49 protein-coding genes and 1 pseudogene (1 of these 50 running past the window's edge) are annotated in these 57671 nt (G+C 54.6%); 26 read left to right on the top strand and 24 right to left on the bottom strand.

The genetic code is table 11. The features are described from left to right. The 7 genes from ACI7MX_RS09185 to metR all read left to right on the top strand — a co-directional run. Window positions 1-410: the 3' portion of an amino acid ABC transporter permease gene (locus tag ACI7MX_RS09185; RefSeq protein WP_153377779.1), read on the top strand. It extends 337 nt beyond the left edge of the window; the window shows 410 of its 747 coding nt (coding positions 338-747); its start codon lies beyond the left edge, outside the window; the stop codon is at window positions 408-410. Continuing rightward, the gene (locus ACI7MX_RS09180; RefSeq protein WP_122784791.1) at window positions 410-1084 is read left to right on the top strand and encodes an amino acid ABC transporter permease; all 675 of its coding nucleotides are present in this window, start codon (window positions 410-412) and stop codon (window positions 1082-1084) included. Before ACI7MX_RS09185 ends, ACI7MX_RS09180 begins: the two co-directional genes overlap by 1 nt. Further along, window positions 1081-1815 carry an amino acid ABC transporter ATP-binding protein gene (locus tag ACI7MX_RS09175; RefSeq protein WP_122784792.1) on the top strand — a complete coding sequence of 245 codons (735 nt, stop codon included), beginning with the start codon at window positions 1081-1083 and terminating at the stop codon, window positions 1813-1815. Before ACI7MX_RS09180 ends, ACI7MX_RS09175 begins: the two co-directional genes overlap by 4 nt. Before the next feature lie 94 nt (window positions 1816-1909). Beyond that, the gene (locus ACI7MX_RS09170; RefSeq protein ID WP_314483612.1) at window positions 1910-3814 is read left to right on the top strand and encodes an ATP-binding protein; all 1905 of its coding nucleotides are present in this window, start codon (window positions 1910-1912) and stop codon (window positions 3812-3814) included. Further along, window positions 3811-5136 (top strand): sigma-54 dependent transcriptional regulator, encoded by a 1326-nt coding sequence (locus ACI7MX_RS09165; RefSeq protein ID WP_314483609.1) that lies wholly within the window; start codon window positions 3811-3813, stop codon window positions 5134-5136. The genes ACI7MX_RS09170 and ACI7MX_RS09165 overlap by 4 nt, the downstream gene beginning before the upstream one ends. Window positions 5137-5156: 20 nt before the next feature. Then, entirely contained in the window at window positions 5157-5483 is a 327-nt protein-coding gene (locus tag ACI7MX_RS09160; protein ID WP_314483646.1) for a GlpM family protein, read from the top strand. A gap of 152 nt (window positions 5484-5635) precedes the next feature. After that, complete coding sequence (gene metR / locus ACI7MX_RS09155) at window positions 5636-6553, top strand: transcriptional regulator MetR (protein WP_146384121.1); 918 nt, start codon at window positions 5636-5638, stop codon at window positions 6551-6553. Between the two features lie 42 nt (window positions 6554-6595). Here the strand turns inward: metR and ACI7MX_RS09150 are convergent, their stop codons facing one another. Both ACI7MX_RS09150 and ACI7MX_RS09145 read right to left on the bottom strand, forming a co-directional pair. Beyond that, window positions 6596-7108, bottom strand: coding sequence for a GNAT family N-acetyltransferase (locus ACI7MX_RS09150; protein ID WP_405587371.1), 513 nt, complete (start codon window positions 7106-7108; stop codon window positions 6596-6598). 41 nt (window positions 7109-7149) lie between these two features. Beyond that, window positions 7150-7584 carry an NUDIX domain-containing protein gene (locus ACI7MX_RS09145; protein ID WP_405587374.1) on the bottom strand — a complete coding sequence of 145 codons (435 nt, stop codon included), beginning with the start codon at window positions 7582-7584 and terminating at the stop codon, window positions 7150-7152. A gap of 336 nt (window positions 7585-7920) precedes the next feature. On the opposite strand from ACI7MX_RS09145, the gene ACI7MX_RS09140 reads away from it, so the two are divergent. After that, window positions 7921-9540, top strand: coding sequence for an FMN-binding glutamate synthase family protein (locus ACI7MX_RS09140; RefSeq protein ID WP_405587377.1), 1620 nt, complete (start codon window positions 7921-7923; stop codon window positions 9538-9540). A 185-nt stretch (window positions 9541-9725) separates the two neighbouring features. Next, the gene (locus ACI7MX_RS09135) at window positions 9726-10844 is read left to right on the top strand and encodes an OpgC domain-containing protein (protein ID WP_314483643.1); all 1119 of its coding nucleotides are present in this window, start codon (window positions 9726-9728) and stop codon (window positions 10842-10844) included. 58 nt (window positions 10845-10902) lie between these two features. Here ACI7MX_RS09135 and ACI7MX_RS09130 read toward each other — a convergent pair whose 3' ends face one another. From ACI7MX_RS09130 to ACI7MX_RS09100, 7 genes are all read right to left on the bottom strand, one after another. Further along, on the bottom strand, window positions 10903-12813 hold the full coding sequence (locus tag ACI7MX_RS09130; RefSeq protein WP_405587379.1) for a hypothetical protein: 1911 nt from the start codon (window positions 12811-12813) through the stop codon (window positions 10903-10905). Between the two features lie 10 nt (window positions 12814-12823). Further along, on the bottom strand, window positions 12824-14413 hold the full coding sequence (locus ACI7MX_RS09125) for a hypothetical protein (protein ID WP_405587382.1): 1590 nt from the start codon (window positions 14411-14413) through the stop codon (window positions 12824-12826). Beyond that, window positions 14410-15501, bottom strand: coding sequence for a polyprenyl synthetase family protein (locus tag ACI7MX_RS09120; protein WP_405587385.1), 1092 nt, complete (start codon window positions 15499-15501; stop codon window positions 14410-14412). Before ACI7MX_RS09120 ends, ACI7MX_RS09125 begins: the two co-directional genes overlap by 4 nt. Continuing rightward, window positions 15498-16769 (bottom strand): hypothetical protein, encoded by a 1272-nt coding sequence (locus ACI7MX_RS09115; RefSeq protein ID WP_405587388.1) that lies wholly within the window; start codon window positions 16767-16769, stop codon window positions 15498-15500. The genes ACI7MX_RS09120 and ACI7MX_RS09115 overlap by 4 nt, the downstream gene beginning before the upstream one ends. Continuing rightward, window positions 16759-17184 (bottom strand): hypothetical protein, encoded by a 426-nt coding sequence (locus ACI7MX_RS09110; RefSeq protein WP_405587391.1) that lies wholly within the window; start codon window positions 17182-17184, stop codon window positions 16759-16761. The genes ACI7MX_RS09115 and ACI7MX_RS09110 overlap by 11 nt, the downstream gene beginning before the upstream one ends. 50 nt (window positions 17185-17234) lie before the next feature. Then, window positions 17235-18176 (bottom strand): hypothetical protein, encoded by a 942-nt coding sequence (locus tag ACI7MX_RS09105; protein WP_405587393.1) that lies wholly within the window; start codon window positions 18174-18176, stop codon window positions 17235-17237. A gap of 339 nt (window positions 18177-18515) precedes the next feature. Then, window positions 18516-19937: an amino acid permease gene (locus ACI7MX_RS09100; RefSeq protein ID WP_405587396.1), complete on the bottom strand. Its 1422-nt coding sequence runs from the start codon at window positions 19935-19937 to the stop codon at window positions 18516-18518. Between the two features lie 318 nt (window positions 19938-20255). On the opposite strand from ACI7MX_RS09100, the gene ACI7MX_RS09095 reads away from it, so the two are divergent. The 3 genes from ACI7MX_RS09095 to ACI7MX_RS09085 all read left to right on the top strand — a co-directional run bounded on the left by ACI7MX_RS09095 (window position 20256) and on the right by ACI7MX_RS09085 (window position 24894). Continuing rightward, complete coding sequence (locus tag ACI7MX_RS09095) at window positions 20256-23369, top strand: transglycosylase domain-containing protein (RefSeq protein WP_405587454.1); 3114 nt, start codon at window positions 20256-20258, stop codon at window positions 23367-23369. A 110-nt stretch (window positions 23370-23479) separates the two neighbouring features. Beyond that, window positions 23480-24112 (top strand): PadR family transcriptional regulator, encoded by a 633-nt coding sequence (locus tag ACI7MX_RS09090; RefSeq protein ID WP_405587399.1) that lies wholly within the window; start codon window positions 23480-23482, stop codon window positions 24110-24112. Next, a complete protein-coding gene (locus tag ACI7MX_RS09085) occupies window positions 24109-24894 on the top strand; it encodes a siderophore-interacting protein (RefSeq protein ID WP_405587402.1) in 786 nt (261 codons plus the stop codon). Before ACI7MX_RS09090 ends, ACI7MX_RS09085 begins: the two co-directional genes overlap by 4 nt. Before the next feature lie 32 nt (window positions 24895-24926). On the opposite strand, the gene ACI7MX_RS09080 is transcribed toward ACI7MX_RS09085, so the two are convergent. Beyond that, on the bottom strand, window positions 24927-25583 hold the full coding sequence (locus ACI7MX_RS09080) for a Pr6Pr family membrane protein (protein ID WP_405587456.1): 657 nt from the start codon (window positions 25581-25583) through the stop codon (window positions 24927-24929). A 7-nt stretch (window positions 25584-25590) separates the two neighbouring features. Next, window positions 25591-25821: a VF530 family protein gene (locus ACI7MX_RS09075; RefSeq protein WP_314483583.1), complete on the bottom strand. Its 231-nt coding sequence runs from the start codon at window positions 25819-25821 to the stop codon at window positions 25591-25593. A 191-nt stretch (window positions 25822-26012) separates the two neighbouring features. Here ACI7MX_RS09075 and ACI7MX_RS09070 point away from each other — a divergent pair, with 191 nt between their 5' ends. The 7 genes from ACI7MX_RS09070 (at window position 26013) to cmoB (ending at window position 36963) form a co-directional block, all read left to right on the top strand. Next, window positions 26013-28043: a TonB-dependent receptor gene (locus tag ACI7MX_RS09070; RefSeq protein ID WP_405587405.1), complete on the top strand. Its 2031-nt coding sequence runs from the start codon at window positions 26013-26015 to the stop codon at window positions 28041-28043. 692 nt (window positions 28044-28735) lie between these two features. Further along, window positions 28736-31147, top strand: a complete 2412-nt coding sequence (locus tag ACI7MX_RS09065) for a glucose/quinate/shikimate family membrane-bound PQQ-dependent dehydrogenase (protein ID WP_405587408.1) — start codon at window positions 28736-28738, stop codon at window positions 31145-31147. A gap of 401 nt (window positions 31148-31548) precedes the next feature. Continuing rightward, complete coding sequence (gene lon, locus ACI7MX_RS09060) at window positions 31549-33987, top strand: endopeptidase La (RefSeq protein WP_314483578.1); 2439 nt, start codon at window positions 31549-31551, stop codon at window positions 33985-33987. Between the two features lie 169 nt (window positions 33988-34156). Beyond that, window positions 34157-34657 carry a hypothetical protein gene (locus ACI7MX_RS09055; protein ID WP_405587411.1) on the top strand — a complete coding sequence of 167 codons (501 nt, stop codon included), beginning with the start codon at window positions 34157-34159 and terminating at the stop codon, window positions 34655-34657. Window positions 34658-34746: 89 nt separating this feature from the next. Beyond that, window positions 34747-35139: a protease inhibitor I42 family protein gene (locus tag ACI7MX_RS09050; RefSeq protein WP_405587414.1), complete on the top strand. Its 393-nt coding sequence runs from the start codon at window positions 34747-34749 to the stop codon at window positions 35137-35139. Window positions 35140-35266: 127 nt separating this feature from the next. Then, window positions 35267-36010 (top strand): carboxy-S-adenosyl-L-methionine synthase CmoA, encoded by a 744-nt coding sequence (cmoA, locus tag ACI7MX_RS09045; RefSeq protein ID WP_314483572.1) that lies wholly within the window; start codon window positions 35267-35269, stop codon window positions 36008-36010. Beyond that, window positions 36007-36963, top strand: coding sequence for a tRNA 5-methoxyuridine(34)/uridine 5-oxyacetic acid(34) synthase CmoB (cmoB, locus tag ACI7MX_RS09040; RefSeq protein ID WP_405587417.1), 957 nt, complete (start codon window positions 36007-36009; stop codon window positions 36961-36963). The genes cmoA and cmoB overlap by 4 nt, the downstream gene beginning before the upstream one ends. 114 nt (window positions 36964-37077) lie before the next feature. Here cmoB and tadA read toward each other — a convergent pair whose 3' ends face one another. The 4 genes from tadA to lldD form a co-directional block, all read right to left on the bottom strand. Next, on the bottom strand, window positions 37078-37572 hold the full coding sequence (tadA, locus tag ACI7MX_RS09035) for a tRNA adenosine(34) deaminase TadA (protein WP_314483568.1): 495 nt from the start codon (window positions 37570-37572) through the stop codon (window positions 37078-37080). After that, a complete protein-coding gene (locus ACI7MX_RS09030) occupies window positions 37572-38948 on the bottom strand; it encodes a multicopper oxidase family protein (protein ID WP_314483566.1) in 1377 nt (458 codons plus the stop codon). The genes tadA and ACI7MX_RS09030 overlap by 1 nt, the downstream gene beginning before the upstream one ends. 699 nt (window positions 38949-39647) lie before the next feature. Then, complete coding sequence (locus tag ACI7MX_RS09025; RefSeq protein WP_003443292.1) at window positions 39648-40676, bottom strand: FUSC family protein; 1029 nt, start codon at window positions 40674-40676, stop codon at window positions 39648-39650. 13 nt (window positions 40677-40689) lie between these two features. After that, window positions 40690-41829 carry an FMN-dependent L-lactate dehydrogenase LldD gene (lldD, locus tag ACI7MX_RS09020; RefSeq protein WP_003443295.1) on the bottom strand — a complete coding sequence of 380 codons (1140 nt, stop codon included), beginning with the start codon at window positions 41827-41829 and terminating at the stop codon, window positions 40690-40692. Between the two features lie 132 nt (window positions 41830-41961). Here lldD and ACI7MX_RS09015 point away from each other — a divergent pair, with 132 nt between their 5' ends. Then, window positions 41962-42837: a LysR family transcriptional regulator gene (locus ACI7MX_RS09015; protein WP_010655639.1), complete on the top strand. Its 876-nt coding sequence runs from the start codon at window positions 41962-41964 to the stop codon at window positions 42835-42837. A 349-nt stretch (window positions 42838-43186) separates the two neighbouring features. Here ACI7MX_RS09015 and ACI7MX_RS09010 read toward each other — a convergent pair. Next, window positions 43187-43783 (bottom strand): annotated as a pseudogene (locus tag ACI7MX_RS09010) (restriction endonuclease); the annotation flags it as partial. Window positions 43784-43884: 101 nt separating this feature from the next. Further along, a complete protein-coding gene (locus tag ACI7MX_RS09005) occupies window positions 43885-44259 on the bottom strand; it encodes a plasmid mobilization protein (RefSeq protein ID WP_003443304.1) in 375 nt (124 codons plus the stop codon). Window positions 44260-44632: 373 nt separating this feature from the next. Between ACI7MX_RS09005 and ACI7MX_RS09000 the strand changes: the two genes are divergently transcribed. From ACI7MX_RS09000 to ACI7MX_RS08985, 4 genes are all read left to right on the top strand, one after another. Continuing rightward, window positions 44633-44866, top strand: a complete 234-nt coding sequence (locus ACI7MX_RS09000; RefSeq protein ID WP_003443306.1) for a TraK family protein — start codon at window positions 44633-44635, stop codon at window positions 44864-44866. Further along, complete coding sequence (gene trbJ, locus ACI7MX_RS08995) at window positions 44863-45603, top strand: P-type conjugative transfer protein TrbJ (protein ID WP_003443308.1); 741 nt, start codon at window positions 44863-44865, stop codon at window positions 45601-45603. Before ACI7MX_RS09000 ends, trbJ begins: the two co-directional genes overlap by 4 nt. 195 nt (window positions 45604-45798) lie before the next feature. After that, a complete protein-coding gene (gene trbL, locus ACI7MX_RS08990) occupies window positions 45799-47472 on the top strand; it encodes a P-type conjugative transfer protein TrbL (RefSeq protein ID WP_003443313.1) in 1674 nt (557 codons plus the stop codon). Then, entirely contained in the window at window positions 47469-47783 is a 315-nt protein-coding gene (locus tag ACI7MX_RS08985; protein ID WP_047282256.1) for a hypothetical protein, read from the top strand. The genes trbL and ACI7MX_RS08985 overlap by 4 nt, the downstream gene beginning before the upstream one ends. Before the next feature lie 654 nt (window positions 47784-48437). On the opposite strand, the gene ACI7MX_RS08980 is transcribed toward ACI7MX_RS08985, so the two are convergent. Next, on the bottom strand, window positions 48438-49550 hold the full coding sequence (locus ACI7MX_RS08980; RefSeq protein ID WP_003443324.1) for a replication initiator protein A: 1113 nt from the start codon (window positions 49548-49550) through the stop codon (window positions 48438-48440). Between the two features lie 108 nt (window positions 49551-49658). Continuing rightward, the gene (locus ACI7MX_RS08975; RefSeq protein WP_003443325.1) at window positions 49659-49886 is read right to left on the bottom strand and encodes an AlpA family transcriptional regulator; all 228 of its coding nucleotides are present in this window, start codon (window positions 49884-49886) and stop codon (window positions 49659-49661) included. A gap of 109 nt (window positions 49887-49995) precedes the next feature. Between ACI7MX_RS08975 and ACI7MX_RS08970 the strand changes: the two genes are divergently transcribed. Beyond that, window positions 49996-50826: a helix-turn-helix domain-containing protein gene (locus tag ACI7MX_RS08970; protein WP_003443326.1), complete on the top strand. Its 831-nt coding sequence runs from the start codon at window positions 49996-49998 to the stop codon at window positions 50824-50826. A 23-nt stretch (window positions 50827-50849) separates the two neighbouring features. Here ACI7MX_RS08970 and ACI7MX_RS08965 read toward each other — a convergent pair whose 3' ends face one another. From ACI7MX_RS08965 to ACI7MX_RS08945, 5 genes are all read right to left on the bottom strand, one after another. Further along, window positions 50850-52067, bottom strand: coding sequence for a site-specific integrase (locus ACI7MX_RS08965; RefSeq protein WP_003443327.1), 1218 nt, complete (start codon window positions 52065-52067; stop codon window positions 50850-50852). Between the two features lie 307 nt (window positions 52068-52374). Further along, window positions 52375-53952, bottom strand: coding sequence for a glutamine-hydrolyzing GMP synthase (guaA, locus tag ACI7MX_RS08960; protein WP_314483548.1), 1578 nt, complete (start codon window positions 53950-53952; stop codon window positions 52375-52377). Window positions 53953-54077: 125 nt separating this feature from the next. Further along, complete coding sequence (guaB, locus tag ACI7MX_RS08955; protein ID WP_314483546.1) at window positions 54078-55547, bottom strand: IMP dehydrogenase; 1470 nt, start codon at window positions 55545-55547, stop codon at window positions 54078-54080. Window positions 55548-55774: 227 nt separating this feature from the next. Next, the gene (locus ACI7MX_RS08950) at window positions 55775-56323 is read right to left on the bottom strand and encodes a sugar ABC transporter ATPase (protein WP_405587431.1); all 549 of its coding nucleotides are present in this window, start codon (window positions 56321-56323) and stop codon (window positions 55775-55777) included. 116 nt (window positions 56324-56439) lie between these two features. Then, a complete protein-coding gene (locus tag ACI7MX_RS08945; protein WP_314483543.1) occupies window positions 56440-57183 on the bottom strand; it encodes a sulfite exporter TauE/SafE family protein in 744 nt (247 codons plus the stop codon). Window positions 57184-57262: 79 nt separating this feature from the next. Here ACI7MX_RS08945 and ACI7MX_RS08940 point away from each other — a divergent pair. Further along, window positions 57263-57671 (top strand): exodeoxyribonuclease VII large subunit (locus ACI7MX_RS08940; protein WP_405634568.1); only part of this gene is annotated, 409 nt, incomplete at its 3' end.

Genomic DNA, 57671 nt, shown 5'->3' with positions numbered 1-57671 from the left:
GTGTGGTGGTGTGCTTGGGCCTGTTTACCGCTGCACGCGTATGCGAACAAGTACGAACCGGCATTGAGGCGCTGCCTCGTGGCCAGGAATCCGCAGCCCGCGCCATGGGTTTCAGCATGACTCAGATCTACTGGAACGTGCTGCTGCCGCAGGCTTACCGGATCATCATTCCGCCGCTCACCTCCGAATTCCTCAACGTGTTCAAGAACTCGTCGGTGGCCTCGTTGATCGGTTTGATGGAGCTGCTGGCACAAACCAAACAAACCGCCGAGTTTTCCGCCAACCTGTTTGAAGCGTTCACCCTCGCCACACTGATCTACTTCACGCTGAACATGAGCCTGATGCTGCTGATGCGTCTGATCGAGAAGAAAGTAGCGGTGCCCGGCCTGATGTCTTTGGGGGGTAAATAATGGACTTCTTCGATTTCAGCGGGATAGTACCCGCACTGCCAGGCCTGTGGAACGGCATGATCATGACCTTGAAACTCATGGTCCTGGGCGTGATCGGTGGCGTTGCACTGGGTACTGTGCTGGCCTTGATGCGCTTGTCTTCCAGCAAATGGCTGGCCAATCTGGCCGGCGCGTATGTGAACTACTTCCGTTCGATCCCCTTGCTGCTGGTCATTACCTGGTTCTATCTGGCCGTGCCGTTTGTGCTGCGTTGGATCACCGGTAAAGACACACCGATCGGCGCGTTTGAGTCGTGCATGGTCGCCTTTGTCATGTTCGAAGCGGCCTACTTCTGTGAAATCGTCCGGGCCGGCGTGCAAGCCATTCCCAAAGGGCAAATGGGTGCTGCCAAAGCACTGGGCATGAGTTACGGCCAGGCCATGCGTCTGATCATCCTGCCTCAGGCCTTCCGCAAAATGACGCCGTTACTGCTGCAACAAAGCATCATTTTGTTCCAGGACACGTCACTGGTTTACACCGTAGGCCTGGTCGATTTCCTCAATGCGTCACGCTCCAGTGGCGACATCATCGGCCGCTCCAATGAGTTCCTGATCTTCGCCGGTCTGGTGTATTTCATCATCAGCTTTTCCGCCTCGCTGCTGGTCAAGCGTCTGCAAAAAAGGTTTGCCGTATGATCTCGATCAAGAACATCAACAAGTGGTACGGGGACTTTCAGGTACTGACCGATTGCAGTACCGAAGTCAAAAAAGGCGAAGTAGTGGTCGTGTGCGGCCCCTCTGGTTCAGGAAAATCGACGCTGATCAAGTGCGTAAACGCCCTTGAGCCCTTTCAGAAGGGCGACATCATTGTTGATGGCACCTCGATTGCCGACCCTAAAACCAACCTGCCCAAGTTGCGCTCGCGCGTGGGCATGGTGTTCCAGCATTTCGAGCTGTTCCCGCACATGACCATCACCGAAAACCTGACCATTGCGCAGGTCAAGGTGTTAGGACGAAGCAAGGCCGAGGCCACCAAAAAAGGCCTGGAGCTACTTGAGCGTGTCGGCTTGTCGGCACACGCCCATAAGCACCCTGGCCAACTTTCGGGGGGGCAGCAACAACGTGTGGCCATTGCCCGTGCACTGGCGATGGACCCGATCGTGATGCTCTTTGACGAACCGACCTCGGCACTCGACCCGGAAATGGTTAACGAAGTGCTCGACGTGATGGTGCAGTTGGCCCACGAAGGCATGACCATGATGTGCGTCACCCACGAAATGGGGTTCGCCCGCAAAGTGGCTAACCGGGTGATCTTTATGGATCAAGGCAAGATTGTCGAAGACTGCGAGAAAGAAGAGTTCTTCGGCGACGTGTCCGCTCGCTCCGAACGTGCACAAAACTTCCTATCCAAAATCCTGCAACACTAAGCGCCTGAATCTGTTACCGCGAACGCTGCTTGCGCCAGCGGTAACAGGTTTTGCATAGCCTCTACCGCGCAGTGGTCGACCCAAGGCATCTGTGATGAAATGCGACCCCACACTTTATCGCGGTGCCCCGCCTTCACTTGCTGTGAAACCTCGCCTGCTCCGACATTTTCTGTTGCCGCCGCTCATCCTCCTGCTGACAATCGGACTGGGCTATACGGGCTATCGCATCAGCGAACACTTTGGTATTCGCAACCTCAGCGAAAACGGCGAGCGCCAGCTCGAGCTCCACGCCCGCACCGTTGAAAGCGAACTCGGCAAATACACCTACCTGCCCAGCCTGCTTGAGCTGGAGTCCAGTGTTTCAAGCTTGCTGGCGGAGCCGTCCGCGCAAAACCGCGACAGCGTCAATCAATACCTCGAAGGCCTGAACCGACGCAGCCGCAGCCGGGCCATCTATGTACTCGACACCACCGGGCGTGTCGTTGCCACCAGTAACTGGCGCGACACTGACAGTTATCTCGGTGAGGATTTGTCTTTCCGGGCCTACTTCCAAGACGCGGTGCGCGGACAGCAGGGCCGCTTCTACGGAATAGGCAGCACCTCAGGTGAGCCTGGCTATTACTTGGCCCACGGCCTTGAACAGCAAGGCAAAATCATCGGCGTCGCCGTGATTAAAGTCAGGCTCGAAGCCCTTGAAGAGCGCTGGCAACGTGCCCGTCTCGAAGCTTATGTGAGCGATGAGAATGGCATCATCATTCTGTCCAGTGACCCAAGCTTGCGCCTCAAATCAGTACGCCCACTGACTGCGCAGACAAAGGAACGCTTAGCGCGCAGCCTTCAGTATTACTGGTGGCCACTCAACGAGCTTCAACCCCTTGAGCGCGAACAGCTCGCCGAGGGCGTCGAAACCGTTACATTTGCCACCCACAGCGACGTCGCCAGCGATGTCAAAGAAGTCAGCTATCTGGCTCAGACCCGCAACCTGAATGACACACCGTGGGACATCACCTTACTGACCCCTCTGCAAGACTTGCGGCGGGAGGCTGCCAATCAAGGCATGTTAGTGGCCGTGGTTTTCGCGTTGCTGGCCTTCCTGCTGATTGCGTGGAATGAACGGCGCAAAGTGATAGCTACCCGGCTGGCGGCCCGCGAGGCCCTGCAAGAAGCCAATAACCAACTGGAACGAAAAATCACTGACCGCACCACCCACCTGCGCGCCAGTAACGAACGGCTCAAAGCTCAGATTCGCGAACGTCGCCACGCTGAAGACACCCTTCGCCGCGCACAGGACGAGCTTGTGCAAGCGGGAAAGCTTGCCGCTATAGGGCAAATGTCCACCAGCATTGCCCATGAATTGAACCAGCCATTGGCCGCCTTGCGCACGCTGTCCGGAAATGCCGTCAGGTTTCTTCAACGAGGTGACCTGAAAGTCGCTGCAGATAACCTGACGACCATAAACGACTTGGTCGATCGCATGGGCCGTATCACCGCTAACCTGCGATCGTTCGCTCGTCGCGGTGACGATCAGGGCCAGGCCAGCCTGAATAAAGCAGTCGAGGCCACCCTGCAACTGCTCGCCACTCGCCTTGAGGCATCGGGCGTTGAGCTACATCGCGATTTCAGCGATGCCCAGCTGACCATCGATCAGACCCGGTTGGAACAAATACTCGTCAACCTGATAGGCAATGCGCTGGACGCCATGCATGCCCAGACCACCTCCCCGCAATTGTGGCTTGAGGGTGAATTCAGCGAAGGCAAATATCACCTGAGAGTGCGCGATAACGGCCCCGGCATTGATCCGCAAAGCCGTAAGCATCTGTTTGAACCGTTCTTCACCACGAAACCGGGCGAACAGGGTCTGGGCCTTGGCCTGACACTGTCCGCCAGCCTGGCGGCAGCTGCTGGCGGTAGCCTCAATGTTGAGTTTCCGGATGCCGGTGGTGTTGCGTTTGTCCTCCTTTTACCGCTGGTGCAACCTGCTAAGGCCGAGCCACTATGAACCACGAGCTGACCGTTCTGATTGTTGAAGACGACCCTCATGTCTTGCTCGGATGCCAACAGGCGCTGGCGCTTGAAGACATCCGCAGCGAAGGCGTAGCCACTGCAGAACAGGCGCTGGCAATGGTCGGGGATAACTTCCCCGGCATTGTCATCAGTGATATCCGCTTGCCGGGGATCGATGGTCTCGAACTGCTTAAACGGCTCAAGGCCCGGGATCGCAGCTTGCCCGTCGTCCTGATTACCGGACATGGCGATATTTCCATGGCGGTGGGTGCCATGCGCGACGGCGCCTACGACTTTATGGAAAAGCCGTTTTCCCCTGAACGCCTGGTCGATGCCGCTCGCCGGGCGCTGGAACAGCGTAGCCTGGCCCGTGAAGTGTGGTCGTTGCGTCGCCAACTGGCCGAACGCGACTCTCTTGAAGGTCGCATTATCGGGCGCTCACCAGCCATGCAGCAATTACGCGAATTGATCGCCAACGTCGCCGATACGTCGGCCAACGTGCTGATAGAAGGTGAAACGGGCACGGGAAAAGAACTGGTTGCACGTTGCTTGCACGATTTCAGCCGCCGTCAACCGCAGCAGTTTGTAGCGCTGAACTGTGGGGGTTTGCCGGAAAACCTGTTTGAAAGCGAGATTTTCGGCCACGAAGCCAACGCCTTCACCGGTGCCGGAAAACGTCGGGTTGGCAAGATTGAACACGCTGATGGCGGCACACTGTTTCTCGACGAGGTCGAAAGCATGCCGCTCAACCTGCAAATAAAATTGCTTCGGGTGCTGCAAGAGCGAACATTGGAACGACTGGGCTCCAACCAGAGCATTGATGTGGATTGTCGGGTCATTGCAGCCACCAAGTCCGACCTTGATCAACTGAGCAAGGCCAGCCAGTTTCGCAGCGACCTGTATTACCGCTTGAATGTCGTTACGCTCGAACTGCCACCGTTGCGTGAGCGGCGCGAAGACATCCTGCAGCTGTTCGAACATTTCTTGCAGCAATCATCCTTGCGCTTTGATCGCGCCGTACCGGAACTGGACAATCAGACGCTTTCCAGCCTGATGAGCCACGACTGGCCGGGAAATGTGCGTGAATTGCGCAACGTGGCCGAGCGCTTTGCTTTAGGCCTACCGGCGTTCAAAAAAACCGGCAGTATCACCTCACAAGGCCTGGGTTTCTCCGAGGCAGTCGAGGCGTTTGAACGCAACCTGCTCAGCGATGCACTGCAACGCAGCGGCGGCAACCTGACCCAAGCCAGTCTGGAGTTGGGCATGGCCAAGACCACCTTGTTCGACAAAGTCAAAAAATATGGTTTGGCACATTAAGCGAGAATGTTGTGGATTTGATTTTAAAAGCTGCTTTGGGCGCCGCCGTGGTGATTATTCTGGCGATGCTGGCAAAAACCAAAAATTACTACATCGCCGGTTTGGTGCCGCTGTTTCCGACGTTCGCACTCATTGCCCACTACATCGTTGGCAAAGGGCGTTCAGTCGATGACCTGAAGACCACCATCGTCTTCGGTATGTGGTCGATCATTCCTTACTTCATCTACCTGGCAGCGCTGTATGTGCTGGTTGACCGCATGCGCCTTGAAGCATCACTCGCGCTGGCAACTGTGGCCTGGTTAATGGCGGCAACCGTGCTGGTGAGCGTGTGGGTGCGTTTGCATTGAGCGGCTCCTGGCGCTGCGTTGGCGAAGATCCTTCGTGAACTCCCTCTCCCGGTAATTGGGTTGTCTTAAAGTCACACTTATCGACACCCAGCACAACATGAGACAAACTCAACGCTTTCGTGTTGATCACAAAGTTTACTCATGGAGTCTTCGTGCTGGAAATTCGTCACCTCAAAACCCTGCACGCTTTGCGCGAGTCCGACAGCCTGGTCGAAGCCGCTGAACGTTTACACCTGACCCAGTCCGCGTTATCTCACCAGTTCAAAGAGCTGGAAGAGCGCATGGGCATGCCCCTGTTTGTTCGAAAAACCAAGCCCGTGCGCTTTACCAGCGGTGGCTTGCGCCTGCTGCAACTGGCCGACGCCATGCTGCCGTTGCTGCGTGGCGCCGAACGTGACATCGCCCGTTTGGTCGGTGGAACCGCTGGCCGGCTGCATATGGCGATTGAATGCCACAGCTGCTTTCAGTGGCTGATGCCCACCATTGACCAATTTCGCGACGCGTGGCCAGAAGTCGAACTGGATCTGGCCTCGGGCTTTGCATTTGCCCCCCTGCCTGCCTTGGCACGCGGCGATCTGGATCTGGTCGTGACCTCTGATCCACAAGAGATCGCGGGTCTGACCTACGTTCCGCTGTTTACCTACGAGGCCATGCTCGCTGTCGCCAATCAGCATGCATTGGCCCACAAACCTTTCATCGTGCCTGAGGATTTGAGCACGGAAATCCTGATTACGTACCCGGTGGAACGTGACCGCCTCGACATCTTTACCCGCTTTCTGGAGCCTGCTGATATTGAGCCGGCCCAGGTGCGTACGTCTGAGCTGACGGTGATGATGATGCAACTGGTTGCCAGCGGTCGCGGGGTGTGCGGGATGCCGCACTGGGCGCTGCATGAATACAGCTCGCGGGGTTATGTCAAAGCCAAGCGCCTGGGTGAAAAGGGTTTGTTTGCCACGCTTTATGCGGCAGTGCGCACCGACATGCTGGATGCGCCCTACATGCGCGACTTTTTGCTGACGGCCAAAGACACCTCTTTCTCGACGCTCGATGGCGTCAGCGCGGTTAAATAGACGTTGAATCCAGTGCCCTCACCCTGTTGGCAGGGGTGAGGATCAAGGCGCGCTTTGGTTGACCAAGCGGCGCATATGCACCCGGTCGTAGTACGCCTCTCCCACCCGAATCGCACAGTCTTCAAGGCCCGATTGCTGAAAACCGCATCGCTTATACAGCGCGAGGGCGGCGAAGCTGTTGGCACTCACCGTCAGCTCTATCACTTTGAGGGCAGGCTCTTCTTCGGCCAAGGAGAGCACGGCTTGAACCAACCCATCGCCCAGCCCTTGCCCGCGAAACTCCTCGGACACATATAAGCCAAACAAGGTGGCCTTATGCTGGGCGTCCTCCCAGGGTTCAAACGCCAGCCCGACAATGCCTGCCAGTCGGTCCCCCACAAAAGCGCCCAGCATGGCGCTTAACTCATCGTCCAGTTGCCCTTGCCACCAGCTCAGCGGCAACTTTTCACGGTTTGAGAGGTTGGACACAAACGCTTCAGGGTGCAGCGCATACGCCTCAAGCATCAATTGGCGATAGGCCTTGGCGTGGGAGGGATCAAGCAGTTCTATAGCCATAACATATCCAGGTCATGCGGTTTTACGGTGTTCCAGCTGCATCAAACAGGTGCCCGTACGCTGTTGCGGTAAAAGGGCAAGATCACGTCACGGGTCAAAGGAGCCAACAGCAATCCGCCATCGCTGGCAGGATCAATCCACTGCACTTCTTCAATTTCGGCAGCGGGCGTAACGGCCTGTTCGGTCAGTATCAGAAACAACTCGGCCCACACTTCAAAGCCCGGTTCATTAGCCGCCGGGGCACTAAAGTGCCCCAGATAGGTAGCACTGGCCGGGTCGATTTTCAAGGCCAGTTCTTCTTCCAGTTCACGCACCAGCGCATGGATCGGTTGCTCATGAGCCTCAATCTTGCCACCCGGCTGCATGAACGCTTGAGTGCCACGCTTGCGCACGAGCAAGGTTTGTCCATCCAGGCCCATCAGTACAGCAGCGGCAACACGGATAGTCTTAGGCGTTGTCGAGAATTCGGGGGGCATCGCAAAATCAACCAGCAGTGGAGTAAGAGCACAAAGGATCACATGCCTTCGCGCTGCTGAAAAGACACAGATTCAAGGGATAGCCCGAACCACCGCATGGGCATTCATCCACCTTTACCTCAGCTGGCTAACTGCCCACGACCTTGGTCGGGATGTTCTTGCCCACGAAATCTCGTTCAATGGCGAGTATGCTTTTACACAGGTGGTCTTACACACGGTAAGCACCTCATTGCAAACCTCCACACTAGAGAGGCCCGCTCAATGACCGGGGGTCAACCACCCCGATCTTGCTGTTCACTCGACCGACGAACAGAAAAGCCTGAAACAGGAAACCGTATGAGCCTGTCACTGTTAAGCCGTTATGCGTTTTTTGCGTTATGCGTGATATTCACCCTCGCCAGCCTTCCCTTCATGCACCACGAGTGGTTGTGGCCTTTTACCGCCCTGACGCTGGCTTTGAGCTTGCTCGGCATTTTTGATCTGATGCAAAGCCCCCATGCAGTGCGTCGAAATTACCCGATTTTGGGCAATATTCGTTATCTGGTGGAGGCTATTCGCCCAGAAATACGCCAATACCTGCTGGAGTCGGACAGCGATGCGCTGCCCTTCTCACGCGCCCAACGCTCGCTGGTCTACTCTCGCGCCAAGAACGAGAGTGCGGACAAGCCATTTGGCACCTTGCTGGATGTGTACCAGGCCGGATTTGAATTTATCGGCCACTCCATGCGCCCCGCCCCCTTGAGTGACCCCACGAGTTTTCGAGTGATTGTGGGTGGCCCGCAATGCACGAACCCTTACTCAGCCTCCGTTTTCAATATTTCGGCCATGAGCTTTGGTTCACTGAGTGCCAATGCGATTCGCGCGCTTAATCAGGGTGCCAAACTGGGCAACTTTGCCCATGACACGGGCGAAGGCAGCATAAGCGCTTATCACCGTGAGAATGGCGGCGACCTGACGTGGGAACTGGGCAGTGGCTATTTCGGTTGCCGCACGGCCGATGGTCGCTTTGACCCCGAACGTTTTGCCGTACAAGCGCAAAACCCACAAGTGCGCATGATTGAGATCAAGCTGAGCCAAGGCGCCAAGCCTGGCCACGGCGGCATCTTGCCCAAAGACAAAGTCACCCAGGAAATCGCTGAAACCCGCGGCATCATGATGGGCGAAGACTGCATTTCGCCGTCGCGCCACAGTGCCTTTTCGACGCCGTTGGAATTAATGCACTTCATCGCCCAATTGCGTGAACTGTCGGGTGGCAAACCCGTGGGCTTCAAGTTCTGTCTAGGCCACCCTTGGGAGTTTATGGGGATTGCCAAGGCCATGCTCGAAACCGGCATCCTGCCGGACTTTATCGTGATTGACGGCAAGGAAGGCGGAACCGGCGCAGCCCCCGTGGAGTTCACTGACCATATGGGTGCGCCGATGCGTGAAGGCTTGTTGTTTGTGCATAACACCCTGGTGGGCCTGAACTTGCGCAGCAAGATCAAGCTGGGCGCCAGCGGCAAGATTGTCAGTGCCTTCGACATTGCCAGTGTGCTGGCCATCGGTGCTGATTGGGCCAACTCCGCGCGCGGTTTTATGTTTGCTATCGGCTGCATCCAGTCGCAGTCGTGCCATACCAACAAATGTCCAACGGGCGTCGCGACTCAGGATGCCTTGCGCCAGCGTGCGCTTGTGGTGCCGGACAAAGCTCAAAGGGTATTCCACTTCCATCGCAACACCCTAAAAGGTCTGGCTGAAATGCTGGCCGCAGCGGGTCTTGAGCATCCCTCACAACTGCAAGCAAAACACTTGGTACGCCGTGTGACCGCCACCGAAATTAAACTCTTCTCGCAACTGCATGTGTTTCTCAAGCCTGGCGAATTGCTGACGGGTGAAGTGAACGGTGAGTTCTACTCGCGCATGTGGCAAATGGCTCGCGCGGACAGTTTTGAAGCCAATGTGATAAACGCCGCCTGAAGGCCAAGCCATTGCAGCGGCCCTCGTGGGCCGCTCCTGGTCGGAACAAAATCGGAATATTCAGCGACCCAACCTTTGCATTTAGCCGCCAATACCCTCACCCTGCCGCCGCCCATAAACGCGGCGTGCAATCTTTACTGCACCCGCAGGTCTTAAATTAAACAATTGAATGAGCACTCGCCGTGATGCTGAACGGACGCGACCACCGCATCGATTTCTTTCGCGGGTTGGCACTGATTTTTATCTTTTGGGATCACATCCCGCATAACCCGCTGGCCGAATTGACCGTTCGCAACTTTGGTTTCAGTGATGCGGCCGAGATTTTTGTATTTTTGGCCGGATACGCGGCGGTTCTGGCTTACGGCAAAATAGCTCAACGCGACGGTTTCATCATCGCCACGATTAAAATACTGCGCCGCGCGTGGGTGCTGTATGTCGTCCATATTTTCTTGTTGGCCGTGCTGATGGGGATTGTATTTTTTGCCAACAGCCATGTTGAAACACGCGACTTGGTGCAAGAGATGGGCTTGCAGTACTTCTTGAGCAACCCACAACAGGCACTGACTGATGAGTTGCTACTGCGGTTCAAGCCAAACCTGATGGACCCATTGCCCCTGTATATCGTGCTGTTGCTGGGTTTGCCTCTGGTGTTGCCTATGCTGTTACGCAAAGCTGGCTATGTCGTGTGCGTCTCTTTTGTGTTGTATCTCCTTGCCCCCGTGTGGAACCTCTCCGCGCAAGAAGGCGGCGTATGGTTCTTCAACCCGATGGCCTGGCAGTTCCTGTTTATTCTGGGGGGGGCTGCGGCATTGAGCAGCCAGCGGGCCCCACTTTCCCAAGTCCGGCCCCTGATGCGCCAGCCTCTGTTTATAGCCTGTGTCACCTACCTGCTGATCACGGGCGCACTGGCGCTGTCATGGAAATGGCCAGTTCTTCACGATGCAGTCATGCCGATATGGCTGGGCGAGCACCTTTATCCGATCAGCAAAACCAACCTTTCACCGGTGCGCTTGCTGCATTTTCTGGCGCTTGTTTACGTGGCCGCCAAATGTGTAACACAAGGGCATTGGCTCAACCAATGGCTACCTCGCCAAACCTGCCGAATGGGTCGCTATTCGCTGGAGGTGTTTTGTTTAGGGGTGGTTCTCGCTCCCTTGGCGGACATGCTCAATGCCTTGGGAGGAGATACAACGGTGATAAAGCTGTTCAGCGCCTTGATGGGCGTGGGAGTGATGGCTGTGTTGGCCGCTTGGCTGGATTGGAATAAACGATTGAATACCACTTCTTTGAAGCTCACTCAATAACTGATATTTATTGAGTACCAAACGGCGCACTGCGCCGTTTGAATATAATTTCGGCTTTTTATAAAACGACTTTAACGCTAGGTGTAAACCCAACAGAAATGTAACCTGGCCCTAAATCAAACCGAATATTACCGGGGTAAATTTGCAGCGTACGGCCTTTAAAATCAAACCTTACCGGGTTAAATTTATAAAGCACAAATTCAGAGGTAGCTAGTTGACTGGCCAAGGTTTCTCTCAAGCGATATCTAATCATTGCCTGAACTTGAGCAGTCAAACCTGGGATCATCCATTCCAATAGCACTGCGGCTGGGGTTTCTGGATGAAGTTTATAAAAAGTAGATTCCATTCCATCAAGAATAATCTTGATCTCATTATTATCGTTCACATCCGGTATTAGATGCCCTGACAAAGGCCCTGCGAAGATCATTGACCATTTAGCAGAACCGATTTCTACTCGCCCTTGAATATAAATTCTTATCGCAATCGAGCCGGGTGAGGAGGACGAAAGTGTGAGTTCATACCCCGCTAAATTAATGATTGCACCGTCTTCTGAGTAATTCTTTTCCAGGGGTTCCCAAAAATGTTGCTCGATAAGTCTTGTGATCGCTCCTGACACAATATGAGCATGAAAACCATTAGGATCTATCGCCTTTAACCCTTGAGAAGCCTCCTCCTCATCTGGATCATTTTTTTCTGCATTTAAATCCAGACGATAATCAAAAAGAAGCCCTCCATCGAGAGGTCCACTCTCATTCGTTTTTTTAGCAGGGAAGATAAAGTTTTCATCTAAAACTGGAATAACAACATTGGACATCACGGCGTTTATTTCGCCTAATATCTCTGACTGCTTGGCCATTAAAACGGCTTTTGTAAACGCATCCGTCTCAAACGATAGCATTCTTGCGTCGCAGGTATAAACATACTTGCCACCCCCCACAGCGAGACCGTAGTTCAAATAAACTTTGGCACTTACATCCACCAGCGCAAACGATTTACCTCCTTCATCGGGGACTATCTCCAGATAGAGTTGACTGTTGCACCATGAAAATATTTCAGAACTGTAGCCATAATCGAAATTGAAAACAGGGGCCTTAATCATTTTCCAAGTGACGGACAATTTGAGTGACTCAACCCGTGAAGTGCTTCCCAAATCAGCTTGCAATAGGTCGAAAATTGAAGCACTAAACCCATCAAGCATGGCTTTGGGCAACACCATATACAAGTCTGATGTCGATTGAGGTAAGGGTACAGGAACGCTCTGAAAATCTGCCAATGCCAACCGGGCTTGTTCCGTTGCCTTCTGCGAAAGACTGGCCAAGGTCGCCGCACTTGCCAAGAAAGTATTCATTTCGTCCAGTAACGCTTGTTTGGAATTTTCACGGTTAAGGATTTCGTTAATCACCTTCAGAAATGCAGTGTCCAGGTCTGCAACGACTTCAATAGTGTTACCGCTAACCGACGGGTGAAGTGAAAAAGCTGAGAAGGTGATTGTGGCACTGTCCAACTGGCCTTCAATTTCCTCTTTCGCTGTGAACACCCCGATGATTGCGTCGGTGGCTTTGATCGATACGCTCAGGGAACCCGGTGGCATTTGAGTGCCCGCGATATTGATATGCAACTCACCCATCCCTTCCACTTGAGCAGGTACATCTGAAGGGCGTTCGTACCCCGCCTGCGTATTAGGTTGCTTGGCGGTAAAAGACACCTTATTACCGACGACAACGACTTCGGGGTTTCCTTGCTGATCAAACCTGACTTGGGTATTACTCAGCCCCTTGACGTGGAAATTCTTGATCACTACGTTGAATGGAATACCACCGACGTCGAAGCTACCCAAATCAATTTCCGCCATGTCGCACGGGTCCAGGGAGTTCTGTTCTGGGCTGTGTAGCAACTTGGAAAGATAAAAATCCGAAGCCGGAGTAAAAAGCATATTTTGAAGAATTTGTACCAGCTGATTATCTGACATGTGAGTATTCTTATATAAGTTGATTATTGAGTGTCGCCCGCGCCAAACGGGTGAAACTACTGGACAATTCAGGTCGCTGACTTTTAATAGCCGCTGTCAACTCAGCCATGATCGGCGCCTGTACATCAGGCTTTTCAAGCATGCCTGCAATTAAACCTTCCAACAAACTGTTGGACGGTTCTAGTGCCACTGAAAACTCAACAGGGCTGGCGTTCAATAAAAGTTCCAACGCGTTGACTGTCAAGTCAAGGTCACTGGCGTCATTACCTGACATCACCAGGTTAAGTAGCATATGACAATCAAACAAACTTGCACTGATGTGCCCTTTAATATTCACCGGCCCGACCCAGCCGTTCTGAACCAGTGAAATATCAGTATTGAGTTTCACAGGCGGGGCAGGAGGAAAACCTGCATGGCCTTCAGGCAAGACACCCAGCTCGACGTCCATGCTGATAGCGGGCGAGGTCAAGACGCAGGCAGGTAAAGGCACGTATGCATTGGAAAGCCCCGCGAGGGTCAAATTCGTAAGTGCTATATCGGTGTATTTGAGCCCTTGAATAGTTTGATCGGGGATGGAAACGTGATCATGCGTATAGGGTTCTAATTCAGGATCTGTGCTTTGAGCCAACAAAAGGGGCAAGTACCAATTGCTGTCTGACTGATTGAAGGCGATTCGCAAGCGATCAAATAAATACACATCCAGGGCAGTAGCGCCTTGCTGGTTATCTGCATCATCAGGCAAGCCCTGTTCAGGCACAACGCCGAAGAAATTGGCCAAGCCTGCGTCCAGATACTCGGAGAGCGAATCACTCACCGAAACAAGGTTGTCGGTGCTGTTAAGCATGCTGGCAACCGTGTCGAGCATGCTGGCCTGGCCGTCCTCGCCGTTCAGGGCCCTTTTGATATACATGATCAGGGCATCGGCTAATTCCAGATCATTTTCAAGGGTCAGGCTGTCAAACTCCAGGATCGGCTGATCACCTGTGATGGCGTTGAGCACCAACTCCTTTAGCGTGACTAGCGTCGAGCGTTGTTCTGCATCGCCAGACGTTTCAAGCGTGAATTGAGCGGTGACTAAAGCGTCGTGAAACAGTGCAGAGAATTCGCCCTCGCCTTCAATTTGCGTTGTATAGCTGTTTTCAGCCCACAGAGATTGATTGATCAAATAGCGCCCGGACAGGCTAAACGGCGGCATTTCCAGACCCTGCGTCGGGTCCGGGTAGTGATTGGGCAGCAGTTCAACCCTGACGTCATACCCCTTGACCGTGGCCTGCGAACTGACATTGAGTACCTTCATATTTTGCAGGCCGGCCAGTTCAACATCGAACAATTTGAGCGCTGGTTGAGGTCGCTGCGGGTCAGGTACCGCGGGCTCCAGGTTAAACACGCTCCAGGACTTGGCGAACGTATCGGCCACAAAGTCCCCATGTTCGCCTTGCAAAAATCCCAGATCCTGTACAGCCGACTTAATCGGCAGTACCGAACTACCGTCTTCATCCTTCATCTGAGCCAATAGACGAGGTAACCAGAGTTTGGTGTTTTCAGGATCATTCAAACGAGGCTGTAACGTATCCAGGATGAAACTCATCAGAGTACTCATTGATGAACTCCCACTTTAGTACCGGCACCATTATTTAAAGGACGATCGACTACATACCGCACCAAGTCTTCCAATGCCGTGCGATAGGGCGATGGAGCGAAACCCTTGAGATAAAACATGGCTTGGTGCGCTTCGCGCCGTGCATGGGCGTAAGCACTGTCAATGGCTCCGCAATCGCGCAAATCATCAATTGCCTGTTCCAGGGCATTACCGCTAAGCGTGACTTCCCCTCGTAGGGCCTGACCAATGACATGCTCCTGGCCCAGACTGTGTACGGCAAAAAGTACAGGTAATGACAGACGCCCTTGAGTAAGGTCTATACCGCTCTCTTTACCCGCCGAGCACTCGTGCTCCACAAGGTCCAGTACGTCGTCCATGATTTGAAATGCCCGCCCCAGACACCGTCCAAAAAAGCCTGCACGTCGCGCATCTCGCAAGCGTCCGCCGGCAAGTTCAACACCCGCATGGCAAGCCAGTCGAAACAGTTCGGCCGTCTTTCGGTCAATGGTTTGATAATAGCGAGCCAACGCCAAATTCATATCCGCAGGCATTGTGCGATCGAGTTCGTCCAGTTCGCCCCGGCAAATGTCGAAAGCGGTATCAAGCACGAGTCGAACAAGTCCCATGTCTCTCTCGGTCTCGACAGTGTGGGCAAATCCTCGCAATGCTTGAACAAACTGCAAATCACCCACCAACAATGCAGTTTTGATCCCCCGCGCAGCCGACACGGATGGCACGCCACGACGAAGGGGTGCCTCGTCGACGATGTCGTCATGGATCAAGGTGGCAACATGCAGCATTTCCAGGGACGCTGAGCCTTTATAGACTTTGGGGCTTAAAGGTGCGCCGCCTGCAATCATCCGGGCAGCCAGTAACATCACGATGGGGCGGATTTTTTTCCCGCTCTTGAACATCTGGTACTCAATGTCCGTCAGATAGTCGGCTTGAGCTTGCAGGGCAAGCTCAACTTCATGACGAAATTGCGGTAAATCATCGGCAAGCAACCCTTCGCATATAGGTGTGTAAGGGGACTCGCCATCGGCCGCGGGGGCTAACGTGTCGGCCATGCAGTCAAGGTTCTGCATCATTCTTGCTGCCTGGCTAGCGCACGCAGGGTACGGGTTAACTGCGAAGCAATTCGGTCAACCAATAAGCCGCGTATGAAGCGGGTGTCTGCTTTAACCTGCTCATAAACCGTGCCAGATAACATACCCATTTCAGGGATGCTGAACGTACTGGATTTGAGTTTGAGGGTCAGTGCACCGTCAGGCTGTTCTGTCAGCACATAGTCAAATTCGCTACGCTCCAGGGCGATTTCAAAGGTGTCGCTGTGCAGAGCCAATTGCGGTTTGGCTGAATCCTTACTCAGTGAACCTTGATACACCGCTCGCAACCGCTGGCACATATGAGCGTCCAGGGTGTAGCCCAACTGCTTGCAGAATTCGAGATCTGTGTCGGAAGCGATCTTGCTGGTCGCGATACTTTTCAGCGCGGCCATAAGTGCCACAGTTCGAGGTGACGTCTGCAGGCTCTTCTGGCTTAGCGAAGAACTTTCAACCGCGTTGTAAATTTCTTGCCCGGTCAACTCCGCAGACTTCCCTGAACTATTGCCCGTCTCATTGACCACCTCTGAGAAGTTCAGCGCTGCTTCACCTGCTTCGATATACCCGGCAAGCTCACATCCTAACGCTAGCCAAATTTGCTGTTGAAAGGCATTGCTGTTGTAGGAGACACCCTCGCTGCCGAACCCACGATCTTTAGGGTTAACTACATCACCACTCTTGAGCGCTTCAGAGGTGTATTCACCCATTTCTTCACTGGTGCCGTTCTCCTCCCAATACAGGCGCACAAACTCATTAGTTGTATACACATGGTGATAAGCGTCGTTGTGCCGGTTGTATTCATCCACCAGCAAGCGCCCATTGGCCGTTTGATTTAGATGATTACGCTGCTGCTCAAGTTGCACAAACCGGAAGTATTGCTCTTCGGTCATCGGCGGTTCTTCTGCGTTGAATGCAGGCAGACGGCCCATTAACCCGCCCGTGTCCATGGTGACTTCCGGACTTTGGAGGCAGTACAGTTGGTATCGGCCATTGAGCAGCGAAGCATTGAGCGTAACCTTGAACTGGCGTTTGTCAGTACCGGACTCAACGGCTGCAACTGAAACGGGCGCAAACGAAATATCTTTTAAGGCCAGCTGCAACTCGCCACCTAAATCACTTTCGGGCAACTTGAAATAGTGGCACAGAGGATAAGGGCCTAACGCCGCTACCGTAAATGCCGACGGCAATGCCAGTTCCAATGCTCCAAGACCATTACCGGAAATAACCCGCGAAAGAAAATTCTCAATAACCATGATTATCAACCTTATGGATTTGCGCTGCATGGGCAGAAGCAGGTATCGGCGCAATTGAGAGCACAGGTACTATCTTTAATACAGGCTTGCCATCTACAGAATGCCCCCCCGTCGAAAGCGATTCAGCGGTCATCATCATATTGCTGAATTCAAAGCTATTGACCTTCGTCAGTTCATACGCTTCATTGCCTAACATGTCGTCCAGGCTTCCCATGTTTTCACTGACCAATAATTCAGCAATAGGATCCAGTACGGCCGCCATGATTAGCTCCAGCCCCCCGCCTGTCGGGGAAAGACTTAGCCCCACATCAGGTACTTCCCCAATAGCAACCATCACACTACTGCCTTGAACTTTAAACTCTACAGGAAGCGAAAGTGGTGTATTGTCAAACGCCACATCGTAATGCAATCTCATGATCAACTCCGTCAAAATAATTTATGTCATCACACTGTTAACTTGTCTGCCTAAACAAACAAGCTGATCACACAACCCAATGGACTCACCACTAACAGAGCAAAGCCTGCGGGGGTTAGAGATGCCGAGGCCTCAAACTTCATATTGGCCTCTGCGTGAATGGTCAGCGGTTCCACCGACCCCAGCCTTGCACTGGGTAACCCTTCAGCTTTATATTCCCAAGTGGCAAGGCCATGATGCTCGCCACTGTCTTCTTTGATGAATGGACCGTTTGCCGTAAAGGCAATGCCTAATGCCGCATTCACCAAGTTATCGCTTAACAGGATAAATATCGAATCCGGCGGCAGTGTCAGGCTTTCAATATTTAGCGGTGAAGGGTTAGCCTGCAAGGTTGCAGCCCCCAGCAGACAGCGCTCAACCTGACTGACCTGCAATGGATTGAGAGGCATATCATCTAAACCCAGTTCAGGTAAATGAATGACCGAGAGCGCTTGTTCAGCCTTTTCAAAAATGAGGGGAAGTACCAAAAGATTGAACAGCTGTTTATCGACATCTTCAAATTCACTTTTGTCGACATTGAGGGCCACCATCTCAATGCCAATCGTAGAATCTTTAAAGTCGAGTTTTGCGTGTGCGATTACATCTATCGCCGTGCCTCCCGAAAATTCAGAACCTACCAGTCCCATCTTAAGATCCAGTTGCGGAAACTTAAGTTGTAGCATCGGCTGGTTTGGGCACTGCCTGTTGGCCTCCTCATTGGTCAGGCCATCTTTGCCTTGTGCCGCGAGCCAAACGTCGCAATCAGGTTTTGCGAGTATGACCTGTGGCGCTACGACCACGTGCCATTCAATAACGGCTGGTTGACCCAATACCTCTAGTTCATGACGGCCTATAAAGGGATTGTCGCTGGTTGGCGGGTTCGAATGGTACCCGGTAATTAAACGGCTTATTTCTGTCTCAGACAGACCTACTAATACATCGAAGTTACTCATGATCCGACCCATTAAACCTTAAGGGTATTCACCTGTTACGCCTGAATATGTAACCAGTCGCAGTATGAAAATTTACGCTCCAAGGCGCACTTTCAAACTACGCAAGCCCTTGTCCGATACCCACTCTCAAATGTAATAGTATCTGTAACTTTTTATTATCATGTATCAGAGCATTCAACAACGACCAAAACAATCAAACAACAGGCGCCTTTAAGTACTGCGCGCCTCTAATAGTGGCGAAGCCGTTTAATCAAATTAAGTATTTTTAGTGCGCACGCAAAAAAAATCCGCTCGTGAATTATTCACGAGCGGATGCTTTTAATACCTTGAAGATTCCAATCAGCTCAGCGAATCAAATCCAATTTTTTTCAGTTGAGTAGGTTGCAGCTTGAATGCGTAGAACAGCACCGTCAGTAGAATCAAGAACCCTGGGCCTACAAACAGGGCAATCCGCGTTTCCTCGAAATAAGCCATCAAACCGACCACCATCAGCAGGAACCCCAGTGCGGCAAACGAGCTGTACGGGTAAAGCCACATGCGATATTTGAGATCGGCCGCCTGTTGCGGGCTTAGGCTTTTACGGAAACGCAGTTGCGCCAGCAGAATCATCAACCAAGTCCAGATCGCGCCAAAGGTGGCAATTGCTGTCACCCAGACAAAGACCTTCTCGGGTGCCATGTAGTTAAGTACCACCCCTAGAAGCAGTACCGCGATCGACAGCAAGAGCGCCTGACGCGGCACGCCGTTTTTCGAGGTGGTGCCGAAGTTAGCCGGTGCCTGTCCGTTTTGCGCAAGGCTATAAAGCATGCGACCCGTACTGAAAATGCCGCCATTGCAGGATGACAATGCCGCGGTGATGACAACAAAGTTGATAATGCCCGCAGCTGTTTTGATGCCCAAGCGCTCAAAAGTCATCACAAACGGGCTGCCCTGAGTGCCGATTTCATTCCACGGGTAGATTGAAAGAATCACGAACAGTGCGCCCACGTAGAACAGCAAAATGCGCCAGAACACCGAACCGATTGCACTTGGAATGGTTTTTTGCGGGTTCTTCGCTTCACCTGCTGTCAGGCCGATCATTTCAACGCCCAGGTAGGCGAACATGACCATTTGCAGGGACATCAGCACACCCTGCATACCATTAGGCAAGAAGCCGCCATGGACCCAAAGATTGGAGATACCCAGAGCCACGCCATCATTGCCAAATCCGAATGCGATGATGCCGATACCGCCCAGTACCATCGCAATGATGGTGACGATCTTGATCAGGGCAAACCAGAACTCGAATTCACCAAAGGCCTTGACTGCAATCAGGTTGATTGAGCCCATGCTAATGAGCGCTGCAAGCGCCCATATCCAGCGCGGTACATCGGGGAACCAGACACCCATGTACACCGCCACAGCGGTAATCTCCGCCACACAGGTCACCAGCCATAGAAACCAATAATTCCAGCCGGTCAAAAAGCCGGCCAACGGCCCCAGGTAATCCTGGGCGTATCGGCTGAAGGAGCCAGCTACCGGGTTATGCACGGCCATTTCACCGAGGGCACGCATGATCACCAAAATGGCCAGGCCACCGATGATGTAAGACAGCATGATGGCCGGGCCGGCCATTTCTATCGCTTTGGCCGATCCCAGAAACAGGCCGACACCGATACAGGCGCCCAGCGCCATCAAACGAATGTGGCGCTCGCCCAGTTCGCGTTTAAGGGGACCGCCCTGCACGGTTTCAGCGTGGGGCTGGTGGTTGCCGACTGGCATAAATGTACAACCTCGTATTGTTATTGGATATGCAGCTGTAGGCCGGGTTGGTCACCTGCTCTCACCTTTTTGATCAGTCCTGACCTTGTAGGTCATTGGATCAATAGGGAAATGTCCTACAGAGATCGGCGCCGAGTATTGCACAGGGTTGGTGCAAGGTCATCTAGCCTTGCAGATGCTCTACCTCGATATTTTCAAGCCCTTTACAGCGCCATTAACGTCAACTGCATACGGTTGCAGCATTTATTCCTCAACGCCGACAGCAGCGTCTACGCTTCACTTAATCGCAATCAAGATGCGTACGTGGATCTGTTAACTATGGGCGCACTGTGGAACTCCAACTCCAACAACACCTCACTACCATCACCGACTATGGCTGACCCTACCCCGCCTGCGCAAAAGCCCCCACGAAAGCGCTATGGCTGGCGAGTCTTCTGGATCTTGCTGTTTATTGGGGTCGTTGGCCTGATCGTACTGGGCTTGGCGGTTGCCAAAGAAGTGCGCACCTCAAACATCCAGTCACGCGAGTTCAGCCGCTTTGCTGCAGACTTAAGTTATTCGATGCATGCAGGCCCCACCGACTCAATGCTCTACCCGGGGGATGGCCCGTTCGACAAACGCTTGGGTTACAGCGGGCTTGGGGATTTTCTGCCACGTTTGTTGAAACGTGACTACGTGATCGCCGAACAAGTCCGGTTTTCCCCCGCCCTGTTGAGTTACAGCCAAAAAGGCTTTTTCGTCCCCTACGCCGAAAAGATTCAGGCAGGGCTTTCGATTACCGATTGTTCGGGCGGCTCGCTGTACCAGTACAACTACCCACAGCAGCTCTATTCGACGTTTGCCAGTATTCCGCCCGTTGTGGTCCACAGCCTGTTGTTCATTGAAAACCGCGAGCTGCTCGACCCTGCACAACCTATGAACAACCCTGCTGTCGACTGGCCTCGATTTGCCATGGCCGCTTACTCACAAGTCGCCAAACTGTTTCACCTGCCGGGGCAATCAGCAGGGGGGAGCACTTTGGCGACTCAACTTGAGAAATATCGGCACTCACCGGATGGTTTGACCGTGTCGGGTGCCGAAAAGCTGCGCCAGATGATTTCAGCCAGCGTGAGGGCCTATCAGGATGGTCCGCAAACCTTGGTAGCCCGTAAAAAAATAGTGCGCGACTATCTCAACAGCGTACCGCTATCGGCCGTCCCCGGTCATGGCGAGGTACACGGTATGGCTGAAGGCATGCGCGTCTGGTACGGCACCGATTTCAATCAAGTCAATCAGCACCTCGCCAGCACGGCCACCGACCCGCAAAGCCTGGCAAATAAAGGGCTGGCTTTGCGCGAAGTGCTGTCCTTGATGATTGCCCAGCGTCGCCCCTCGTATTATTTGACCAAGGGCCGCGAGGAGCTGGCGCAACTGACTGACAGCCATATCCGGCTACTGGCGCAAAACAATGTAATTGATCCTGCATTGACACAAGCCGCCTTGGCCAGTCACGTGACCTACCGCGACTGGCAGGTCTCGCCCACCCTGCAGGCGATTGAAACCAATAAGGGCATCAGCCTGGCCCGCACGCGTCTGTCGGTCATGCTCAAGCGCCCTCTGTATGACCTCGACCGCCTCGATCTGTCGGCTACCAGTACCTTGCAGAGCGATTTGCAGCTGCAAGCCAGCGACTACCTCCGGCACCTGGCAGACCCTGTATTTGCCGGCAAGATGGGCCTGCTGGGGAAAAGTTTGCTGACCCCTGCCAGCACCGCGCAAGTGCGCTACAGCTTTACGCTGTTTGAACTGACACCCGACGGCGCACGGGCGCGGGTGCAGACTGACAGCACCGACCAACCCTTTGATATCAACGAAGGCAGCAAGCTGGAGTTGGGGTCAACGGCCAAGATTCGGGTGCTGACCACTTACTTGCAGATCATCAGTGAGCTGCATGATCGCTATGCCAACCAATCGGGCAGCCAACTTAAGCAAATACAGCAGACTGACCAAGATCCGCTGACCCGCTGGGCCCTGACTTACATGATTCAAAACCCGGGATCGAGCCTCGCCAAGATGCTCGACGCGGCGCTTAACCGTACGTATTCGGCCAGTCCTGGAGAGGGTTTCTTCACAGGCGGCGGCATGCATTACTTCCACAATTTCCGCAATCAGGACAACAACCGCAACCCCACACTGCGCGACGCGATACGTGAGTCGATCAACTTGCCCTTTGTGCGCCTGATGCGTGACGTGGTGCGATACACCACGTATCAAGCTCCCAGCAATAACGCTGAACTGCTCAAGGATGACTTGAACCCGCGCCGTCAGGAATACCTGAGCCGCTTCGCCGACCGCGAAGGCACCACCTACATGCTCAAGTTCTGGAAGAAATACAGAGGCAAAGACTCCAAGGAGCGCCTGGAAACCTTTCTCGACAGCATGCGCCCGACGCCCATCCGCATGGCGGCGGTGCACCGTTACCTGTTTCCGAACGCCAGCCAGGACACCTTTGACAACTTTGTGCGCGCTCATCTTAAAAGCGACAAGATCACCGATGAGCGTTTAGCCAAGCTTTATCAAAGTTACGGCCCCGGTGCTTACGACCTGCCCGATCAAGGTTATATCGCCAAGGTTCATCCACTGGATTTATGGATGGCGGGGTATCTGCTGAAAAACCCTGAGGCCACCTTCAAGCAAGCGGTCGCCGCCAGCGTGTTCGAGCGTCAGGAAGTGTACAGCTGGCTGTTTAAAAGCCGGCACAAGAGTGCCCGTGACAGCCGGATTCGCACCATGCTTGAGATCGAAGCCTTCCTCGATATTCACCAGCGCTGGCAACAAGTGGGCTACCCGTTTGACCACTTGGTGCCCTCCCTTGCCACAGCGCTGGGCAGCTCGGGGGATCGCCCCGCGGCGCTGTCCGAACTGATGGGCATCATCCTTAACGATGGTGTGCGCTTGCCGGTCTTACGCATCGATACGCTGCATTTCGCGGCCAACACGCCGTATGAGACACGGCTGACAAACGATCCCGACAAAGGCGTGAGAGTAATGCCCAGCGAAGTCGCCACCGCTCTGCGTGAAGCATTGTCGCAAGTCGTTGACGCGGGTACCGCACGGCGAGTCTCGGGCAGCTTCACGCTCGACAACGGCACCCCGCTGGCCATGGGCGGTAAAACGGGCACCGGCGATAACCGCATTGAAAGCATGGGCGCAGGGGGCCGAATTATCAGCTCCAAGTCCATCAATCGCACGGCGACCTTTGTGTTCTATATCGGCGAACATCACTTTGGCACCTTGACGGCTTTCGTACCCGGCCGCTCAGCAGAAGCCTTTACGTTCACCTCTGCCTTACCGGTGCAAGTGCTAAAAGGCATGGCACCGATCCTCACCCCCTACCTGCAACCCGGCTCCCATACACGATGTACAGCCCCGCAAAATGTGAGCACGTTGTAAAAACCCGTCACACCGGAGTTATTACGAATAATTACCGTTTGTCGCCTCAGCTTTACGCTTTCTAAGATATATCTTAAGTTATGTCTAACTTAATGAGAGAGCGAAGAGAAATGAGAGAGCATCATCCCCATCATCCCCATCACCATGACCAGGCCGCGGGACAAGAAGGTTCAGAGAAACGCAACGGTCGCGAACGCGGCCCTGGCCAAGACGGCTTTGAAAAACGCACGGGCCGCGAGCGCGGCGGACGTGGGCCACGTGTATTTGCCCCAGGCGATTTGAAATTACTGCTGCTGGCACTGATTGCTGAGCAACCGTGCCACGGTTACGACCTTATCCGCCAGATTGAAGGGCTGTTTGATGGTGCATATAGCCCAAGCCCCGGTGTCATCTATCCGACACTGACCTTTCTGGAAGAAAGCGAAATGATTCAGGGCGATGCCCAAGGCGGAAAAAAACGCTACAGCATCACCGACCTTGGTCGTCAGTCCCTGAGTGACCAAGCCGTGGCGCTGGATGGAGTACGCATGCGTATCGATGTGAGCAAGCGCTCACTGCGTGGCCATGATCGTCCCGAAGAAATACACGAAGCGATACACAACCTGCGCCACGCCTTGCAAATGCATCATGGTCGCTGGAACCCGGAAGAAATCCTGCGGGTTCGTGAGTTGCTCAACAACACCGCTAAAGCCATCGTTGATGGCCCTGCTACTGCTCAGCCTGCGCAGGAGAATGATCAATGAACGACACCAAGGCTCTGACCATTCACCGGGTCACGCATGAAATCAAACGTCGCAAACTTCAGGTACTGCGCGTGGTCGACCTGACCCCGCGCATGCGCCGTATTACCGTCGGCGGGCCCGAATTGGCCGGGTTCATCAGCGTGGGCAGTGATGACCATGTAAAACTGTTTTTCCCGCAGAACGAGCAGGAACTGACGGCACTGGAATCGTTGGAGTTGGGCGTTGGGAAAAAAACCGGTGCCATGCCCCCAATGCGCGACTACACCCCACGGCGTTATGACTTAGACGCCTTGGAGCTGGATATCGACTTTGTGCTGCACGGTGATGGCCCTGCTGCCACATGGGCGGCACAAGCCAAACCTGGACAGTTCCTGCACATCGGCGGTCCGCGCGGCTCGATGGTGGTACCCGACATTTTCGACAGCTACCTGCTGATTGGCGATGAGACCGCTTTGCCTGCCATTGCCCGCCGCTTGGAAGAACTTCCCGGCAACCGCCGTGCTCTGGTGGTTGTGGAGGTCGAAAACGCGCTTGAAGAGCAACCCCTCAAAAGTGCGGCAGCCGTGGAAGTGATTTGGGTACACCGAGACAATCCTGAGCACGATCTGCTCAAAACCGTTGAAGGGCTGACGATACCGCAGGGCCAGCTGTACGCGTGGGTCGCTACCGAAAGCTCGCTGTCACGCAAAGTACGCAGAGTGCTGCTGGACACCCATGGTTTAAACGACGAATTCGTTAAAGCCGCCGGTTACTGGCGGCAGGAAGGCAGCGACGAAGCCTAAATTGCTGCTTTGCTCTAACCCTCTACAGAGGGTTAGAGAGCGTCGCCAACCATGCGCTTGCTTCCCGCCCAGCGATCAAGCGCCACCAGCATCAGCGCCACCCCGACAAATCCCGCCAAAATTTCACCCGCATTGAGAAACACCTGCGCGTACCCCAACTTGTTCACATCGATAAATGGATACGGGTAAACACCCAGCAAGTGCCCTCGCAACAAGATGTAGGCGAAATACAAGGCCGGGTATAGCGCCCATACACCGATATGACTCACTCGCAGCGAGCCTTTGGGCACGCAAAACCACCAGTACAACGTAAATAGCACCGGCATCACGTCATGCAGCAATTCGTTGGCCAACCATGCCAGACCGTGAGGTTGCCAGAGCTGGCGCAGCAACAGACTGTAGGCGACGCCCACCACGATAATGCTCACCGCAATGCCGCTGCTGACCCACGATTGCAGGAAAAACGTCCTGCCTTTCGAAGGTCGGGAGATCGCTGCATAGGTCAACACCGTTGCAACCATCGTGTTGGTGATTACGGTGAAAAAGCTGAAATAACTCAACAGCCCACCGATCACACTGGCTCCCGATGACCAACGCATCAGCAGGATCACATAAAGCTGAATCGCCAGCCCGCCCCAGCCCAGTAATGCCATTACCGTACACAGTCTGTGCTTGAGCGCGACCATCATCGGCGGCTCAGTGTTCGCGCTTGGTACGGGCATATTTCACGTACAACCGCTCAACCTTTTCTCGCGCCCATGGGGTTTTGCGCAAGAACGTCAAACTCGACTTGATACTCGGATCGCTTTTGAAGCAACGAATATCAATGCGCTCGGCCAGCCCTTCCCACTCGTAGTGCGCCACCAGCGCCGTAAGGATCTGTTCCAGCGTCACGCCGTGCAAAGGATTGTGGTTGGGTTCAGTCATGCCGAGCCTTTTAAGCAAGTGAAGGAAAGCCGCGCACCTTAGCCGAGCACCTGCTCAGGGGGAAGCGCATTCGCACACCCAGAGTTTAGACGCCACCACCGATCCGGTGAAAGTTACGCTTGGAGACACTACAGGCAATGTTATATTGTAACTATAACTAACAACCTCATCTCCTTGCCAAGGAACCTGTAATGCCATCCCCCGCTCTCTCTCGGCGCCACCTGCGCTTGACCCCCGTCGCCACGGTTTTACTGTTCGCCTCCCCAGCCTTCGCCCTCGAACTGCAACCCCAAGTCATCACCGGCAATCCTTTGGGCAGCAGCCAGCTGGCCTCGCCAACCACGGTTCTGGAAGGCGACGACCTGACCCTGCAACAACAAGGCAGTTTGGGTGAAACGCTGAAAAACCAGCCCGGCGTGTCGTCGTCTTACTTCGGCCCCGGCGCCAGCAGACCCATCATTCGCGGACTCGATGGCGACCGTATTCGTATTCTGCGCAACGGTGTTGGCGCGCTGGATGCGTCGTCACTGTCTTACGACCACGCGGTTCCACTCGACCCGGTCAATGTTGAGCGCATCGAAATCGTGCGCGGGCCAGCGGCGCTGCTGTATGGCGGCAATGCCATTGGGGGAGTGGTCAATACCTTCGACAACCGCATCCCTACGCAAGCGATCGAAGGTATTCATGGCGCGGGCGAACTGCGTTACGGCGGTGCGGATACCACACGCAGCAGCGCCGGCAAACTGGAAGCCGGCAATGGGACTTTTGCCTTGCATCTGGATGCCAACGCCCGAGCATTCAACGACCTCCAAATCCCCGGTTACGCCCGCGACCGACATGCACCGCAAAGCGAAGACGGGGACGAAAAGAAAGGCCGGTTAGGCAACAGCAATGGTCGCCAGGACGGCGGCTCAGTCGGCGGCTCCTACACATGGGACGACGGTTATGCGGGCCTGTCCTACAGCAATTACGACGCTAACTACGGCTCGCCAGCGGAGCAGGATGTACGCATCCGCATGAAGCAGGATCACTACGCTTTCGCGTCCGAAATTCGCAATCTGCAAGGCCCCTTTAGCTCAGTGAAACTGGATGCTGGCTACACCGAATACGAACACCGTGAAATTGAAGGTGGCGAAGTGGGCACCACCTTCAAAAACAAGGGCTATGAAGCCCGTGTCGTAGCCCGTCATCTACCCCTTGGCCCACTCAATGGGGTCATTGGGGCGCAGGTCAACCGCCATGAGTTCTCAGCCTTGGGCGAGGAAGCCTTCGTGCCGCAGACCAATACCAATAGCGGCGCTGTGTTTATTCTTGAAGAGTTGCAAGCCACCGAGGGGCTCAAGCTCAGCCTTGGCGGGCGACTTGAGCACACCGTGGTCGACCCGCATGCCAAGGGCAATGAGCGTTTTGCCGCTGCCGACCGCGCCAACAGTTTCACCGCCGGCAGCCTGTCATCGGGCGCCGTGCTCACCCTTACGCCGATCTGGTCGCTGGCCGCAACGCTGGGCTATACCGAACGGGCGCCGACCTTCTACGAGCTTTACGCCAATGGCGCTCACGTTGCCACCGGCACCTACGAGGTGGGTAACGCCAGCCTGACCAAAGAAAAAGCCGTCTCCAACGACCTGGCCCTGCGCTTCGATAACGGTATACACAAGGGCAGCGTGGGTGTGTTTTACAGCCATTTCTCCAATTACATCGGCCTTCTAAGCACGGGCCGTACGCTCAATGATGAAGGCGAGCCTGACGCAGACGGCATTCCTGAATACACCTATTCCGGGGTTCGGGCACGCTTCACCGGCTTCGAAGCCAAAGACCACTGGACACTGGGTGAAAGTGCCTACGGCAAATTTGCACTGGAACTGTCCGGTGATTACACACACGCCACCAACCTCGACACGGGCGAGCCCTTGCCGCGAATCGCTCCCCTGCGATTGAACAGTGGCCTGCTGTGGGAGCTTGATCGCTGGCAAGCGCGAGTCGACGTGGAGCACGCCAGCAATCAAGGCCGCGTTCCAGACAATGAATCGGGCACCCGCGGCTACACCACCTTGGGGGCCAGCGCGGGGTACCACTTCGATGTCGGCAGTAGTCAATGGCTGGCTTTCGTCAAAGGAGACAATTTGACCAATCAGACCGTGCGTTATGCGAGTTCAATTCTGAAAAATATTGCACCCGCCCCCGGCCGCGGTATTGAGGTCGGACTGCGCACTACTTTCTAAGCTGCACGCCTTGAAAATCGTGGCCTCCAACACGCAGAGGGTGCGACAAAAAAGCCCTGAGACGAACCGCCGCAGCACACTGTTACCGATTCAGAAATGATCCATGTCATTTAAAGTGCTGTTTCTAAACGTTTCTTGGCTTTATCATTTCCACATAAAGGGCTGAAACGATTCAACTTGTCCCGATAATCACTGAGTTAGCGCTACCCCGTAAGGCAGCCCGACTCAGGCAAAAAACTTTTAAAGACTCAATTTTTGACATGCCCACTTTCTTGATTTCGCACCCATTCAACGCAAGCCGCGCCTATGCCGCAGCGAAGCAGCTTGAAGGTATGCGGCCGGCAAAAAATAAGTGTCTGCCGCGCGAATATCATCCGGGTAGCAACTACAGTCACTTAATAGCCTTAAACATTGCTGCAAGACGTGTGGCCTGCGGCTCCAACCCATTCAACACGTCAATCTGCATGCCCACCTCAGCGCTTGGAGTACAGCGCATTGCTGTACCGGGAGATCGCTGCCGTGTCCTTGCTGCCCAAAGGGTCACGCGCCGAATGGTCGCCTGATCAACGGACTACAACGGCAACCTTGAAGGTTGTCACCAAGAACCTATTTAGTTGATTCATTCCCTCATCGGTACGCGTCCTCAAGACCTGTAACGGCAGGGTATCTATAACGTAACGGAGAACCACACTATGAGCACTGATAGTGCTTTCGGTCGAAGCCGCCTGCTACCGAGCCTGCTCGGTATCTTGCTGCTGCTAATGGGCCTGGCCATGTTGGTCGGGGGTATCAAACTGGTAACACTCGGCGGGTCTTGGTACTACTTGCTGGCCGGCATCGGTTTTGGCTTGTCAGGCGCATTGCTGATTGCCGGGCGCCGTGCGACGCTGGGCCTGTATGCTCTGGTGCTGTTCGCCAGCACTGTTTGGGCCTTGATGGAAGTGGGTCTGGACTGGTGGCAACTGGTGCCGCGTCTGGCACTGTGGTTCGCCATCGGTATCGTCCTGCTGCTGCCTTGGTTTCGTCGCCCCGTGCTGCGTGGCCAATCGGCCCCAATGGCGACTGGCGCACTGAGCATTGCCGTTGTATTGGCAGGCGCAGCTGCACTGGCTAGCCAGTTCACCAGCCCAGGCGAAATCAAAGGTCAACTGGACCGTGATGCGGTACCGGGTGTGACGAATGCTGCGCCAGAAATGCCTGAAGGCGACTGGCAGTCTTACGGTCGCACAGCCTTCGGTGATCGTTACTCGCCTCTGAAACAAATCACGCCGCAAAATGCCCACAAGCTGGTTCCAGCCTGGACAATCCGTACCGGTGACATGCCAAACGCAGGTGATCCAGGCGAAACAACCGCCGAGAACACTCCGCTGAAAGTGAACGGCATGCTTTATGTGTGTACGCCACACAGCCAAGTACTGGCTCTGGACCCGGATACCGGCAAAGAAATCTGGCGCTACGACCCGAAGATCAGCACACAAAATGCTGAAAACTTCAAAGGTTGGGCACACATGACCTGCCGCGGCGTGAGCTATCACGACGAAAACGCATACGCAAAAACAAGCACTGACGAAAACGCTGCCGAGCCTGCTGCTTCGAGCAACTCGTGCCCACGTCGCCTGTTCTTGCCAACGGCTGACACCCGCCTGATCGCACTGAACGCCGACACCGGTAAAGTGTGTGAAGACTTCGGTGACAACGGTTCGGTTGACTTGCGTCATAACGTCGGTGGCTTTGCACCGGGTGGCTACTATTCCACTTCGCCACCTGCCGTGACCAAAGACCTGGTTGTGGTTGGCGGTCACGTGACCGATAACATCTCCACTGACGAGCCATCCGGCGTGATCCGTGCGTACGACGTACGTACCGGTAAACTGGTCTGGAACTGGGACAGCGGTAACCCTGAAGCCACCGCACCGATTGCTGAAGGCGAAACCTACACCCGTAACTCGCCTAACATGTGGTCGATGTTCGCGGTCGACGAAGACCTTGGCATGCTGTACTTGCCAATGGGCAACCAGACCCCTGACCAATACGGCGGCGACCGTACCGAAGACTCCGAGCGTTATGCCGCAGGCATCACTGCTCTGGATATCAACACCGGTAAAGTCCGCTGGTACCGTCCGCTTACTCACCATGACCTCTGGGACATGGACGTAGGTGGCCAACCAACGCTGATGAACTTGAAAACGGCTGAAGGTGAGAAACCGGCTCTGCTGGCGTCCACCAAACAAGGCAGCATCTACGTGCTGGACCGTCGCACGGGTGAGGACATTGTTCCAATCCACGAAGTGCCAGCGCCAGGCGGTGCTGTAGAAGGCGACCACACGGCTCCTACTCAGCCTCGTTCAGAGCTGAACATGATTCCGCCGGTTCTGACCGAGCGTGACATGTGGGGCGTGACGCCATTTGACCAAATGCTGTGCCGGATCAACTTCAAATCCCTGCGTTACGACGGCATGTACACCCCGCCTTCGTTGCAAGGTTCGATTGTGTATCCAGGCAACTTCGGTGTGTTTGACTGGGGTGGTATCTCGGTTGACCCGGTACGTCAGATTGCTTTCCTGAACCCAAGCTACATGGCGTTCACCTCCAAACTGGTTCCTCAGGCGGATGTGGCAGCAATGGGCCCACGTAAAGGCGAAACCTCGGGCGTTCAACCGAACAAAGGCGCTCCATACGGCGTGATTCTGGAGCCTCTGTTGTCGCCACTCGGTCTGCCTTGCCAGGCACCGGCGTGGGGCTACGTTGCTGCGGTCGACCTGACCAACAACGAAGTGATCTGGAAACACAAAAACGGCACCGTGCGTGATAGCTCGCCGGTTCCAATCCCACTGGCAATGGGTGTTCCAAGCTTGGGCGGTACTGTGACCACTGCAGGTGGTGTAGCCTTCCTGAGCGGTACACTCGACCAATACCTGCGTGCTTACGATGTAAGCAACGGTAAGCTGTTGTGGGAAGGTCGTCTGCCTGCTGGCGGCCAGACCACTCCGATGACTTACTCCGGCAAAGACGGCACACAATATGTGGTTGTCATGGCGGGTGGTCACGGCGGTCTGGGCACTAAAGCCGGTGACTACTTGGTGGCGTTTAAACTGGCTGAGTAAATAAGACAGCTGGTTGTTGAAAAGGCGGCTATCGAGAGATAGCCGCCTTTTTTATGGACGCGGGTTTAGACGCTGACCGGTCTAAATTTGCACTAGGCAAAAAGTCAATTAACTGACTCTCAAATCTGTATTAATTATTTTCACAATGAGCCACACCCCAAACAAAAGATCACCCAATAGAAACGCCCTCCTCCAGTCAATATGTTGACGATCACGCCCTTTCCAGAAGCATTCCAAGGCCAGAACGACCCTCAAGGTGGTCTGAGCGTCTACAGTCCTTAGGTTCCACTCAACCCCGCGCTGAGGACTTTGCACGTGATGCGAGATGAAAATCGCTTCACCATTGAAACGACTGCCACTGCGCCCCATCTAAGACCCATACTCAATTGCGCAGGTGCCCCATGAGCGACCAGCAAACATTTACAGAAGACACGGTTGAAGCCACGGATGTAGAACACAACGAACCCGAACATTCCGTCCACACGGGAGGCACTGGATTGGCGTTGCCAGGCCAAAATCTGCCAGACAAGGTTTACATCATCCCGATTCACAACCGCCCATTCTTCCCGGCCCAAGTGTTGCCGGTCATTGTCAATGAAGAGCCGTGGGCCGAAACCCTCGAATTGGTCAGCAAGTCACCGCATCACTCTTTGGCACTGTTTTTTGTCGACACGCCCCCCGATGACACTCGTCATTTCGACACCGACAGTCTTCCGGAATACGGCACGCTGGTGAAGGTGCATCACGCCAGCCGCGAAAACGGCAAGTTACAGTTCGTCGCGCAAGGCCTGACGCGCGTGCGCATCAGCATGTGGCTCAAACATCACCGCCCGCCGTATCTGGTGGAGGTCGAATACCCGCAAGAAAACAAAGCGCCGACCGATGAGGTGAAGGCTTACGGCATGGCCTTGATCAACGCGATCAAAGAGCTGCTTCCACTTAATCCGCTGTACAGCGAAGAGCTGAAAAACTACCTCAACCGGTTCAGTCCCAACGACCCTTCACCCCTCACTGACTTTGCCGCAGCCCTGACCTCGGCCACCGGCAACGAGCTGCAAGAAGTGCTCGACTGCGTGCCGATCCTCAAGCGCATGGAAAAAGTGCTGCCCATGCTGCGCAAAGAAGTTGAAGTCGTACGCCTGCAAAAAGAGATTTCAGCAGAGGTCAACCTGAAGATCGGCGAGCATCAGCGCGAGTTTTTCCTTAAGGAACAGCTCAAGGTGATCCAGCAAGAGCTGGGCCTGACTAAAGATGATCGCAGCGCGGATATCGAACAATTCAAGCAACGCCTCGAAGGGAAAACCCTGACTGCGCAGGCGCAAAAACGCATTGATGAAGAACTCAACAAACTGTCGATTCTGGAGACCGGCTCACCCGAATACGCTGTGACCCGCAACTATCTGGACTGGGCCACTGCGCTGCCGTGGGGCGTCTATGGTCAAGACAAACTCGACCTGAAACACGCCCGCAAAGTACTCGATGCCCACCATGCAGGGCTTGATGATATTAAAAACCGCATTATCGAATTTCTCGCTGTGGGCGCTTACAAAGGCTCGATCAGTGGCTCTATTGTCTTGCTGGTAGGCCCGCCGGGCGTTGGCAAAACCAGCGTCGGCAAGTCGATTGCAGAATCTCTGGGCCGTCCGTTCTACCGCTTCAGCCTGGGCGGCATGCGGGATGAAGCCGAGATCAAGGGCCATCGTCGTACTTACATTGGCGCCCAGCCCGGCAAACTGGTGCAGGCGCTCAAAGATGTCGAAGTGATGAACCCGGTGATCATGCTCGATGAAATCGACAAAATGGGCCAAAGCTTCCAGGGCGACCCGGCTTCGGCATTGCTGGAAACCCTTGACCCTGAACAAAACGTTGAGTTTCTCGACCACTACCTCGATTTACGTCTAGACCTGTCAAAAGTGTTGTTCGTGTGCACCGCCAACACGCTGGACTCTATCCCCGGCCCTCTGCTGGACCGTATGGAAGTTATTCGTCTCTCCGGTTACATCACCGAAGAGAAAATCGCGATTGCCAAGCGCCATCTGTGGCCAAAGCAGCTGGAAAAAGCAGGTGTCTCAAAAAACAGCCTGAGTATCAGCGACAACGCATTGCGTCATGTCATCGACGGGTATGCCCGTGAAGCCGGGGTACGCCAGCTGGAAAAACAACTGGGCAAACTGGTGCGCAAAGCGGTCATCGAATTACTCGAGGACCCGAAGGCGGTGATCAAGATTGGCCCCAAAGACCTCGAAGCTTCTCTGGGAACACCGATATTCCGAAACGAGCAAGTGATCAGCGGCATCGGTGTGATTACCGGCCTGGCCTGGACCAGCATGGGAGGTGCGACCCTGCCGATTGAAGCGACACGTATTCATACCCTTAATCGCGGTTTCAAACTGACCGGCCAATTGGGCGATGTAATGAAAGAGTCTGCTGAAATCGCCTACAGCTACGTCAGTGCCAACCTTCAGCAGTTTGGCGGCGACCCTCGGTTCTTCGACGAGGCCTTTGTGCATCTGCACGTGCCAGAAGGGGCGACGCCCAAAGACGGCCCGAGTGCGGGTGTGACCATGGCCAGCGCACTGTTGTCTTTGGCGCGTAATCAGCCGCCGAAAAAAGGCATCGCCATGACCGGTGAACTGACGCTCACCGGGCATGTACTGCCCATTGGCGGCGTGCGAGAAAAAGTGATTGCTGCACGCCGGCAAAAGATCCACGAACTGATTCTTCCTGAACCCAATAAAGGGCACTTTGAAGAGCTGCCTGACTATTTGAAAGAGGGGATCACCGTGCACTTTGCCAAGCACTTCAGCGACGTGGCCAAAGTATTGTTTCAACGCCAGTGAATTGATCCTGAACCAGGGCCAGGCGATGGCGCGCTGGCCCCTTAGTCTCATTCCTGAACATCATGGCAGGGCGTGGCGCACTCACTGTTATTTCTGACAGTAGACGCCATTCAGGTCTCGACGTAAAAATGCGGCCCATAGCCCACATGTATTACGTCGGGAATCTAAAATGCCTCTTCATCATCCTGCACATCAAAATCCAGATGTTTTTTGGCCGGCGCTATTCGACCAGGCAGTGTTTAATCCCAAAACTCGAGGAGAATTCAAGGCTGAAATGCTGGAACGACGACCGTTCACGGCCCAGGAAGTGACCTTTGCCAGTAGCCACAAGAAAATCGTGATTACGGCTGAATTCGATGACTTCGGCTCTAAATGCTATCGAGCCATCAGCCTCACGCTGGACGTCAATATCCAGTCCGACATCTACCTTTTCAAAAAAGGTGAAGTCGGCCCGGTGTGGGGGATGACGTATTTAGAGTGCGTTGAGATGAATGGCAAAGAGGTGTATCACTTGAACGAGGCGGTCATCGGTACATTGCACCTCAGTGTTATCGAGAGTTGTTACAGCGCTCGTCTCTTTACCCTTGAATGCCTTGACCATAAGGGTGAGACATTAGAAATGTGCGGCGATTTTAAAGTCAGCCCGCCCCATGCATCCTTCAAGTATTGATACTGAACTCCAGCACGGATCGACGAAAATGGCGCAGCACGCTTGATGGAGTATGCTGCGCCATTGTGTTTGTCTGACCGGAGCCATCAATGCCCCTCTCTCGCGTTATCACTGTCTTCAGCCTCAGCCTGCTGACAGCCTGTGCACACTCACCTGCCGACAACATTAATGTTGAAAAACAAAGCGACTGTCCGTTGCAACTCCACGTTGGGCAACCCGTCACGGTGTCATTGCCAAGCAACCCTACAACAGGTTATCGCTGGGCCATTCAGGACTCAGCCGGGGGCGTATTACGCAGCCTGAGCCCCGAGGTCTACACCAGCGCCGAAAATGGACAAGTGCTGGGCAGCGGTGGGCAATCTACCTGGCGTTTTCAGGCCGTTGCTGCGGGTAACGGACGCTTGCGACTGACCTATCAACAACCGTGGGACCCCGAAGCCGAACCGGCGCACACCTTTGACTGTGCGATCACGGTGAACTGAGCTTCATCAAAGTCAGACGCTGGCGTTTAACCCGGCAGACAAAAGCGGTTTATCAGACAGACCGCGCATCAAGGCGTCAACTTGGCTAAAATGCGCGCCTCTTTTGAAATCCACCGCTGGAACCGCCGTGAGCCAAGACCCCGACCGTATATTCGCCCAGCCCCTGGCCCAGGTGCCGGACTTCGCCTTTAACGAGGACGTGGTGCGGGTATTCCCGGACATGATCAAACGCTCAGTACCCGGCTACCCGACCATTGTCGAAAACCTCGGCGTACTTGCCGCCCAATTCGCTCAGCCCAACAGCGTACTGTACGACTTGGGCAGTTCACTGGGCGCGGTCACTCAGGCATTGCGTCGTCATGTGCGCACAGAAGGCTGCTCCGTGATTGCCGTGGACAATTCGGCAGCGATGGTTGAACGCTGCCGCGAATACCTTAACGGACAAAACTCGATGTTTCAGGAGCTACTGCCGGTTGAGGTCATAGAGGGCGACATTCTAGCCCTGGCGTTTCAGCCCGCCTCGGTGGTGGCATTGAACTTCACCCTGCAATTCATTGCCCCGCAGGAACGGCTGACCTTGCTCAGCCGCATTCGCCAATCGTTGTTGCCTGGCGGTGCGCTGATCTTGTCGGAGAAACTGCGTTTCAGTGACCCTCAAGAGCATGAATTGCTGACTGACCTGCACATCGCCTTTAAGCGCGCCAACGGTTACAGCGACCTCGAAATAGCGCAAAAGCGCAGCGCCATCGAAAACGTCATGAAGCCCGACAGCCTCGAAGAACACCGCGAACGCCTGCTGGCGGCCGGGTTCTCGAAAGTCGTGCCGTGGTTCCAGTGTCTTAATTTTGCCTCGTTGATTGCCTTGCCATGATAGATCTTTCCCCCCTCGTCCGACGTCTTGCCGCAACGCCTCTGGCTGAATGGGCCACCACACTGCAAGCCCGGCTCGACGCCAAAATGGAGAAAGGTCACGGCGACCTTGAGCGCTGGCAAGGCGCGCTGGAAGCATTGCCTGACGTGGTGCCGACCGAAATCGACTTGCTTGACGGCCTGAAGCTGGACACCGATTGCGACGACGAAACCCGCGCACAGATGCGTCAAGCACTGATGGGCTTGTCACCGTGGCGCAAGGGGCCCTTCGATTTGTTTGGCGTTCATGTCGACACTGAATGGCACTCGGACTGGAAGTGGTCACGGGTCGCGCCCCACATCGATTTGCAAGGTAAACGCATCCTCGATGTAGGTTGCGGCAACGGGTATTACATGTGGCGCATGCTGGGCGCGGGCGCGCACAGCGTGATCGGGGTCGATCCAAACTGGCTGTTCTTCTGCCAGTTCCAGGCCGTGCAACGCTACTTGCAGCAAGAGGCGGCGTGGCACCTGCCCTTCCCGTTCGAAGACCTGCCGGCAAATCTCGAAGGCTTTGACACCGTGTTTTCCATGGGCGTGTTCTACCATCGCCGCTCGCCCATCGAACACCTGTTGGCGTTGAAAGACTGCCTGGTCAAAGGCGGCGAACTGGTGCTGGAAACGCTAGTGATTGAAGGTGATGTCAATCAGGTGCTGGTGCCTGAAGACCGCTACGCGCAGATGCGCAATGTCTGGTTCCTGCCGTCAATCCCGGCACTGGAACGCTGGTTACGCCGTGCAGGGTTCACTGATGTGCGCTGCGTGGACGTGAGCATCACCACGGCGGAGGAACAACGCGCCACAGAATGGATGAAGTTTCAGTCGCTCAGTGATTACCTTGACCCCAATGACCACAGCAAAACCATCGAGGGGCTGCCGGCGCCGATGCGGGCAGTGATCATCGCCAGAAAATAAAAAAACCTGTAGCCGCTGTCGAGGAACGAGGCTGCGATGGACTGCGTAGCAGGCCCGTGATTGAAGGTCCAGCGGTCCTTATCGCAGCCTCGTTCCTCGTCAGCGACTACGCAGTCAAACCGATTTGGCCCGACGGGCCCTGAAGAATTCGCTGAGGACCATCCCGCACTCTTCAGCCAAGACCCCGCCTTCAAAGAGTACGCGGTGATTAAGAAAGCCTTGAGTGAAGAACTGCCCCTGGCTTTCTACAATTCCCGCCTTGGGCTCCATGGCGCCGTACACCACCCGTGCCACCCGCGAATGCACGATCAGGCCCGCACACATGCTGCACGGCTCCAGCGTCACGTACAGCGTACTGCCGGGCAACCTGTAGTTACTGGCCGCCGCAGCGGCAGCCCGAATGGCGACCATTTCGGCATGGGCGCTGGGATCGCTGCCACTGATCGGGCAGTTAAAGCCTCGACCGATAATCTCTCCGTCTTGCACCAGCACCGCACCCACCGGCACTTCGCCCAACGCGGCACCTTGAGCGGCTAACGCCAGCGCCTCACGCATAAATTCTTGATCGCGGCTGCGGTCGATGATCCGGGGTTGACGCCCTTGTCGCATCAGGAAACCTCAATAGCGGCCATCAGGCCGGTTTCCATGTGGTCAATCACATGGCAGTGGAACATCCACACGCCGGGATTATCCGCCACCAGCGCCACGCGGGCACGCTCGTTTTTACCCAACAGGTAAGTATCGGTGAAATACGGTGTGATCTTTTTGCGATTGGACGCCAGCACTTTGAAACTCATACCGTGCAAATGAATCGGGTGCTGGTACTGCGTCATGTTCTTCAATTCAAAAATGTAGCTCTGGCCCAGCTTGAGCTTGGCAATAGGGCGATCAGCACAGGTCTTGTCCTTGATATCCCAGGCAATGCCGTTGATTTGCCACAGGCTGGGGGGTTGATCCCCGTTCTGGTTCTCGGATACCGAGCCGACCCATTCAAAATTGAAATTGATCTTCTCGGCGTTCGCCACATCAGGCTCGGCAATCGGGTTGGCCGGCAACGCAGGCGGCCATTCGCTCGGGGCGTCGTTATTAGCGACTGAGCGCAATGTGCCCAAGCGCACCGGGCCATCACGCAGCGACAGTTCTTCACCTGCGGGTGGTGCCTTGATTGCCAGGCATATGCGCATGCCCGGCCCCAGCCAGTAATCCTTGCCCAGCGGGCGCGGCTCGATGGGGTTACCGTCCAGTGCGTAAATGTTGGCTTCAACGCCGGGAATATTCAGACGATAGGTCAGCGTGTTGTCGAGGTTGAGAATCCGCACACGGGTGATCTGCCCGGCAGGCAAATCAATAGTCGGTACATGCGTGCCGTTAATCGTCGACAACCTTCCTGGCGTGCCACCTCGAGCGGCTTCACGGGTAATGCTGAACGGCAGAAAACCGCCCGCTTCGTCCACGTGCCAGTTTTTGATGCTCAGTGTGCGCTCGTGCTTGAAGCCGGTGGGATCGCGTTCTTCGACAATCAGTGGCCCGACCAGACCCCGGCCCAGCTCTTCGCTGCTGTTGACGTGCGGGTGATACCAATAACTGCCGGCATCGGGTACACGGAATTTGTAATCGAAGTACTCACCGGGCAGAACAGGCAATTGCGACACATAAGGGACGCCGTCCATTTCCAGCGGCAGGCGGATGCCATGCCAATGAATGGTGGTCGCCACGGGTAAATGATTGATGAAACGCACCCGCAGCCATTCGCCCTGACGCACCCGTAATTCCGTACCGGGCGCCGAAGGGCCAAAGGCCCAGGCCTCGGTCTGATGGCCAGGCACCAGCTCAACATCAAGCGGAGCGGCGATCAGTTCGTAATCGTGGCCAGCTTCAGCATCGGCCATCTTGCCTAACCAGTAACGCGAAGCGCCTCCTGCGCCAACACCCACCACTACCAGGCCGGCCAAACCACCGAGTATTTGTCGACGGGTAAAGGACATGGATTTAACTACCTCTCGAATCCGGCGCGGGCGCCGGGCCCGCAAAAGGCGAATACGATACACCTGCAAATGAGAAATCGTAAGAGCAAAGCGCCCTCACCCTAACCCTCTCCCGGAGGGAGAGGGGACTGACCTACGTCGTAGCTACTTTTTTCTAGACGACACAACACAGCCCCTTTGCCTCTGGGAGTGGGGACTTAAAGCAAAAGCAGATTTGCGTAATGACACAGATCAAGCCCCCTCTCCCTCTGGGAGAGGGTTGGGGTGAGGGGCTTTGGCCTTCATAAAAAAAGGCGGCCAACACTCAATGTTGGCCACCTTTTTCAGTTAAAACCGTTAAGCCGGTCTGACTTATTCCCACTCTATTATCAACAAGCGCAATAAAACCTTTAAAAGCAGATAACTATCAAACAAAACAAAAGGCATACCATGAAAAGAACCATTCCCGAACGACGCTCTAGATGCTCAGCCCTCCCGCCTCTCATCGCATGACAAGCACCTGTAGAGGGGGTATAGCGCTCTTTGATAGGGCGCACGTGACTACGGCACGATCAGGGCCTACAAACATCCGAGTCAAACCATGAGGAAGAACGCCATGTTCACGCGGAGCCTATTACTGAGTTTTTGCGCGGTGTTACTGGTTGGCTGCACGGGAAGGAGCTTTCAAACCGGCGGTCTAGGAAACACTCCCCTAGTCCTCTACGGCTCAGCCGTTTGCCAGCGAGGAAAAATCACAAGCGAAGCGATGATCGCTAAAAGTGCACCACCGGTGCTGTAGAGCATTCGTAGAAATACCAAATCCAGCTCCGATCCTCCTGACTGGCCAACCTGCGCGACCAGTATGAAATGTGGAGTGAGGAACATCAAATAGCTGATGTGGCTCACAGAGCGCCCTGCCAGGGTGCCAATAGAAACAGGCAGTATCAGTGCAGCCAACAAAAACGGATCATGGATTGCGTAACCAAGAACGGCAGCAATGGCTCCCCCTAAGAAGGTGCCGCCGACTCGCTCCAGAGACATCCTCAACGTTGAATGCATGTAGGGCTGCATGATCAGAAACACCGTAAGGGTCATCCAGTATCCGTAATGCAACGACCACAATTGAACCAACCAAACTGACAGTGCTCCCGACAGCGCAACGCGAAGCCCATGCAGAAAGAAGTTAGATTTCGGTGTGAAATTTGTTCTGAGTGCCGACCATAAAACTGGCCGCTTTGCAGCATCAGGCTGGTCGTACTGACACCATTGGAACAGCAATGCGGAGCCTGTAGCCCATAGGCTGCCATATAGAAAGTAACGTGCATAAGCAAATCCCTGGGCAAAGTCCTTTGCCGGGAATGCAGTGGATACCGCAAATGCCGTCGCTGTCAGCAAAGCGGGAATGCTAATGCGCGCGCCGCAAACCTGGGCGTAAGCGCCAGCAAACGCAAAGAGGGCCGACAGTGCTATAGCCAGTTGCGGCCATACCATCGTCCAAGCACCTAGCCCTGACGCCACGGCGCCGGTGATGCCGAAAACCAGGCCGAAGATACAACCCTTTGGGGACTTATCGCTCGGAATCGACAGATAGCTCCAGAATGCGGCAATCGCTGACCAACAGAACAAGGGGTTGTGTAAGCGAGCCGCGAGGAGCGCCGGCACAGTACAGACAACACCACCACACACTACGTAGCCAATCGGTACATTGCGTACCGCTTCCAACATCTTAACGGTCAGTGATTGCGACATGATCGAACCTTCATTACTCAACTGGAACCAATGCGGTTCGATCGATCTTGTCAATCGAGGTAACACCAGTGAGCGTCATTGCCACGCGCATTTCTTGCGAGAAGATATCCAGCATATTCTCTACCCCGTGCTGTCCGTCGGCGGCCAGAGCGTAAACCGTCGAGCGCCCCAGCAGGCATGCCTTGGCGCCTAAGGCGAGCATGCGCACAACATCCAGCCCGGAACGAATGCCAGAGTCCACCAGCACCGTCAGGTCATCACCCACTACTTCGGCGATGGGAGGCAAAGCCCTAGCGGTGGACAGCACACCGTCCAATTGGCGACCGCCGTGGTTGGAGACCACGATGCCATCAGCGCCGAAACTTACTGCGTCCTTGGCGTCCTGTGGATCAAGGATGCCCTTGATAATCATCGGGCCCTTCCAAAACTCGCGGATCCATTCCAGGTCCTTCCAGCTGATAGAGGGGTCGAAGTTATTGCCTAACCAGCCAACATAATCTTCCAGGGTGGTGGCTTTGCCCAGGTACTTGGAGATGTTGCCCAAATCATGCGGACGACCGAGGATACCGACATTAAACGCCCAATCCGGCCTAGTGGTGGCTTGCAGGATGCGCCGTGAAGCTGCGAGTGGCCCAGACATGCCCGAGTGGGCATCACGGTAACGAGCGCCTGGCGTCGGCATGTCTACGGTGAACACCAGCGTGGTAACGCCGGCTGCTTGAGCACGCTCTAGGGCATTACGCATAAATCCGCGATCCTTGAGCACATAGAGTTGAAACCAGATCGATTGCGAACTCTGGGAACTAACCTCTTCAATCGAGCAGACCGATACTGTGGACAGGCAAAAGGGAATGCCTTTCGTGGCCGCAGCCTTGGCCGCTTGTACTTCACCACGACGGGCATACATACCGGTCAGTCCGACGGGGCTGAGGATGATCGGCAGACTCTGTTCCTTTCCAAAGAGCGTCGTCTTGAGACTCAAACTGTCAACATTTCTCAAGATGCGTTGACGCAAGCTGATGCTGGCGAGGTCAGCGCTATTGGCACGCATTGTGTGTTCGGCATAGGCGCCGCCGTCGATGTAGTCGAACAGAAATCGCGGCAATTTGCGTCTCGCGGCTTCGCGATAGTCGGATGCCGATGAAATAATCATTATCTACAACTCCTAGGTCTCTAGAAAATTTCAGCGACGTAGGACGTTGCTGAGTGAATTTCACGATAAGGGATTGTTGAGTATGATAAAAATAACTTTTTCTACTCGAATTGAGTCGCTATTGGAATACACATGAATCTCAGAACGCTGCGGGTGTTTGTAGAAGTGGTGCGCCAGGGAGGTTTCTCCCAAGCTGCGGAGGTTGTGTCTTTGACTCAGTCCTCAGTCAGCAAGGCAGTCAGGACGCTCGAGGATGAGCTAGGTACGCCACTGCTGAACCGTATCGGCCATAAAAGCGAGTTGACGGCCGCAGGTGAGATTGCCTATCGGCGCGCACTGGTATTACTCGCAGAGCGGAACGATCTGATCGCAGAGATCAATGAACTGCGCGACCTGAAGGGCGGTACGCTGCGGATCGGCTTGCCGCCTGTAGGCTCCGGGGTATTGTTCGCTGAGATGTTTGCTACTTATCGCAGCCGCTATCCGATGGTGAATATAGAACTGATAGAGCACGGTAGTAAGAAACTGTGTGAGTGCCTGGAGGCCGGAGAGGTGGACTTGGCAGCACTACTGATTCCGATCGATGAAACTTTCGCTTATCAGGAAGTGCGCAACGAGCCTTTAGTGGTTGTGCTGCCTAGCGCCCATTCGCTTTCGCGACGCAAGCGAATGAACTTCAGTGATCTGGCGGATTCGCCATTCATCCTCTTTGATGAGGGGTTTGCGCTTAACGCATTAATTATGGCCGCTTGTGATCGAAGAGGGATTGTGCCCCGGGTGACGGCCCGCAGCGGGCAGATTGATTTCATCGCCGACCTGGTAGCTGCAGGTTTAGGGGTGGCATTTTTACCGCGAATGCTTGCGCAAAAACATAAACATGCGGGCATCGCTCTAGTACCTCTTGAAGAGCCACACACGGATTGGAATATTGCACTCGCTTGGCGTGCCGGTGCGCATTTGCCTCCGGCTGCAATGGCTTGGTTAGATCTGGCCAAAGAGCTGAGATAGTGCAATGGCTTTTGCTCGGATATCCAAGCGCTGGTAGTCAATAAAAACACCGGCCTACCTGGTGAAGGGGTCGGGTGGTTTTTAGTTAAGGAAGAAGAGTTCGCTACTCTGCCCCGCCATCAGAAGCAGGTAATTGTCAAAGCCGAACTCAATCACGTTTTTACGTTTCCACAATGGGACAAGGTCCTAAAAACTTTAGACCTTGAACTGACCGAAACCGATTTCTCGCACGCTCTTGAGTTGGCTTGTCAAATCGCCGGAGGAGGTGAAAGCGAGCACCATAAGAAATTAAAGGATTTCGTAGCACACAACCCCCTCTCAATCTCTTCGGTCCCCGATATCACTAGAGGCCTGTTCCAGTGCGTAAAATACCGGACTGTGATGGAGGCAGTACTACTTGCGCATTCGCAGATACAGCATTTAATGCTGTCTGCTGGTGCTCACGCAGTTGCTTCTTGGATTTGAGTGCGACCGCTTTGCTGGACTGGTACTTGGCCCAGTCAATCTGGCTGTCTTCCAAGGCTTGCAGATCGATCTTGCTGACCGGAGGCTGTTGGCCCTGCAAGGCATCCTCGGCGTGCTCGCTCCAGTTGTTGGTGGTGGTAACGATGATGCGGTGCGAGAACGGCGCTTTGCCCGAGGCGGTGAAGAAACTGTCGATGTCCTTCTTCTGGACTTTGTAGTCCTCGGCGAACAGCTTGCACTGGATGGCGTGATACTCGCCGGTGCCCTGGGTACGAGCCACAAGATCAATGCCTGCATCCTTACCACTCAAGCCCTGCTCCTTGGCCCAGTCGGCATACGTCCATACTTGATCGTACAGATCGCGGTAGGTCGCTTCATTGCGCAAGTAAACGCAGATCAGTTCCTCAAAGTAGGTGCCCTTCTCGCGCTCGGTGACAGAGGCAGAACGATAAGAATCCAAAAGCGCAGCAAGAGCCGACATGTGCATTTCCTTTCAAAGCGGCTAACGGGAAAAATGCGCAATTCTAGCAACTGTCAGCACTGAATTGGATTGCACAATCCAAAGAGTTTCGGCGTCAAGCCCTACGCTTTTCTAACAAAAACGACAGCGCTCATCTTTTCCCGAACACCCGCCTGCAGCTCTCGAAACTCGACCATCATCCGCTCGATCTCGACCGAGCTTGCTCCCTGCCCGTTTTTCTCCAAAAGCCACAGCTTCAACAAACCGGCAACCCGCCCCAAGTCGCCGTTAATTCTGCAAAGATCAGCCACCGCTTTCAGATCGACGACCGAGCGAATGGGTGTATTCAGACCCAATGCTCGGAGGTAACCGGAGCGGGACATACCAGCCTCTTCGGCACGCTCAGTGATGGTCGCCTTTTCCTCATCTGTAACCCACACCTCTATCGGCTTTCCGCGCCGTCGAGGCTGGGCTTTTCCTTTGGTGTCCTCTGTCATTGCTTCTGCTCCTGTTGTTGCTTTTCGCTCTTAGACGAGGCAGCGGCGGCGGGCCTCGCAGAGCAAGATACCGTTGAGCCGCAGGCGAATAAGGGGCGGTGTTGGATGGGTTCGGGCTTGCCCGTACCCGTACAACACACATCTTGCCATACTGTTGTAAGCGATTTAATGCGATTTAAAACTAAAAACTCATCAATCGCTTTGAATTTCGCTAAATCGCATACAGTCGCATTGAATTGCCTAGAGTTGCCTTAAACTTCCTTGAGCTGCATACAATCACGCTAAATTTCATTAATTTTAGCTGCGCAGTTATTGTATGTTTCCCTAGGCTTTTATCCGTGCTAAAACCAATAGGAACAAACGGAGAAAGTCGATGCAAAGTAATAGTCTAAAGCCTATCAAAAGAAGAGCTGGCCGTGCTGAGTTCTTCTCGATCAGGAAGGAGTTAGAAACGAAAATACTGCTCGGCCACCCCCTTACTCGGCTCTACACCGAATACGCTGATCGATTTAGCTTTGGATATGTGCAGTTCACACGTTACGTCGCTCGCTATTGCAAGCAATCGCGTTCATTTATCATGACAGGCTCGCATTGGAGACAAAAATGATAAATGGATGGAGATTATTAATAACAGTTTTTACTTTGCTTTTTACATGGCAGAACGCCTTTGCTATCTACTGCACAAACTGCTCTACATTCTATCAACAGATGTTCGAGTACGCAGAAGCAGTCAATACGGCGTTGAACACTGCAGAGCAGCTTTCGACACAAGTTCAGCAATACAACAATATGGTCACGCAGGGGACTCCGTTGCCAAACAGCATGTTTGGCCGGATCACCCAAGACATGCAGCGTGTAACAAGCATCTACAACAGGGCGCAGTCATTAGGCCGCAATGTGGCGAATCTCGATTCGCAATTCAATACGCAGTTTCCCGGGTATGAGGCGTATTTGCAGAAATTTCTCCAGTCGAGCAGTAAGGCGACTGACGTAATGCCGGATCGCTACGAAAAATGGTCGGCGCAAGGCTTTGATAACGCAAAAAGAGCTATGCAGGCAGCAGGCATGAATACCAGCACATTTGAGACGGAAGATGCACACTTGGAACAACTGGTGAACCGTTCGCAGTCATCATCGGGTCGGATGCAGGCCATCCAAGCTGGGAACGAGATTGCCGCTTCAAACGTGCAGCAGCTTCAGAAACTGCGCGACTTGGTGGCGACTCAAATTACCCTGCAGGGCAATTACATAGCCCAAGAAACCGCGCGTCAGTCGGTCGGCGACGCCGCCTCCGAGCAATTCAACAAGCGCCCAAATACTCGCGGCGGCGCGAAGGGGTACTGACTATGAAGTTCTCTAAATGGCTTCTTATTGTGCTGTGTGTAGCATCTGGACTTGGAGGGGCAGCTCTGGTCGGCATCATATGTTCCATCTCTAATGACCGCATAGTGGTTACCGAAAAGATCAACCAGTCTCATGCCGCCGACAAACAATTCAATGAGCGCCCGAACAGTCGCGGTGGCGCCAAGGGGTACTGACATGCGCGTACCTATGATTGCTGGCTGCAGCGGACTATTTCTAATGCTGCTTGCAGGGAGTGCAGCTGCAGGAGTCGATCTAGCCCAAAGCGACACCTCAATGCAGGGCTTGCTGGACATGATTCTTGAGGCTTCTAACGAATGGGCCCCTCGCCTTCATGGCTATGCGGTGAACCTATTTTGGAGTCTGGCACTCATCCAGTTTGTGTGGACATTCTTCCCGATGGTATTCAAACAAGTCGACTTCGGCGAGCTAGTTGGCGAGCTAATCCGCTTCATCATGGTCATCGGTTTTTTCCTGATACTGCTCGATCACTCAACGGAGTGGGCAAGCGCGGTTGTGAACAGTTTCCGACAAGCTGGGGCACATGCAGCAGGCTTGCCAAGCCCTGAGCTAATGCCAGGAGATATGTTTGCGACGGCGGTCGAGTTTTCTCGTGCCATCCTGACCGGAATGAGCGTTTTCAACCCTTCGCAGAGTATCGTCGTTGCCTTGGCTGCCATCCTCGTTCTGATGGCTTTTGCTTTCATCGCGGCATTCATTTTTGTGACATTGGTCGAGGCTTATGTCGTTATCAACGCCTCTGTTCTATTCATGGCTTTCGGCGCATCGCAGTGGACACGGGAATACACGATGGCTGTTATTCGCTACGCAGTTTCCGTGGGTGCCAAGCTATTTATGGTGACGTTGATAGTCGGCTTGATTCTGACTGTCGCGAAGAAGTGGCAGGTTGCTTATACCAATGACGAAGCCTCTCTGATGACCTTGGTGGGGTTATCGCTGGTATGCGCCTACCTGACCAAGACCATTCCCGAACTGATCGCGGGCATGATTAGCGGCGTTTCTTCGGGTGGCGGCGGTGCGATTGGCGGCATGGCCGCGGCTGGTGTAGCTGGTGCAGCAGCCGCGGCGGCTACCATTGCCACGGCAGGCGCATTAGCTCCGGCAGCGGCCAGGGCAATCGGTGCGAGTGGTAGTGGTAGTGGCGCAAGTGTAGCGGCCGCGCCCGGGGGTATTGGCACCGGAGGTCTGGCCAGCGCAATCAACTCCAGCTTTGCCGGTGGTGGTGGCACAGCCAGCACTGGCGCTATTAGCTCGGGCCTCGGGTCCAGCACTGGCGGTAGTTCTGCCGCTAAATCAGCCGGAGCTAAAATCGGCGGTAGCGCCTCTAGTGGCCCTAGCGGCGGCAGCCCACTGACGCAGCCAAGCCAAGGCGTGCAGCAGGCAGCCAAAAAGGCGGCGAAAGCTGCGCTAGGCAACGGCGACGATTCCAAGGGCAAAGCCGCCGCGCAGCCGCAGACGAATCCACAAGAGGATCAGGGCGGCAGTAGTTTGCAATCGACCTTGCAAGCCTCTCAGCAGTACGCAGGAGGTGCGCAAGACAATGGTGGAGGGTTGTCTGCCCATAACGTGGCATCAGCCGCAACCCGAGCAGTTGGACTCATGGCCGCTATGTCTGTGCCCGGTATGGAGGGGACCGCAGGAATTTCGCTGGGCGCCGGTACTCCACAAGCTGTTCCTAACTCAGGTGGTGACAACGTGGACAACGGAGAAGGAAGGGAGCCTGCAAACGTAATACATGGAGCTGACTTGGCCACAGCTGCAGAAACTGAAAGCGGCACCAAAGAAGCGGCTCCGTCGCCTAAGACTCAATCACCGGGTGAACAATCATGATTGCAGACATTCTGTTTGGCTTTTTCATGCTGGGTAGCTTCTTCGTTCTTGGTGTAGGTTTCTGGGCGCTTGGACGACTTCTGCGAGCCAAAGGGCATGGCCCTTTACTAGATACGCTTGACGGACGTTACATCCGCCTACACGCGGAGGTGCAACTGGGGATGGTACCTGTGGGGATAAAGACATTTTCCGACTTGGGCGATCTTCATCTGTTGCCATTCTTTGGTTCCAGACGTCAACGCAAGCACCTCGACGAAATCCGGCTGGACCTGCTTGCTGAACAGCAGAGGCTCAACGAATCCAAGCATTGATGACATGCCCCGCTTTGCGGGGCTTTTTATTCCCGTCTATTACACACCACCAAGACTCTCTAGACCATCTTGTGCGAAGCCCGAGCCAGAAAGTGCGCCCTTGCATTGCCAATGAAATCACTGAATAGATCGAGAGCTCGTCCAGTGTGTTACGTAATAGTCGGTGCTGGCTGCTTGGCTGCCAAATTACCTGAAATCGCTCACATGCTCTCTTTTTGGTGTCCGTCGTTGCTCTCTACGATCTGTCTGGTGGCAGACCTGCCGGAATCTGGTTCGATGATATGGATGTGCGCTACGACGGCCGCAGTCGATCTCAAGCAACAGTTTGTGAGCGTAGGGAACGCTTTTTCATATCAGAGAGGGCAGGTGCTTAGAGGACGGACACTGCCAAAGCAAAATAGGCTTTAAGAGATTTAATAGATTTAAATAAAGATTTAGGAAGAAAAACGGTTTTATTACCCATTGATTTCAATCACTTACAACAATATGCAGTCCCTGATAGACGGTGATGCGCCCCCTAATAGACGGTGGATCAGCCCCTAATGGACGGTGAATGGCCCCCAATAGACGGTCTATCCACAGGAGTACACATTCAAACGGAAAAATGGCCATCTCCGGGCCTTTAGTGTTCTGGAGTACCGTCTATTAGGGACCTTATTTCAGTATTTTCTTATCTGATCGACGCATCATTACAAGCTGCGGCCCACTCAGGCCAACTTCTTCCACCAAGCCGTACTCGGGTAAATCATCTGTTGCGATGACCTTGCGCAGGTTCTCCGAGAACTTTTTGAGCGTCCCGGTGCTGCCGCTACGCGCATATAGAGTTTTAAATGCCCACTTTGCATCGTCTTTACCTGCGGCACGGCGCGCCAATCGGTAGACAAAACGCCCTATTCCCGATTCGATCAGGAAATAATCAGGGTGCACTGTCAGAATGTCCGGCTTTGCCCCCGAAGTGACTTCCCGATATATCCAGTTAGGTGCCTCAATCTCGACACTGGCCACCTTGCCGGTGTCAGTACGCGAAATTACGCGATAGTGGCTAATCAATCCCTCGGACTCTACCTCCCGCATGCTGCGCTTACCGTTTCGTGGGGAGCTTTCCCGCACGCTTTTGATAGTCGTACCTTTGAGGCGATCTAGAGCACCCTCTACTTCTTTAAATTGGCGGCTTCCGTCGCCCTTCCGGCAGAATTTCAAAATGTCAGACACGTGCGATTTGAACACACGACACGGCTTCTCACCCTTCCCTTCTCGGTAGCGATTCATAGCCTCTGTTAGATAAGAAATCAGCATTAGCACGATGTCATAATCCCAAATTGACGCCATGCCATATGGGCCAGCTGTGACCTCGACGTAACCGTCTGAAAGGTTGTAGCGGCTGATTTCTCCCGCCCGTTTTTTCTGCTTGGATATTCGGAACACAGCCACATCCATCATGCTGCGGCTATCGCGGGCGCTTACTTCGTACCGCGAAGGTACAACGGAATCAGCCTGCCTTTCGTGTTCACGCGGGCAAGGTATCGCCTTTTTAGCTGCAACTGGCGACCTTGGCGTTGGCAGATCCTGGCGTGGAGGCCTCTTTTTTTCTTCGGTACGCAGTCGCTCCTCTATTTCCCTAATCGACTCGCCCGGAAGTGCTGCGGCCTCCAGCTTCTTGCGGTACGCGGCGTGATTTTCTTCGATCCGTGACAACAGACTGCCAACTAGAAGTTGCCCATGGCCGCCGCTAGTCAAGGGATTGGCCCAGCATATGACGCGATGCATGCCAACAGCTCATCCCGCAATCAAGTTCAGATCCATCTACAACCGGCAGCATAAAACTCAGCACAAGCGGTTCATTCCCGGACACCGCCAGTACATCACTCGCCACGGCTAAACCCCCATTCCTGGGCGAATAGCGTGAGTGCCCGACGATTTGCGCGCGTCAATCCATTCTTCGATTTCAGTCAGATCCCACGCAACGTTCCGACTGGTTAGTGCGATACGGCGCGGGAACTCGCCCCGCTGCTCCATGTTGTAGATGGTGCGCTCAGCAAGCGGGATCATCGCGTGCAATTTCTTGCGGTTGATGAGCGTCTTACTCTTTGGCTTGTTCTCCATGAGGTCACTTTCCTTCAGAGTTATCAGATGCTTGACAATGCCTTCTAACGCCAGAATCAGGACGCAAAAAAGTTAGAATTTAGTTGTCATCCAGAGCTATCATCGGGCGATGGGAAAATATGAAAAAGCGTCGAGCACATACGATCCGCTTCTGAAAGTGCTGGTTAGAGAAAGCGATACATCGTCTGATCGCATCCGTGCGAAGTTGAGCAACCACTACGAGTGGTGCTTCTGCGAGCTATGCTGGCGATCTACCGAATATGCGATCAGCATGGCGGCGCCAAAGGTCTTCAAGCGTCTAAAACGCGGAAATATCAAAGCAGTGCCGCTAACAGAATCTATTCGTACAGAAGCCCGGAAAAAAACCGATACCTTGGTGGCTCGCTATGAACGAGCATTGAAGGGAGAGTTCGGCAAGTACGAACCCCCGCGCATGCTGGGGAGATACTGCGACATGCAGGAGTTGCGCGGGGACTTTTCGGTCGCAGCATTCCGTGAGCATGTGGAGCGCCGAATGCTGGTTTCTACTTGGGCACGCCACGGCGAATTACTGCGGCCTTCAGCCCTACCGGCCCATCCCGAGGGCGCAGCGAGACCGAGTAAACTCTACTGTGAAGTTCACAATCCGCGGCGTAGCGATGAAGCTCGCCGCGCTTACCAGCGCGACCGGAGGTTCACACTAGAGTATGAGGATTTAATTGAAAAAATCTGGTCCCAAGGAGCTGCCGTCCTCCCTAGGTGGGATATCGAGACATGGGCAGAAGTCAGGAAAAATGCCTATAACCAGCTCCAGGCACTCAAGTCACCAACAAGCTCAATGGATGATTTGTTAAACCAAGGCATTACGAATCAAGCGGAAATCGCCCGCCAACTTGGCGTATCACGCCAAGCAGTTTCTGCCGCCATCAAGCGACGGGGGCGAAAACAGGCAATGAGATAAAAACGACCGAAGCTCTAACTTGATTATCTGTAACCGTCGCCCGAACGGGGCCGATTGGCTGTCCACTCATCAATCATATCGGCCCAGTCCTGTAACATCGCAGTACGCTGCTCTCGATACTCGGCCTTGTTATAGACAGCCCTAACACCCTTCTGCTCGTGTGCAAGACATTTCTCAATCCAGTCTGAGTTGTAGCCCGCCTCGTGCAGCAGCGTGCTAGCTGTCCGTCTCAAATCATGCGGTCCGAACTTACTCAGCGGCTTCCCTTCTTTCTGCGCGAGCCGATAGCTCAGCGTCAGTACCTGATTGATGGTTGCGGTACTCATTGGCAGATCAGAATCGTACCGGGAAGGAAAGACGTATTCTGAACCACCGGCAAACGTCTTCAACGCGATGAAGAAATCCAGCACCTGCCGAGACAAGAACACCAAATGGGGGTTGCGTCGCTTCATCCGCTCTTTCGGAATGGTCCACAGGGCTTCACTAAAATTGATCTCATCCCAGGTGGCGTTGGTCAGCTCACTTTTTCGAACCATGGTGAGCAACAGCAGTTTAGCCGCCGCTCTCACGGAGGAGGCGGTGCCGATACGGTCCAAGTACTGGTACATCAACGCGATTTCGTCTGGACCCAAAGCGCGGTCACGAGGCTCAAATTTAGCGATGCTCGCAGAACGTACCAGATCGGCCGGGTTCTCGACCTTCTGGCCACGCTCAATCGCCCATCGGAAAACCTGCATTACGATCTCACGGGAGTGCACCGCCGTTGCTGGAGCACCTCGCTCCACGATTGCATCGGTCAGCGCTCGCAGGTCCTCATGGTTGATTTCCACCAGCTTCTGATTACCAAACTTCGGTTTCAGCTCACGCTCATAAACAGAGCGCCGCATATCACGGGTCGAGTCAGCCATCTGATACCCGCGAAGCCATTTCTCGGCCCAGGCATCAAACGTTTCTGCTCCCTTGCTACGTGCCTTGTCACGGGCTTTCTCCTTGGCAGGTGACTTGCCAGCCGCAACCATCTTTTTGGCTTCACCAAGCCGCTCTCGCGCTTCTGCAAGCGTGATTCCACCTACACCATAGCGACCAAACGTGATCGTCTCCTGTCGTCCATTGATGGAGTAGTTGTAGCGAAACGAGATTGCGCCCGCAGCCGTGACAGCTACGTAAAGTCCATCACGGTCGTTCACTTTGTAGAGTTTTTCTTTCGGTTTGAGATTACGTAGCTTGGTATCGGTCAGCATGAGGCTCGCGAATTCCGTTCAAAAAATACCATGCTCAGAAACACACCCAAAACCGCGAGAAAACCCAATAAAACCGGGTGGATTATGAGTCTTGATACCATGCCCTTACCCACAAAGGCGACATGGTATCGAACACCGAGCATGGCATTTGGCTCAGTCAATGCCCCGTACCATGCCACATAAACACGGTGCTTGGCGATGCACAAAGCTGCCAGAACTTGCCAGACCCAAAAAACCAAAAGCCCGCAATTACGCGGGCTTCAGGGTGTTTCTTGCTAGTTGGTGCCGGTCAGTGCCGGACGTCCAATCATTCCCACTCAATCGTTGCTGGCGGCTTGCTCGACACGTCGTAAGTAACGCGCGAAATGCCTTCGATTTCGTTGATGATGCGACCGCTCACGGTTTCAAGCAGCTCGTAAGGCAGGTGTGCCCAACGCGCAGTCATGAAGTCGATGGTTTCAACAGCACGCAGGGCAACAACCCAGGCGTAACGACGACCATCACCCACAACACCCACCGATTTCACCGGCTGGAACACCACAAATGCCTGGCTGACTTTGTGGTACCAGTCAGCTTTACGCAGTTCTTCGATAAAGATGTGGTCAGCACGACGCAGCAGGTCGGCATATTCCTTTTTCACTTCACCCAGAATACGGACACCCAGGCCCGGGCCCGGGAACGGGTGACGGTAGACCATGTCGTACGGCAGGCCAAGTTCCAGACCCAGACGACGAACTTCGTCCTTGAACAGCTCACGCAGCGGTTCGACCAACTTGAGGTTCATCTCGTCCGGCAGGCCGCCCACGTTGTGGTGCGACTTGATGACGTGAGCCTTGCCGCTTTTCGCGCCAGCCGACTCGATCACGTCCGGGTAGATCGTGCCCTGCGCCAGGTACTTGATGTTGTCCAGCTTGCAGGATTCGGCATCGAACACGTCGATAAAGGTGCGGCCGATGATCTTGCGCTTCTTCTCCGGGTCGCTTTCGCCAGCCAGGTTGTTCAGGAACTGATCGGCAGCGTTGGCGCGGATTACTTTAACGCCCATGTTCTCGGCGAACATGGCCATCACTTGCTCACCCTCGTGAAGGCGCAGCAGGCCGTTGTCCACGAATACGCAGGTCAACTGGTCGCCGATCGCCTTGTGCAGCAACGCGGCCACCACCGAGGAGTCAACGCCGCCGGACAAGCCCAGCAATACGTTGTCGGTGCCGACCTGGGCACGGACGTTGGCAATCGCGTCTTCAGCGATTTTCGACGGCGTCCACAGAGCTTCACAGCCGCAGATATCGAGGATAAAGCGCGACAGGATACGGCCGCCTTGCTTGGTGTGGGTCACTTCCGGGTGGAACTGAACGCCGTAGTAGCCGCGCTCGTCGTTGTACATGCCGGCAATCGGGCAGCTCGGGGTGCTGGCCAGAATGTGGAAGTCCGATGGCATCTTGGTGACTTTGTCACCGTGGCTCATCCACACGTCCAGACCGTACAGGCCATCAGCGTCGATATGGTCTTCAATACCGTCCAGCAAACGGCTCTTACCGACTACATCAACACGGGCATAGCCGAATTCACGCAGTTCAGAACCTTCAACCTTGCCGCCCAATTGCTCGGCCATGGTTTGCATGCCGTAGCAGATACCGAAAACCGGTACGCCCAGGTCGAACACCGCTTGTGGTGCGCGCGGGCTGTTGGCTTCGTGTACGGATTCCGGGCCACCGGCCAGGATGATGCCTTTAGGGGCGAATTCGCGGATCGCAGCGTCATCCATGTCGAACGGGTGCAGTTCGCAGTAAACGCCGATTTCGCGAACGCGACGAGCGATCAGCTGGGTGTACTGGGAACCGAAGTCCAGAATCAGGATGCGGTGAGCGTGAATGTCGAGGGACATAGGAGAAACTCTGAAAAGCAGTTGCAAGCTTCAAGCTGCAAGCTGCAAGTAATCGGGGCTGCGCGGTAACTGTATTTACACAGTACCGCTTGCAGCTTGTAACTTGTGGCTTCTAGCTAGCGGCTTTAGCCAACTCGATAGTTCGGTGCTTCTTTGGTGATCTGCACGTCGTGGACGTGGGATTCAGCCATGCCCGCGCCAGTGATACGCACGAACTCAGGCTTGGTACGCATTTGCTCGATGTCGGCGCTGCCGGTGTAACCCATCGAAGAACGCAGACCGCCCATCAGTTGGTGAATGATCGCTGTCAGCGAGCCTTTGTACGGCACACGACCTTCGATGCCTTCCGGCACCAGCTTCTCGGCACCCGCGGACGAGTCCTGGAAGTAACGGTCGGAGGAACCTTGGGATTGCGACATCGCACCCAGTGAGCCCATGCCGCGATAGGCCTTGTACGAACGACCCTGGAACAGCTCGATTTCACCCGGCGCTTCTTCAGTACCGGCAAACATCGAGCCCATCATCACGCACGATGCACCGGCAACGATAGCCTTGGACAAGTCACCCGAGAAACGGATGCCGCCGTCAGCGATCAACGGTACGCCCGTGCCTTCAAGGGCAGCGGCTACATTGGCAATGGCGCTGATTTGTGGAACGCCAACACCGGCAACGATACGTGTGGTGCAGATCGAGCCTGGACCGATACCGACCTTAACGGCATCAGCGCCGGCTTCGGCCAGTGCCAGAGCGGCAGCGCCCGTGGCGATGTTGCCGCCAATGACCTGAACTTCAGGGAAGTTCTGCTTGACCCAACGTACGCGGTCGATCACGCCTTTGGAGTGACCATGCGCGGTATCCACTACCACCACATCAACGCCCGCAGCCACAAGAGCAGCAACGCGATCTGCGGTGTCTTTACCCGTGCCGACCGCAGCGCCTACGCGCAGGCGACCTTGATCATCCTTGCTGGCCAGCGGGTAAGCCTTGGCTTTTTCGATGTCGTTGACGGTCATCATGCCTTTGAGGGCAAATTTGTCATCAACGATCAGGACGCGCTCAATGCGGTGCTTGTGCAACAGCTCGCGGGCTTCGTCCTTGTCGGCGCCTTCCTTGACCGTGACCAGACGCTCTTTAGGCGTCATCACTTCACGAACAGTGGCTTCAAGACGGTTCTCGAAACGCACGTCACGGGACGTCACGATGCCGACCAGGTCGCCATTGTGCAGTACAGGAACGCCGGAGATATTGTGCTGGCGGGTCAATTCGAACAGTTCACGAACAGTGGCGTCAGCTTCGATGGTGATCGGTTCTTTAACCACACCGGCTTCGTAACGCTTAACTTTGCGTACTTCGTGAGCTTGCTGCTCGATGGTCATATTCTTGTGAATAATGCCGATACCGCCTTCCTGAGCCATGGCGATTGCCAGACGGGCTTCAGTTACGGTGTCCATTGCGGCGGAAACCAGCGGAATATTCAGTTCAATGCCACGGGTCAAACGAGTCTTAAGGCTGACTTCGTTCGGGAGAACCTCGGAATAACCGGGGACGAGAAGGATGTCATCGAATGTGAGTGCTTCTTGGCTGATACGCAGCATCGCTGGGGCTCCCGAGCGGGAAAATGGAAGCGCGCCATTGTACTTAAAACACCTGACTCTCTCAACGGAAACCTTTAGAGAGATTTGCGCTAAGGGTCAATGATTTATTGACTCTGCGGACAGCTAACCCACTGTCACCGCTGGCGAAGGCCAGCAAAGGTATGGCGCGGCTTTGAGGTGACGGGTTGCTGCGCAACCCTTCGCAGCCTTCAGCAGCGACAACAGGCTTACAACTCTACCTTCACCCACGCCACAGGTTGATCCAGCCAGTCGGCAAATTCATCGAGGAAGCTCTGCTTGAACCCCGCCTCGGCCCAATTATTGAAAATAAACCCCAGATTGGAAAACGCACACGGCTGCAAGAAAAGAAACCCGTTGATGTCATCTTCATGGGCGCACAGCGGGCACGTGAAGTTATCGGTACGCCCCGGCATCCAGTCTTCAAGGCTCTCGAACAAGGCTTCACCGACTTCTTTACGGCAGTGCGCGCAGCCAGCTTCTTCAAGAAAGCCCTTAGCCGGGGTATAGATGCAGCGCTTGGTGATGATTTCAAGACCATTGACCGCCTCACCAAAAGGCAAGGCCTCAGGGTGCAACACCACACTGGCAGCACCGGGAGCGATGGCGTAAGCCATGCCATTGCCGGTTCGGCCACAGGTGGTCAGTTCTTGCTCGATGATGTTCTTGCGCACCAGCCAGCGCACGATAGCGCGGGCACGAGGCTCATGAACCGGCAAGGTGGAAATTTTAGGGACGATGATGCTTTGCGAATTCATGGGTATGGCACATATGGATTAGAGCAAATTCTGTATCCGGTCGTCGCTGCCGCAGGCTGGGAACCGTTTCGCGGATCGCAGCCTGCAGCAGTGAATACGGGATTAGGCCGCGCAGTTTAACTCAGGTAGCGCACAATCAACGCAATCCCGCTGACCAGTACCAACCAGGTGACCAACCGCACAAAGGCTTCCCGGGACAATTTGCGGGTCAACCGTCGGCCAATCCACAACCCCAACGCCATGGCGGGCAACAAGCAGGCGGCGAGCAAGAGCAACGTCCCATCGGCGTACACCCCCGCGATCACAAACAGGCTCAAGCGCACCACGGTGCTGCAACTGATCAGCGCACTTTGGGTGGCGCGAGCGGCGTCTTTGGGCAAGCGCGCATTAAGATAAAGCGCATATAGAAAACCGCCGCTACCGAACAGGGCGCCAAACAATCCCCCCGTGATACCCGTAGGAATGGCCCAACCGCTAGCGACCTGTCTAGGTTTGACCTTTACTGCCAGGCTGTACAAAGCGTATGCGGTGATAAAGATTCCCATCAACAGCAGTAACACGTCGGACTTGAGATTGAGCAGGAACAGCACGCCGATCACACAACCCACCGCCATGCACGGTAACAATCGCAGCAGTTCCGAGCGGGCCACGTCACGGCGCGAAGGCAGCCAGTTGCCAAATGCGGCGACAAAATCCAGCAACACCAGCAACGGAATAATTTTTGATAGGGGCAGGCACAGAATCAAAATCGGCCCGGCCACCAATGCGGTACCAAAACCCGCCACACCGAACACGATATAAGCCAGCGCAATAGCCAGCTCAAGCAACACCCACTCACTGCCGGTAAAAGGCAACTCCATTGCACACTTTCCTTATTTTTAGTGTCGCGACTTTAACCAGACCGTGCAGTCATCACAATCCACCCTTATGATGGCCGCCATGATTAAAGATCCCTTTGCACGACTCAACCTCGACCGAGAAGTCCTGACCGTCAGCCAGCTCAACGGCCGGGCGCGGGTCCTGCTCGAAGACGTGTTCAGTAATATCTGGGTGGAAGGCGAGATCTCCAACCTTGCCCGCCCGGCCTCTGGCCATGTGTATTTCACGCTCAAAGACAGCGGTGCCCAAGTGCGTTGCGCGCTGTTTCGCAACAATGCGGCGCGAGTGCGTCAGGCGCTAAAAGACGGCCTTGCGGTCAAAGTGCGCGGCAAGGTGTCGCTTTTTGAAGGCCGCGGGGATTATCAGTTGATCCTCGACACCGTAGAGCCTGCCGGTGATGGCGCATTGCGTCTGGCGTTCGACGCGCTGAAAGAAAAGCTCAGCACTGAAGGCCTGTTCAGCGCCTGTC

Origin of the sequence: Pseudomonas sp. 2024-210 (genome assembly GCF_045062345.1) — a bacterium.
Lineage (GTDB): Bacteria > Pseudomonadota > Gammaproteobacteria > Pseudomonadales > Pseudomonadaceae > Aquipseudomonas.
This window is presented reverse-complemented; position numbering and strand designations above follow the sequence as displayed.

Excerpts from the sequence above, each read along its gene's own strand:
- cmoB (WP_405587417.1), top strand. The coding sequence starts at position 36,007 with ATGATAGATCTTTCCCCCCTCGTCCGACGTCTTGCCGCAACGCCTCTG.
- ACI7MX_RS09070 (WP_405587405.1), top strand. The coding sequence starts at position 26,013 with ATGCCATCCCCCGCTCTCTCTCGGCGCCACCTGCGCTTGACCCCCGTC.
- ACI7MX_RS09075 (WP_314483583.1), bottom strand. The coding sequence starts at position 25,821 with ATGACTGAACCCAACCACAATCCTTTGCACGGCGTGACGCTGGAACAG.
- ACI7MX_RS09110 (WP_405587391.1), bottom strand. The coding sequence starts at position 17,184 with ATGAGATTGCATTACGATGTGGCGTTTGACAATACACCACTTTCGCTT.
- ACI7MX_RS09005 (WP_003443304.1), bottom strand. The coding sequence starts at position 44,259 with ATGACAGAGGACACCAAAGGAAAAGCCCAGCCTCGACGGCGCGGAAAG.
- ACI7MX_RS09090 (WP_405587399.1), top strand. The coding sequence starts at position 23,480 with ATGAGAGAGCATCATCCCCATCATCCCCATCACCATGACCAGGCCGCG.
- ACI7MX_RS09180 (WP_122784791.1), top strand. The coding sequence starts at position 410 with ATGGACTTCTTCGATTTCAGCGGGATAGTACCCGCACTGCCAGGCCTG.
- ACI7MX_RS08980 (WP_003443324.1), bottom strand. The coding sequence starts at position 49,550 with ATGCATCGCGTCATATGCTGGGCCAATCCCTTGACTAGCGGCGGCCAT.
- ACI7MX_RS08950 (WP_405587431.1), bottom strand. The coding sequence starts at position 56,323 with ATGAATTCGCAAAGCATCATCGTCCCTAAAATTTCCACCTTGCCGGTT.
- trbL (WP_003443313.1), top strand. The coding sequence starts at position 45,799 with ATGCGCGTACCTATGATTGCTGGCTGCAGCGGACTATTTCTAATGCTG.
- ACI7MX_RS09055 (WP_405587411.1), top strand. The coding sequence starts at position 34,157 with ATGCCTCTTCATCATCCTGCACATCAAAATCCAGATGTTTTTTGGCCG.
- ACI7MX_RS09100 (WP_405587396.1), bottom strand. The coding sequence starts at position 19,937 with ATGCCAGTCGGCAACCACCAGCCCCACGCTGAAACCGTGCAGGGCGGT.
- ACI7MX_RS09080 (WP_405587456.1), bottom strand. The coding sequence starts at position 25,583 with ATGATGGTCGCGCTCAAGCACAGACTGTGTACGGTAATGGCATTACTG.
- ACI7MX_RS09145 (WP_405587374.1), bottom strand. The coding sequence starts at position 7,584 with ATGCCCCCCGAATTCTCGACAACGCCTAAGACTATCCGTGTTGCCGCT.
- ACI7MX_RS08945 (WP_314483543.1), bottom strand. The coding sequence starts at position 57,183 with ATGGAGTTGCCTTTTACCGGCAGTGAGTGGGTGTTGCTTGAGCTGGCT.
- ACI7MX_RS09120 (WP_405587385.1), bottom strand. The coding sequence starts at position 15,501 with ATGATGCAGAACCTTGACTGCATGGCCGACACGTTAGCCCCCGCGGCC.
- ACI7MX_RS09165 (WP_314483609.1), top strand. The coding sequence starts at position 3,811 with ATGAACCACGAGCTGACCGTTCTGATTGTTGAAGACGACCCTCATGTC.
- guaB (WP_314483546.1), bottom strand. The coding sequence starts at position 55,547 with ATGCTGCGTATCAGCCAAGAAGCACTCACATTCGATGACATCCTTCTC.
- ACI7MX_RS08965 (WP_003443327.1), bottom strand. The coding sequence starts at position 52,067 with ATGCTGACCGATACCAAGCTACGTAATCTCAAACCGAAAGAAAAACTC.
- ACI7MX_RS09065 (WP_405587408.1), top strand. The coding sequence starts at position 28,736 with ATGAGCACTGATAGTGCTTTCGGTCGAAGCCGCCTGCTACCGAGCCTG.
- ACI7MX_RS09115 (WP_405587388.1), bottom strand. The coding sequence starts at position 16,769 with ATGGTTATTGAGAATTTTCTTTCGCGGGTTATTTCCGGTAATGGTCTT.
- ACI7MX_RS09135 (WP_314483643.1), top strand. The coding sequence starts at position 9,726 with ATGCTGAACGGACGCGACCACCGCATCGATTTCTTTCGCGGGTTGGCA.
- ACI7MX_RS09175 (WP_122784792.1), top strand. The coding sequence starts at position 1,081 with ATGATCTCGATCAAGAACATCAACAAGTGGTACGGGGACTTTCAGGTA.
- ACI7MX_RS09140 (WP_405587377.1), top strand. The coding sequence starts at position 7,921 with ATGAGCCTGTCACTGTTAAGCCGTTATGCGTTTTTTGCGTTATGCGTG.
- ACI7MX_RS08970 (WP_003443326.1), top strand. The coding sequence starts at position 49,996 with ATGGGAAAATATGAAAAAGCGTCGAGCACATACGATCCGCTTCTGAAA.
- ACI7MX_RS09130 (WP_405587379.1), bottom strand. The coding sequence starts at position 12,813 with ATGTCAGATAATCAGCTGGTACAAATTCTTCAAAATATGCTTTTTACT.
- ACI7MX_RS09095 (WP_405587454.1), top strand. The coding sequence starts at position 20,256 with ATGGGCGCACTGTGGAACTCCAACTCCAACAACACCTCACTACCATCA.
- lon (WP_314483578.1), top strand. The coding sequence starts at position 31,549 with ATGAGCGACCAGCAAACATTTACAGAAGACACGGTTGAAGCCACGGAT.
- ACI7MX_RS09030 (WP_314483566.1), bottom strand. The coding sequence starts at position 38,948 with ATGTCCTTTACCCGTCGACAAATACTCGGTGGTTTGGCCGGCCTGGTA.
- ACI7MX_RS09050 (WP_405587414.1), top strand. The coding sequence starts at position 34,747 with ATGCCCCTCTCTCGCGTTATCACTGTCTTCAGCCTCAGCCTGCTGACA.
- tadA (WP_314483568.1), bottom strand. The coding sequence starts at position 37,572 with ATGCGACAAGGGCGTCAACCCCGGATCATCGACCGCAGCCGCGATCAA.
- ACI7MX_RS08985 (WP_047282256.1), top strand. The coding sequence starts at position 47,469 with ATGATTGCAGACATTCTGTTTGGCTTTTTCATGCTGGGTAGCTTCTTC.
- lldD (WP_003443295.1), bottom strand. The coding sequence starts at position 41,829 with ATGATTATTTCATCGGCATCCGACTATCGCGAAGCCGCGAGACGCAAA.
- ACI7MX_RS09000 (WP_003443306.1), top strand. The coding sequence starts at position 44,633 with ATGCAAAGTAATAGTCTAAAGCCTATCAAAAGAAGAGCTGGCCGTGCT.
- ACI7MX_RS09125 (WP_405587382.1), bottom strand. The coding sequence starts at position 14,413 with ATGAGTACTCTGATGAGTTTCATCCTGGATACGTTACAGCCTCGTTTG.
- ACI7MX_RS09105 (WP_405587393.1), bottom strand. The coding sequence starts at position 18,176 with ATGAGTAACTTCGATGTATTAGTAGGTCTGTCTGAGACAGAAATAAGC.
- ACI7MX_RS09015 (WP_010655639.1), top strand. The coding sequence starts at position 41,962 with ATGAATCTCAGAACGCTGCGGGTGTTTGTAGAAGTGGTGCGCCAGGGA.
- ACI7MX_RS09150 (WP_405587371.1), bottom strand. The coding sequence starts at position 7,108 with ATGGCTATAGAACTGCTTGATCCCTCCCACGCCAAGGCCTATCGCCAA.
- trbJ (WP_003443308.1), top strand. The coding sequence starts at position 44,863 with ATGATAAATGGATGGAGATTATTAATAACAGTTTTTACTTTGCTTTTT.
- ACI7MX_RS09085 (WP_405587402.1), top strand. The coding sequence starts at position 24,109 with ATGAACGACACCAAGGCTCTGACCATTCACCGGGTCACGCATGAAATC.
- guaA (WP_314483548.1), bottom strand. The coding sequence starts at position 53,952 with ATGTCCCTCGACATTCACGCTCACCGCATCCTGATTCTGGACTTCGGT.
- ACI7MX_RS09025 (WP_003443292.1), bottom strand. The coding sequence starts at position 40,676 with ATGTCGCAATCACTGACCGTTAAGATGTTGGAAGCGGTACGCAATGTA.
- ACI7MX_RS09170 (WP_314483612.1), top strand. The coding sequence starts at position 1,910 with ATGAAATGCGACCCCACACTTTATCGCGGTGCCCCGCCTTCACTTGCT.
- ACI7MX_RS08975 (WP_003443325.1), bottom strand. The coding sequence starts at position 49,886 with ATGGAGAACAAGCCAAAGAGTAAGACGCTCATCAACCGCAAGAAATTG.